The sequence below is a fragment of the Serratia sp. BW106 genome, assembly GCF_002607755.1.
Lineage (GTDB): Bacteria > Pseudomonadota > Gammaproteobacteria > Enterobacterales > Enterobacteriaceae > Serratia > Serratia proteamaculans.
In genome coordinates, this window is the sequence record NZ_MCGS01000003.1 from 40965 (window position 1) to 97161 (window position 56197).

Sequence of the window (56197 nt, forward strand, 5' to 3'; positions counted from 1 at the left end):
GCCGACTGGCTGGAATGGCACAGCAAAACCCATGAGGTGGGGCGGTTGACTCTGCCAAACAATAACCTGCTGCTGGAGTTTGACCGGCTATTTGCCAATATCGAACAGACCCAGCGTTCCGGCCGCCGCTTTGCCGAAGAGTTGGGGATGAACCTGCTGGAACGATTGCTGCTGCGCGCGATGGAAGAAGATCCGCTCAGCCCGCAGAAAATCATGGATCCGCGGGTGATCGAAGCCTGCCAGTTTATTACCGGCAATCTGGCCGGCGAGTTGCGAATTGACGAGGTGGCACGCCATGTCTGCCTGTCGCCATCGCGGTTGGCGCATCTGTTCCGTGAGCAGGTGGGCATCAATATTCTGCGCTGGCGAGAAGACCAGCGGGTGATCCGCGCCAAGCTGCTGTTACAGACCACACAGGAGTCGATCGCCACTATCGGCCGGGTGGTGGGCTATGACGATCAGCTCTACTTTTCCCGGGTGTTCCGCAAACGGGTGGGTGTCAGCCCGAGTGATTTCCGGCGCCGCAGCCTGGAGATAAATTATCCCGCCAGAAATCAGCGCGATCAGCCTTATATGACGGTCACCAATTAACATTAAATTTACTTCTTGTTCCTGCCTGCGTCATGGTGTCAAATCTGATGGGTCTATTGCGAGCCAGTAAGAGGAAACACCATGGCAGAAAAAATTCGGGTTGGGCTGGTCGGTTACGGCTATGCCAGCAAAACCTTTCATGCGCCGCTGATTGTCGGCACCCCAGGCGTAGAGCTGGCTGCCGTTTCCAGCAGTGATGCCGGTAAAGTGCACGCCGACTGGCCGTCGATGACGGTGGTCAGCGATCCGCAGGCGCTGTTTAACGACCCCTCTATCGATCTGATCGTCATTCCTACCCCCAACGATACCCACTTCCCGCTGGCACAACAGGCAATGGCCGCCGGTAAGCACGTGGTGGTGGACAAACCGTTTACCGTGACGTTGTCACAGGCTCAGGAGCTGAAACACCAGGCGGAGCAGAGCGGCAAGCTGTTGTCGGTATTCCACAACCGTCGCTGGGACAGTGATTTCCTGACGCTCAAGGCGCTGCTGAAAGAAGGCGTGCTCGGCGAGGTGGTTTACTTCGAGTCTCATTTCGATCGCTTCCGGCCGGAGGTGCGTCAGCGCTGGCGTGAGCTGGGCGGCGCGGGCAGCGGGATTTGGTACGATTTGGGGCCGCACCTGATCGATCAGGCGTTGCAATTGTTCGGCAAGCCGGAAACGCTGTTTGTCGATCTGGGCGAACTGCGTCCGGGCGCACAGTCGGTGGACTATTTCCACGCGGTGCTTAACTACGGTCAACGTCGGGTGGTGCTGCATGGCACGGTGCTGGCGGCGGCAGAAACCGCGCGTTATATCGTGCATGGCACCCAGGGCAGCTTTATCAAATTTGGCCTGGATCCGCAGGAAGACCGGTTGAAGGCAGGTGAGCGCCTGCCGCAGGCTGACTGGGGTTACGACATGCGCGACGGTGTGGTGACGTTGTCACGTGATGGCGTGCTGGCGGAAAAACCGCTGCTGAGTATTCCGGGCAATTATCCCGCTTATTACGCGGCAATCCGCGATGCGATTAACGGTGAGGGTGAAAACCCGGTGCCGGCCGCCGATGCCATCCAGGTGATGGAATTGATCGAGCTGGGCATTGAGTCTGCCAAACAGCAAAAGGCGCTGCCGGTAGCCTGACCGCCAGGCTGCTTATCCGGGTTCGGCTGACCGAACCCGCCTAACTTATCGAGGTATCCGGATCCATGTCCTGGTTGCAACGTCTGCGCATTGATAAATTTTTGCTGGTCTTGATTCTGGTGGTGATCGTCGCCTCGGTTTTCCCCTGTGAAGGGGTATGGAAAACCTTCTTTGATCGCCTGACCACTGCCGCCATCGCACTGTTGTTCTTTATGCATGGCGCCAAGCTGTCGCGTGAGGCGATTATCGCCGGGATGGGCCACTGGAAGCTGCATCTGGTGGTGTTTCTCAGCACCTTTGCGCTGTTCCCGCTGCTGGGGCTGGCGATGAATCTGATGGTGCCGGGGCTGATGACACCGACGGTGTATATGGGTTTCCTCTACCTGTGTGCGCTGCCGGCGACGGTTCAGTCAGCCATTGCCTTTACCTCGGCGGCGGGCGGTAACGTGGCGGCAGCGGTCTGCAGTGCTTCGGCATCCAGTATCCTCGGCGTTTTCCTCTCGCCGTTGCTGGTGGGCGCGCTGATGCATACTCAGGGTGGCGATACTGATGTATTGCACGCCATTGGTTCGATCATTTTGAAACTGATGGTACCGTTTGTGGTGGGGCATTTGGCACGGCCGTTGATCGGTAAATGGGTCGATCGCCACCGCAAGCTGATTAATCTCACTGACCGGTCATCGATTCTGCTGGTGGTGTACACCGCCTTTAGCGCCGCGGTGGTCGAAGGCATCTGGCACAAGATTGACGGTTGGTCGCTGCTGACCATTCTGGTGATGTCCCTGGTGTTGCTGACGGTGGTGCTGATTATCAATACCTATGCTGCACGTTGGCTGGGATTCAATACCGCGGATGAGATCACCATTGTGTTCTGCGGTTCGAAAAAGAGCCTGGCGAACGGCATTCCGATGGCTAACGTGCTGTTCCCGGCGGCGGCGGTGGGTGCGATGGTGCTGCCGTTGATGATATTCCATCAGGTACAGTTGATGGTGTGCGCCGTGCTGGCACAGCGCTATGCGCGCAAAACCGCCAAACAGCGCGCAGAAGTGCTGACGGCAAAGTAAAAAATGGGCGCGGTATTATTGTTTCCAGTGAACTGAGTAACTCGTTATTAGGGAGAGCGTGCCGAAGGGGTCGTAGCAGCTTTAGCTGCCGACCAATTTGCCGGGAGCAAATTGGAACGACTTTCAGTCGGCCCGGAGGGTGGGACACACGGATGTGTCCCATAATAGCCCCTCGGTGCGCTAGGCCCGGGTATCTCGGCCTTCAAGACAACGTTAATGGGCGCTAAATCGCGCCCATTTTCAATGCAATCAGCCGCGAACTTTATCGCGCAAAGCCTGTTTTTCCTGCTCGCTGAGGAAAGCCATTTTCAGGCCGTTTTCCTGAGCGGTGCGGATCTCCGCCGGTGTCAGCCCGGCCTGTGGTGCTGCCACCCGGTATTCGTGTTCAATTTCGATACCCTGAACCGCCGGATCGTCGGTGTTGATCGACGCCATGACGCCGTGGCGCAGGAACTTCGCCAGCGGATGCTGTGCCAGTGAAGGTACGGTGCTGGTCTGAATGTTGGACGTCAGGCAGGACTCGATGCCAATGCCGTGCTCCGCCAGGAAGTCCATCAACGCCGGATCTTCAATCGCTTTCACCCCGTGGCCGATACGCTCGGCGCCCAGCTCGCGGATCGCCTGCCAGATGCTTTCCGGACCGGCCGCTTCGCCTGCGTGTACGGTGATGCGTAATCCGGCGTCACGGGCGCGGTTGAAGTGGTTGAGGAACAGGCCACCTGGGAAGCCCAGTTCGTCACCGGCCAGATCCAGCGCGGTGATGCCATCGCGGTGCGCCAGCAGGCCTTCCAGCTCTTGCAAACAGGCCGCTTCGCCGAAGGTGCGGCTCATGATGCCGATCAGGCGCACATCAATGCCAAAATCACGGGAGCCGGAACGAATGCCATCAATCACCGCTTCTACCACCCCAGCCACCGGCAACTGGTGCTTCATCGCCATGTAATACGGCGAGAAACGCAGTTCGGCATAGTGCAGACCGGCGTTGGCCGCATCCTCGACGTTTTCGTAAGCTACGCGGCGGCAGGCTTCCAGGTCGCCCAGCACGGCGACGCCCCAGTCCAGCTTTTGTAAAAAGCTGACCAGATCCGGTTCGGCATGGGTAATTTGCACGTGTGGACGCAGCGCTTCCAGTTCGTCGGCAGGCAGGGAAAGGTTAAACTGACGGCCCAGATCGAGAATGGTTTGCGCACGGATGTTGCCGTCGAGGTGACGGTGGATGTCGGTCAGCGGTAGGCGGGAGTCAATCATGATGTGCACTCGTTAGTTTGTTGTAGGTAAAGTGCAGATCAGTATAAAAACAAAATGATGAAAATTGCCATTTCGTTGCATAAAAAAGTGATGAAAATCACATTAATTGCGGGTGGTGCCGCATTTTCAGGCGAGTGCGGGAGAGAAATACCCCCGCGACCTGGCAGGCAAACGGCGGCCAAACCTCATCAACCCACCCTCAGTTTAGTGATATTTTCATCGCCGTTATCGGCTACGCCGTGCAGTGCCAGCCAATCTGCAATCTTGCCGATCTCCAGCGGCAGTGCTTGATCAACGCGGATCACCGGACCAATGGCCATCGGCATAGCGCGTTCGGCCAGCACCCGCAGCTCAGGCAAGTATTCTGCGCCGGGATGGCCAGCAGAGCGCTGGCCAATACGGGCAGCATAGCGATCGGTCGCCAGTTCAGCGGAGATCTGGTTCCACACCTCCAAAACCTGGACCACGCCCGCTTCGCGCAGATATTGACGCAACAGTTCTCTGGGCTGAAAGCCGAACCAGGCATCGATAACGTAGATACAGCGCGACGGAGCCTGTGCCACCGTCGACCAGAGCGCCTGATAGGCGGCGTAGCCAAGCCGACGGTTAAGCTCACGATCCACGTTGTCCAATCGGGCCATAAAAGGCTCTTTGATGCCGTCGAGGCTCAGATAAGGCAAACCAAAGTGCTGCGCCAGCGCACGGGCGAGGGTGCTCTTGCCAGAAGCCGGAATGCCATTAACCAAAATAACGGTTTTACCACCGCTGTCAGTGAGCACAGTCATAGGATTTCTACCACCTCTTGCCACAGTTTGGCGGCGCGCAGCTTATCGAGCCGTTGTTTATTATCGAGCAACTCGACAATCGCCCGGATACCTTCTTCAATATGTCGGTTGCTGTCCGTCGCGCCGAACAGGATGACGATGTCAGCCTTTTCACTGTCCTGAAAGGTAATCGGCTGCTCCAGCAATACCATACTGAAGCAATTTTTGATCACACCACACTCCGGCCGCGCATGGGGGATGGCAATACCCTCGTCAAACACATAATAAGCACCATGGGCCAGCGTATTGCTGATCACCGCCTGATAATAGGAGGGGTGAATATAACCGTTCTCGACCAAAGGCTGCGCCGCCAGCTCAATCACTTTTTTCCAGTCCGTTTCCTGCACGCCGACCTGTATTGCGCCGGCCTCGATCAACAGTTGTTTAATGGTCATCATGTTCCCTCAAAGAGACTTCCTGATAATATTGCGCAGCTCGTCAATCTTGATAAAAACCGTATCGATATGTTGGCGATGGTTTTTATTTTTGGCATAAATCTTTAATGCCCGATTATAGGTCAACATTAAGATTTTATGTATTTCACTATTGGTCGGTGTGGCCGCCAACTGCTGCTCCAATAAGCTTATTTCGGCTGATATATCATTGGCTTCATCATCATTTTGCACATCGGGCGCGGCCTTTTTATTTCGCTTCAATTTCATAAAATCAAGCATAGTATTCTCCAGCCCCGACGGGCGCCGGGGCACCAGGGTTGTAGGGTTATATTAAAAAGAAAACGGGGCAGTAATTATTTAAACAGGCCGATCTTTTCCGTTAATACCTGGGTGACGGCATTATTGGCGGGGATCAGGAATTTGCGCACGCTGTCATTCACCTTGCCCTTTTCAAATGTCTGCATGCAACGACCGACCCATTGCACGTTCATCTCGGTACCGACGTTGACCTTCTCAATGCCGCCGGCCACCGCGCGTCGCATATCCTCATCGCTGACCCCGGTACCGCCGTGCAGCACTAGCGGGGTTTGGGTGGCTTCGGTGATTTCCGCCAGGCGCTGGTGCTGAATATGTGCCTTGCCGGTGTACATGCCATGAACGGTACCGACCGAAACGGCCAGCATGTCGACTCCGGTTTCATCGACAAAGCGTTTGGCGTCTTCCACCGTGGTAAAGGTGATGTCTTCTTCCGTCACGGCCTTGCCGTCCTCCGAGCCACCGATGGCGCCCAATTCGGCCTCAACCGACACATTGCGCTGGCGTGCAATGTCGATCACCTTGCGGGTATTGGCGATGTTCTCGTCCATTTCCAGGTGTGAACCGTCATACATCACCGAACTGAAACCGGCGTCGATCGCGGTAACGATAGAGGCGATGTCTGCACAGTGATCCAGGTGCAGGCAGGTTGGCACCTGTTCGCTTTCTGCCAGTGAGCGCACCGAATCAACCAGCAGCTTGTAGCCCAGATACTCGGCGGTGCCGGTCGAAATCTGGATCATCAGCGGGCTGTGGGTGTCCTTGGCCGCTTTGAAGAAGGCCGGCAGCATTTCCAGGCAGTGGAGATTGAATGATCCTATTGCCTTGAAGTCACGCGCTTTGGCCACGGACAACAGCTCGTTGAAATTATAGAGTTTCATGGACTTTTTCCTCATGGTGTTTGGTTGATTTACCGTTAACAAACCACGCAATCAGCGTGACGAAGACGATGAACAGGGCGATGAACAGCCAGTTGCCCTGGAAGGCATGGCCCATCACCAGACCGCTACTGATGACGTCGGAGTCGCTGAAGGTCACGCCGACAAAGCCGTAGCTCTCCAGCATCGGCACCAGAATGGCCGGCAGGAAGGTGATAAACAGGCCGTGGACTACGCCGCCGATCATGGCGCCGCGTCGGCCACCAAGCGCATTGCCGAAGATGCCTGCGGTACCGCCGGCGAAGAAGTTGGTCAACAGACCGGGCAGGATCATCGCCAGACCGAACATAGGGAAAACGATCATGCCGATGATGGAGCCGAGGGTGGTGGCCAGGAAACCGACGATCACTGCGTTAGGGGCGTACGGGAACAGCACCGGGCAGTCCAGCGCCGGTTTGGCGTCCGGCACGATGCGCATGGCGATACCGCGAAAGGCGGGGACCAGTTCATTAAGCAGCAGGCGCACGCCGCTGTAGAGAATAAAGACCCCGGCGACAAACTGAATGGCCTGCATAAAGGAGTACATCAGGTAGTTCATACCGCCGGCATATTGGGCAATATATTGCGGACCGGCCGCCAGCGCGGGGATCAGATACATCGGGATCATCACCACCGCCATCGACAGGTAGGTATCCTGCAGGAACTTGAAGTTGTCGGGCAGCTCCAGATCTTCGGTTGAGCGGGAACCTTTACCAACCACCTTGGCGACTGCCGCCTGAACCAGATAGCCAATGGTGCAAAAGTGCCCCAGCGCCACCTCATCCGACCCGGTGATTTTGCGCACCACCGGTTGGGCCAATGCCGGCATTAACACCGCCATTACGCCGCCAAAGATGCCGCCGGTCAGGATCAGCGGCAGGCCGGTTAGGCCAGCCTTGTAGCCGATCACCGCCCCGATGGTGGCCATCCACAGCAACGCCTGGCCGGTCAGGAAGATGTACTTGAACGGGGTGATACGGGCAATGATGATATTCACCGCGAAAATCACCATCAGGGTCATCGCCACTTCCGAGCCCAGCTCACGGTTGGCCAGGCCGGCAATGGCGGCGACGTCGGTGATGTAGCCGGTCATGCCGAAGCCGTGAGTGAAAATGCTGTTCAGGTAGGTCAGGGCACCGACAATAATGTTGATGCCTGCCATCATGATCAGAAAGCCCAACAGGGTTTTAAAGGTGCCCTCGGCCACTTTCCCGGTGGATTTTTTCTGCAGTATTAGCCCCAGCATGGCGATAAAGGCGATCAGGATCGAAGCCTGACCGAGCAGGTCTTTGACAATAAAGTCAATCAGGCTATTCATGGTGGTTTTCCTTCATGTCGCGCTCTTTTAAAAAGGCCACGATCTTTTGCTCAATTTCCACTTTATCGGTGAGCCGGTGGAGAATAATTACCCGTTTCTTTTCCTCTTCGCTGGCATCGGCATTTAAAATATCGGCGAAGGTTTTTTGGGTGAGAATAATATCTGATTTAAAGGCGCTGGCCTCAGAGATAGTGGTGTGATCAATGTCTGCCTCAATCTCTAATTTTTTCAGCACCGCTCTTGCGCTCATTTCGATGGCAAAGCTGGAGCCGAGGCCACAGCCACATACGCACAGTATTTTAAGCATGGGTATCTCCTCAGATTATATTTAATTGCCTGGCGAGTTTGTAATGGTGTCCTTCGGTATCAATCAATCGTTTTTGCATGCTGATTAAATCAATCGGAATGGGTTGGTTGCTGGCATTAATAATAATGGCTTTGTTTTTCATGCCGGAATGAATACAACGAACCACTTCGCTGGCCATAATGGTTCCCTGATAAATCTCTTCACAGGTAGGATCGCCATTGCGCAAACCATAACCCATAATGGTTTTGCGGATGCGTACACCAATTTTTGGTTCAAGCTGTTTAATCATGGTGTCAATGGCACCCTGAAAGCCGGGCGAATATTCTTTTGTATATCCCTCGGAACATAAAATAATGACGCTATTTTGTTGTTCCAGCCGCTGGGATATTTTCTCTGCCAACTGGCTTAAGGCATGTTGGCATTCCGGGATCAGGGCAAAGTCGGCATTGGATTTGATCGCCGCCTGCAGCGTCAGCTCCCCGCAGTAGCCGCCCAACAGTTCAATCATAAACACGCGTCCGGGCAGGGCGCGCCCGGTGTTGCGCAGCTTGGAGACCTCTTTGATCACCTGCTCGCAGGCGGTGGAAAAGCCAATGCTGTAATGGCTGCCAAACACATCATTGTCGATGGTCATGCCCACGCCAAAACAGTTAACGCCAAATTCGCTGAGGGTATTTAAAAACTGCAGCGAACCGTCGCCACCGGCCATAATAAGCACTTCAATGTGTAAGGTTTTAAGCTGCTTGCTGATGGTTTCATATTCACCGGACACCAATTTCTTGGCCGTGCGGCCGGAAGACATTATCGGCATCGATGAAATAGAGTAATCAACCAGGTCGCGCTGACTGACAGATTGATGTTGATTAGCCAATAATCCGGGTATTCCGCCGTTAAACAGAACGATATCGGCCTGCGCCAGTCTGGCGACCTGGAAAATAAAGTTATTGATGCCGGTGACGTCGCCGCCGCTTATTACCACACCGATTTTCATATACTGGCCTCCAATCTGTTCCGTGGAGCTCATTGTCATTTTTGGCATCGCTAAAATTTGCAGGCGACATCACAAAACACTCACAAATATTTCCGTGATTGACCTTGACAGACTGGTGGTAGGTAATGTTTTTGAGAAGTAGATCTCATTTTAATTTAAGTACCTCAGCAGCGTTAAAACGACTATTTATTAATAATCATCATGTTACATCTATATTGCCGTGGGATTATTAGTAAGGGGAAAAATGATTGGCTGGGAGGAAATAAGTTTAACGAAGTGTGATTTCTCTCGCATTTTTATCCGATTCGCGGAGATTAATCGTAATAAATACGCGGAGAAGATTAATAACCGCGTATTTATTACGTTATTTAATTCAGGATACCACTCAGGCTTTGATAACGGTCAACCCGGCCTGTTCCAGTGGGGCCGTTAGCGCGGCGTCGGTCGAACGTTCGACAATAATACTCTGCGCCAGCGTGATATCGCCAATCGCATACTGCGAGGCGGCATTCAACTTGGCGGCAGAGGCCAACACCACGGTTTCGGCTGCCCGCGCCGCCAGAGCGCGCTTGATGTAGGCCTCTTCCAGATCGCCGGTGCTCAGGCCGGCGGTCGGGTGCACGCCGGTCACGCCCATAAAGTAGAGGTCGGCGCGGATGTGCGACATGGCTTCCACCGCTGCCGCGCCCACGCTGACGATCGAGTGTTTGTACAGCCGCCCACCGATCAGAATGACTTCCACTTTTGGGTGCTCCACCAGGCCAACCGCCACGCTGGGGCTGTGGGTGACGATAGTGGCTTCCAGCGTGGCGGGAAGCTGTTTCACCAATTCGGCGGAGGTGGTACCGCCGTCGATGATCACCACCTGACCGGGTGCGATCATTGCCGCTGCGGCTTTGGCAATGGCGCGCTTGGCGGCAGATTCCTGCCCGTTTCTTTCGGCGAAGGTGGCAATCGCCGGAGAGACCGGCAACGCGCCACCGTGCACCCGTTGCAATAGGCCTTCACTGTCCAGCTCACGCAAGTCACGCCGCAGGGTATCCTCGGACAACCCGAACATCTCGCTGAGCTGTTTGGCCAGCACCTGTCCGTCCTGGGCCAGTTTTTCCAGAATGATTTTTTTACGTTGGCTGGTGAGCATGACGTTCTCCCGTTAAATTTACTCTGCACGAAATATCTTGATCATACACGAAATTGCACGATAGTATCGCTTTCCTTTCCTGGTTGTGGAGTTGACCAACATGATCGCCACTAAAGATCGGGTTCGTATTATCGAAACCTGGGTGCTGTCCGATGACTGGTATCTGCTGAAAAAAACCACCTTTGATTTTTTACGTCGCGATGGCGTCTGGCAGCGGCAAAGCCGTGAAACCTACGATCGCGGCGACGGTGCTACCATTTTGCTGTTTAACCGCCAGGCGCAAACGGTGGTGCTGACGCGCCAGTTTCGCTTCCCGGTGTTCGTCAACGGTCACGACGGCATGCTGCTCGAGGCCGCCGCCGGTCTGTTGGACAACGCTTCGCCGGAAGAGCGTATCCGTGTGGAAGCGGAGGAAGAAACCGGCTATAGGGTGCAAAACGTGCAAAAGGTATTTGAAGCTTATATGAGCCCCGGTTCCGTTACCGAGAAGCTGCACTTCTTTGTCGGCGAGTATCATGCCGCCGGGCGGGTCAGCGACGGCGGTGGGGTGGAAGCGGAGGGCGAAGATCTCGAGGTGATTGAACTGCCGCTGGCGGAGGCGCTGAGCGCCATTGCTCAGGGGAGTATTGTCGATGCCAAAACCATCATGCTGTTGCAGTTTGTCGCCCTGAATCACACCCTGGAGAATGCGCTATGAAAGCTCAACTGATATTAATTGCCGGCCCTTACCGCAGCGGTACCGATGGCGATGCACAGCGCATTGCCGATAACCTGCAACGTCTGGAGCAGGCGGCGCTTGAGGTATACCAACGCGGGCATGTACCGGTGATTGGCGAATGGCTGGCGTTACCGCTGGCGGCAGCGGCAGGCTCAACCCGCCATGGCGATGCCATTAGCGAGGAATACCTCTATCCGGTGGCCCATCGGCTGATTGCCCAGTGTCAGGCGGTGTATCGCATTGAGGGGGCTTCCGCCGGTGCGGATAAGGATCTGTTGCTGGCAAGGGAGTGGGGGCTGCAGGTGTATCACCACCTGGAGGAGATCCCGCAGGTCACGCTAACCGCTCGTTAACGGGAGCACTGCGTGAAGCCGTGCAACTGAAGTCCCTGAAAGTTGACTTGTGTTCACGCAGTGCGTTTTAGACCGGGAAAACCGCAGCGGAATTAATTGATCAATGTGCTCAGTTCAGCGAGGTGGGGTTCGTTCAAGGTGTATCACCAAAATGATGCCATCGCCGGAAGATTTTTTAACCATCGGTACCTTTCTCATTGTCGCGGTGGTTGGCGGCTTTTTTTGACTTAATTTTCTGCGTTCCGCTCTCATCTCCACCCACTTGAAGCCATCCTGTTTACCTCTTTCGCACTGCAACCATGATGCAGATCAAAGTTGTTGGTATAACTTGGTATACCATGGAATTCCATGAGGCAAGCACAACGCACCACGCCGCATCGCCAGCCTCTATTACTCCTGAATAAGCAGGCTGACACTATGAGGTTCCAATGAAGATTATGAAAACCATGCAGCGTTTCCCCGGTGGCATGATGGTGATCCCATTATTGCTGGCGGCGCTGCTGAACACCTTTTACCCCCATGCATTGCGCATTGGCGGCTTTACCGAGCAACTGTTCGTGTTTGGCTCCTCACCGCTGATTGCCCTGTATTTGCTGTGTGCCGCCGCCGGCATCAACGTACGCAAAGTCGGGCGTCCACTGGAGAAAGGGGCGGTACTCTTTGTGGCTAAAGTGGTGTCCGGTATCGTTATTGGGCTAATTGTGGCGCACTTCTACGGCGTTAAAGGCCTGCTGGGTATTTCACCGTTGGCGTTAATTCCTGCCATGACGGCGATCAACGGTGGGCTGTTCGGGGGCCTGGCCGGCGAATTCGGCGATAACACTGATGTGGGCGCATTGGCGCCGGTGCTGCTCGGCTGCAGCCCATTCTTTACGCTGATTGCGCTGGGGGCTTCCGGCTTGATCAGCGTGCCCTATAGCGCATTGTTTGCCGTGATCTTCCCGATGATTGTCGGTTTCGTTCTCGGCAACCTGGATGACGACTGGAAGGAGATGCTGACCAAAGGGCAGAACTTCCTGGTGCCGTTCTTCGCCTGGTCGCTGGGGATGAATCTTAACTTTCACCAGTTGGTGGCGGCGGGCGTGCAAGGCATCGTTTTGGGGTTGATTACGCTGGTAGTCACCGGCGGGTTGGGGTTCCTCGGCTATCGCTTGTTCTTTCGCGACACCAAGCCGGCCATTGGCGCTGCCATTGGGACTACTGCGGGGTTGTCGGTCGCCTTTCCCGCCGTAGTAGCTCAGGTGGCCCCCGGTTTTACGCATCTGGCGGCGGTAGCGGCGGCCCAAATTTCATCTGCGGTGATAGTGACCGCCATTTTATGTCCTTTGGTGGTCTCGCTGCTGGCTAAACGCTCTGCTCGCCAGACGGCCAAACAATATCAGTAATTACTTCAAACGAGGTTGAAAATGTCACAGTCAAAGGTTTTGGCATTAAAAATTATGCCTTGCGATAGCGTTGCCACCGTATTGGAAGATGTACATAACGGCGATGTTATTACAGTAAAAGACAAATCAGGGAATACTCAGCAGATCACCGCGGGTGCGGACATTCCTTTCGGTCACAAGATCGCCGTTGCGAAATTAAGTGTGGGTGATGAAGTGCTGAAATACGGGGAAAGCCTGGGGATAGCCACTAAAGGCATAGTTATCGGTGACTATGTGCACACCCATAATCTGGAAAGCCAGTACGGTCGTGGTGATATTAATCATGGCGGTCAGGTTATTCACACCCGCGCTTCCCGTTATTAGGAGATATTATAATGAATAATTCATTTAAATGGTTTGGTTATCGCCGGGAAAATGGCCAGGTAGGTTCACGTAATATCGTAGCAATTATTCCTGCGACCGTCTGCGTCACCGAAATTGCTCAAGCCATTGTGTATAACACCCAGATGTCGAAAGCCTTGTTGCACCACTGCGGCTGCTGTCAATTGATGCCCGATCTGAGCCTGGTGACCGAAACTCTGGGCCGTCTGGGCTCCCATCCCAACGTCGGTGCAGCACTGGTGATCAGCCTCGGTTGTGAAGGCTCTAACGCCGATGAGATCGTGGCGCAGATAGCCTCTACCGGTCGCCCGGTAGAAAAAATCGTGATGCAGGAATTGGGGGGCACCAGTCGCGCCATCCAGCAGGGTATTGATCTGGTGCAGAAGATGGCGATTGCCATTTCGGCCCAGCAGCGTAGTGAGGCTGGCCTGGAAGATTTGGTGATGGGCATCAAATGCGGTTCCTCAGACACCACCTCCGGACTGTCGTCCAACATGGTCATCGGCCAGATGTCAGACAGCATCGTGGATGCCTGCGGCACGGTGTTGTTTGGTGAAACGACCGAATTTATGGGAGCCGAGCATATTCTTGCCCGCCGTGGCCGTACGCCAGAAGTGGGGCAACGTATCTATAAAATCGTTGATGCCATGGAGAAAAGGGCGATGGCGGTTGGGGTAGACATGCGTAACGGTCAGCCAACGCCGGGCAACATTGCCGGGGGGTTATCCACCATTGAGGAAAAATCCTTGGGTGCGATCAATAAGTCGGGCTCGCGCACTATTGAAGGGGTGTTGGATTACGCCGATGTGGTCCCGGGCAAGGGGCTGTGGATTAAAGACTCGCCGGGGTTTGAGCCGGAAATCCTGACCGGTATTGCTGCCGGCGGTGCGCAGGGCATCGTGTTTTCTACTGGCCGCGGTGCGCCACAGGGCTTCCCAATTGTCCCGGTGCTGAAAATTTGCGGCAACCCGCGCACTTATCAGCAGCTTTCTCACGATATGGATATTGACGCCGGGCAGATCATTCTGGGCAACAAGTCGATTGAGCAGGTGACAGAAGAAACCCTGACGGCATTCATGCGGGTATTGTCTGGTGAGCTAACCAAATCGGAAGCCATCAACTACAACCGCACCATGGATATACATACTTACGGGCCTAAAATTTAATCCCTGCCTGCCATTCAGGTTCTCCCCACGCTATATCCGTTCGGCGTGGGGGTTTTTTAATCATCAGGCCCAAACTTTGACGCTGGATGGCTCATGTTAAAATTACATTTGTATATGACGCCAATTTTTACATTACTGTTAATCAATTATTATTTTATTCTGGTTGCCAGTCGTTAACCCCACCTTCCGCTTAATGGCCCCGTGCTTGTGGCTCCTGCCGTGATGTATGATAATTAAATAGATAAAACAGGAGCGACATGATGTCAGCACAGTTATTTACCCCGATCCAACGTAGCGACCGGCAACGAGGCGCCACGTTAGCCATGCTGGTTTATGAAGCGCTCAAGGAGGCTATCGTCAGCGGCCGGATCAAGCCGGGTGAATGGCTGCCGGTTCAGCGCGAGCTGGAAGATCAACTGGGGGTTTCCCGTCCACCTATCCGTGAAGCGCTGACCAAGCTGCAGGCCGAAGGGTTGTTGACCGGCGGGCAGGGCAATGGTCTGCAGGTGGCCGACATGTTTGAAGATGCCTTCGCTTCCCCCCTGAGCAACCTGCTGATTTCCAATCCTCAGGTACGGCTGGATATCCTGGAGTTTCGTCGTTTGCTGGAGGGGGCCGCCGCGTTCTATGCCGCCAAGCGCAGTACGCCACAGGAGCATCAACATTTGCGCCAGCTTTATCAGGAACTGGCCTGGGCTTATACGCAAGGAACGCTGCAGGAGGCCGCGAGGGCGGATGCAAAATTCCATCTGGGCATTATTGAGGCAGCCCATAACCAGGCGATGTTGAGCGTGATGAGTGGTTTTTACTCGGTGTTGCAGGATTCGGTGCTGGATGCGGCCGATACGATCCGCCGCGATAAGCAGAACTGGGATGAGACCGATCGACATCACCAACAGCTTCTGCAGGCGATCATCGACGGTGATGCGGAACGGGCTCAGGCGCTGGCCTGTGAACACCTGACCTTCCTGTATTCGACGCTGTCCGCTTCACAACCGACAATCCCTTAATAATACCGGCTCCTCCACCTGTCAGCGAGGAGCCACGATCTTATCTTTCCTCTGAGACGGCTTTCAGTCCGTTAATCAACTTGTCCATACCGGCCTCAACCTTGCTGCGCGGGCAGCCGACGTTCAGCCGCAGGAAGCCACGGCCTTCTTCGCCGTAGGTGAAGCCCGGCATGATGGCAACCTTCTCCCGCTCGATCAGCACCTGTTGTAACTGACGGTCGTCAATGCCCAGCGGGCGCAGATCGATCCAGGCCAGGTAAGTGGCCTGTGGCGGTTGCCAATTCAGTATCGGGAACGCCTGATTCAACCGCTCGGCAACGTAGGTCAGGTTGTCCTGCAGGTAGTCGCGCAGTGCGTCCAGCCAGGGCTCGCCGTGGCGATAAGCGGCAATATGCGCGACAACCGCCAGTACTGCCGGAGAAGACAACCCGTCGCGGGCCTTAAGTTGCTGAGTGTAGGCCTCACGCGCGGCATCATCGCTGATAAACCCGTAGGCCCCGGTCAACGCCGGGATATTGAAGGTTTTGGAACCTGAGGTCAGCAGTGCCCAGGGCGTGGTGGCAACTTGGCTCCAGGGCGTATGACGTTGCTCACCCCAGACCATATCCATATGGATCTCATCGCTGATCACCCGCACGTCGTGGCGTTCGCACAGCTCGGCCATTTGCTGCAATTCTTCCGCACGCCATACCTTGCCGGTCGGGTTGTGCGGGCTGCACAGCAGCAGAATTTTGGTTTGCGGCCGCGCCAGTAACGCCTCCAGGTGGGCCATATCGCACTGCCAGTCGTTGCCGTCCTTGTGCAGTGGGCAGGCCAGCAGTTGGCGTTGATTACCGAGGATCACCTTATAAAAAGCGTCATAGGCCGGGGTGTGGGTGACGACGTATTCACCTGGTGCCGACCACAGGCGAATCAATTGCGCCACTATGTAAATCACCGACGGGCCATAGACCGCCATATGGGTGTCTATGGGGGTATTGAAACGCTGCTGATACCAGTGGCGCACCGCGCCGAGAAAGTCCTCGTGCTGCCAGCGGCTGTAACCCAGCACACCATGCTGCAGGCGCTGTTGCAGCGCCTCGAGAATGCAGGGTGCGGTGGCGAAATCCATATCGGAAATGGTGAACGGCAGCAGGTCATCGTGACCAAAACGGTCAGCGATGTAATCCCATTGCGTGCACCAGGTACCGTGCCGATCGACCGGGGTGGAAAAATCAAACATTTGACGCTCCCTGCAGGGCCGCAGCAGGAAGCGCTGCCGCTATCAGTGAGTCTAATTCATCTTTCACCGATTGCACCTGCGGGCCGATCACCACCTGCAGATTGTGCTCATTGAGGTGTACCACGCCAATGGCGCGATTGGCCTTCAGCGCTGCGTCATCCACCTTGCTCATGTCGTCGACCGACAGGCGCAGGCGGGTGATGCAGTTATCCAACGAAACAATATTCTCACTGCCGCCCAGCGCCGCCAGAATGGCCGGAACGTTATAGCCGGATTTGCCGACCGGGCCAACGGGTGCACTCTGGCTGGCGGTGGTTTCGCTTTCGCGGCCCGGCGTTTTGATATTAAAGCGCTGAATGGAGAAGCGGAAAATGGCGTAGTAGGCGGCGAACCAGATGCCGGCGACGATCGGCACCAGATACCACTTGGTGGCGGTACCGTGCAGAATACCGAATACCACGAAGTCGATGATATTGCCGTCGGTGTTGCCGATGGTCACGCCCAGCAGGGCCATCACGGTGAAGCCCAACCCGGTGAGGACCGCGTGAATGAGATACAGGAACGGTGCGACAAACAGGAACAGGAACTCGATCGGTTCGGTGGTACCGCCGACCACGCAGGCCACTACGCCGGAGATCAGCAGGCCTTTAATCTTGTGGCGATTTTCCGGCTTGGCACAGTGATACATGGCTAACGCCGCGCCCGGCAGACCACCCAGGAAGGCCGGCATCTTGCCCTGTGACAGGAAGCGGGTGGCGCTTTCGGCAAAGCCGGTGGTGGTTGGGCAGGAAAGCTGCGCCTGGAAGATGGTCAACGCACCGCTCACGGTATGGCCGCAGACGTCCAGCGTGCCGCCCGCCTCGGTAAAGCGGATCAGCGCCACCAGAATATGCTGTAAGCCGAAGGGTAACAGCAGGCGTTCGCCAGTACCGAACAGCATCGGCCCAAAGGCACCGGCGCTGTTGATCACCCAGCCCAGCCCGGTAATACCGGCGGCAAACCAGGGCCAAATCAATGGGATCACCAGGCCACACAAACCCAGTATCACGGTGGTGACGATCGGCACAAAGCGGGTGCCGCCGAAGAACGCCAGTGCATCCGGCAGACGGATGGTGTGGAAACGCTCGTGCAATTTATAAACGATGATACCGACGATCACCGCACCCAGAATACCGGTATCAATCGATTGAATACCGAGGATATTTTGGATGTTGTTGGCTTTCAGCACCAGCGGATCGGTGGTAGGTAAAATGCCGGTGGTGGTCAGGTAGAAGTTGGTGGCCAGGTTCAGTACCGCAAAGCCGACAAAGCCGGAGAACGCGGCGACGCCCTTGTTTTCACGCGCCATGCCCAGCGGAATGGCAATGGCGAACATCACCGGCAGGAAGCTAAAGGCAAAGGAGCCGATCTTGCTCATCCAGGTGAACAGCAACTGGAAGGCAGGGTGGCCGATAAACGGCAGCAGGGTGATGACATCCCGGCTGCTCAGTGAACTGCCGATACCCAGCATGATGCCGCAGAACGACAGCAAGGCGACGGGCAGCATAAATGTTTTGCCCAGGCTCTGGAAAAACTCCCAGAGCGTGATTTTTTGTTTTTTAGGTGCTGGCATAACCGGCGGCTCCTGGCGGAAAAACGTGCGAAAGTGGTGTGTACCCCTGTTAGGTAAAAATAAGATAAAACGTTTTACCTACTAAAAATGCGCCACTAATCACAATTCCGACGCGCACTTTGCGGTGACAATGACGAGACCAGTAAAACGTTTTACTGACCAAACAGATTCGGTATACCATTTGCTGCAAGATGCAGAATGCCCAGGATCGGGCTCGCAGAGGTCATGACCATCAAAAAGATCACCATTACCGATGTCGCGCAGCAGGCCGGTGTCTCGGTCACCACCGTTTCGCTGGTGCTGAGCGGCAAAGGGCGTATTTCACCCACTACCGTGGCGCGGGTGAACCACGCCATTGAACGCCTGGGCTACGTACGCAACCGTCAGGCGGCGACGCTGCGCGGTGGGGCGTCGGGCGTGATTGGCCTGATCCTGCGTGATATTTGCGAGCCGTTTTATGCGGAAATGACCGCCGGGCTGAGCGAGGTATTGGAGGCGCACGGCAAAGTGTTGTTCCTGACCCAAAGCGGTCGCGACGGCAAGGGGCTGATGCGCTGTTTTGATACGCTGCTGGAGCATGGGGTTGACGGCATGGTGCTGGCGGGTGGCATACGCTCGGCCGAGGGCCTGAAGGAGAAGGCCGCAGAGCAGGGTGTGCCACTGGTGTGCGCTGCACGCTCGAATGGCCTGGAAGGGGTCGATGTGGTGCGGCCGGACAATATGCAGGCCGCCAAGATGGCCACCGAATTCCTGATCAAGCGCGGCCACAGCCAAATCGCCTATCTGGGCGGGCAAAGCAGTTCTTTAACCCGAGCCGAACGGCTGGGAGGCTTTTGTGCCACGCTGGTGCAGTATGGCCTGCCTTTCCGCTCCGACTGGATTGTCGAGTGTGACTGTCATCAGCGGGCGGCGGCAGAAGCAGCGGAAAACCTGCTGCGGCAGCACCCGAACATCAGCGCACTGGTCTGCCATAAGGCGTCGGTGGCGTTGGGTGCCTACTTTGGCATCGTGCGCAGCGGGCGCAGTATCGGTTCGGAAGGCGTCGACACTTACTACGGTCAGCAGGTGGCGCTGATTGGTTTTGGCGATGTGCCTGAGGCCGAACTGACCGAACCGCCGCTGACGCTGGTTTCCAGCTCGGCACGAGAAGTGGGGCGCAGTGCCGCCTCACGCTTGCTACAGCGGATCGCCGACGCCGAGTTACCGCCGCAAAACGTGATTCTGCCGCCGGTATTGATCAAGCGTGGCTCGGCCTGATCTCAATCTCATTGTTGTTCATCCTCGACCTGTTGCTGGATCCAGCTAACAAACACTTTCATCGCCGGCGTCATATCGCGTGATTTCAGGTGAGTCAGCCAGTAGCCGCCAAGGTCGGCTTCTGCGCTGAAGGGGCGCTGTAACAGGCCTACCCGCAGCTCGCGGGCAAACATGCGTGCCGGAGCCAGCGCCACACCACCGCTGTGGATTGCCCCTTCTACCATCAGCCGGGAAGAGTCGAACACTGGGCCGTTAATCCGCCACGGCGTCACCTGCGCTGCGGCAAACCAGCGTTCCCACTCGTCCTTGCGGTAGCTGCGCATCAGCAGTTGGTGTTGCAGATCCTGTGGCGTGTGAAGTTGCTCTGCCACTTGCGGTGGGCACAGCACCGTCAGCGGGGCGTCAAACAGTTTGAGGTTGTGGGTCGCGGGCCATCGGCCTTCACCGAAGCGGATAGCGAAGTCCATTCCGTCGGCCGACAGGTTAACCAGGTTATTATTGGTTAACACCCGCAGATCGATAAACGGATGTGACTCTCTGAACGCCGCCAGCCGGGGCATCAGCCAGCCGACGGCAAAGGTGCCGACCACCGCCACCGTCAACACCTCATGGAAATGCCCGCCTTCGAACTGTTGCAGTACCGACTCAATGCGGTCGAAAGCGTCGGTCAATATCGGCAGCAGCGCCTGTCCTTCCTCGGTCAGATCCAGCCCGCGCGGCAAGCGACGGAACAGCTGAATACCCAACTGTTGTTCGAGTGTACGCACCTGCTGGCTGACGGCGGCCTGGGTGACGCTCAGTTCCAGCCCGGCGCGGGTAAAGTTCAGGTGACGGGCGGAGGATTCAAACGCCCGCAGGGCATTAAGCGGCAGTCGGTTGCGCATAGAGTTAGCCATAAGTTTTTCTTTATGCTGGCTGAAATTCTTATCGCTTGTCAACCTCAGGCGAAACCCCGATATTTAGCCCAGCTGTTGCGGAATTAACGCAGTCAGAAAAGGAATAACACCGTTACCCAAGGATATCTTCGTGTCGAATGGCAATAAAATCTTTTACCATCGGCCGATACCCTGCAACCCAAGAGCTTTCACATGACCAAAATAAATCGCTTGGCGGCCGCGTTGCTGGCCGCAATGATCCTGCCGGCTGGCCATGCCGCCGATAAGGCCGACATCGACGCCATTATTCAACCCCTGATGCAGAAATATGGCGTACCGGGCATGGCCATCGCCGTGTCGGTGGACGGCAAGCAGCAGTTTTATCACTATGGTGTGGCGTCCAAACAGACCGGCAAGCCGATCACCAACCAGACCTTGTTTGAAATTGGTTCATTGAGCAAAACCTTCACTGCCACATTGGCTGCGTATGCACAGAATGAGGGCAAATTGTCGTTCGCCGAGCCGGCCAGCCATTACCTGCCGGAACTGCGCGGCAGCGCCTTTGACCACGTCAGCCTGCTGAACCTGGCCACGCATACCTCTGGTCTGCCGTTGTTTGTTCCGGACCAGGTGACCAACGACGCGCAACTGATGGCCTATTACCGGCAGTGGCAGCCAACGCATGCGGTAGGCAGCTACCGGGTTTACTCCAACCTAGGTGTCGGCATGCTGGGGATGATCACCGCCAAAAGCCTGAACCAACCCTTTGCTCAGGCGATGGAAACACAGTTGCTGCCAGGGCTGGGCATGAACCACAGCTACGTGAATGTTCCGGCCGGGCAGATGGAAAATTACGCCCAGGGTTACAACAAGCAAGACCAGCCGGTGCGAGTGACTCCGGGCCCGCTGGACGCAGAAGCCTACGGTATTAAGTCCAATGCCCAGGATCTGATCCGTTACCTGGAAGCCAACATGCAGGTGGCCAAGGTGGGGGATAAGTGGCGCAAGGCACTGGCCGCGACCCATACCGGTTATTTCCAGGCGGGGGTCTTTACTCAGGATCTGATGTGGGAAAGCTATGCTTATCCGGTGGCATTGGCCAAGCTGACGGAAGGCAACAACGCCGGAATGATCATGAATGGCACGCCGGCCACCACCATCACGCCGCCGCTACAGCAGCAGACGGCCGCCTGGTTCAATAAAACCGGCTCAACCGGCGGGTTCTCCACCTACGCGGTATTTATTCCGTCGCAAAAAATTGCCGTGGTGATGCTGGCCAATAAATGGTTCCCGAATGACGACCGGGTCGCGGCCAGTTACCGGATCGTGCAGGCGTTGGATAAACCTTAACGCTGAAGCTCAGGGCGCCATACTGGCGTCCTGAGTGCGGTTCTGTTGCGACCGTTTTTCCCGCATAAAATCAATGAATACCCGCAGTTTGAGCGGCATATGCCGACTGGCCGGAAAGTAGATGAAAAAACCGGGGAAATCACCGCTGTACTCCGCCAGTAATTCGACCAGTTGCCCGCTGCTTAGCTCAGGTTGCACCGTGTTGGCAAAACGTTGGGTCATGCCCAATCCCATCAAAGCGGCGTCTTTAATCAGCCGGTCTTCGTTAAATATCAGGCTGCCGCTCACCTCCAGCGTGAGCTGCCCGCCATCCTGCCTGAAATACCAGGGCTCAAACTTGCCGCTGCCGGGGAAACGGTAACGCAGGCAGTTGTGGTCGCTCAGCGCCTGCGGCGTCAGTGGCGTGCCGTGCTGCGCCAAATAGCCGGGAGTGGCGATAATCACCCGCCGCTGGTCGTGGTCGATCGGCACCGCAATCATGTCTTTCTGTAGCATGGCTCGCATGCGAATACCGGCATCGAAACTGTCCAACACCAGATCGGAAAAGTGGTCGTCGGTAAACAGCTCAAGCTGCACCTCGGGGTAGAGCGCCTGAAACTCCGCCAGATAGGGCATCACCAGCAGCGAGGCGGCCAACTGCGGCAGGGTAATGCGCAGCAGGCCGGAAGGGCGACCGTGCAGGGTGCGAACATCGTCTGCGGCCACCTCGATCTGTCCCATGGCGGGCGCCACCCGTTGGTAAAAAAGACGCCCCTCATCGCTTAGCCGCACCGACCGGCTGGTACGGTTGAACAGCCGTACCCCAAGCCGGGTTTCCAATGCCTGAATGTTTTGCGACACCGCCGGAGGGGTAACACCCAACTGATTAGCTGCCTGGGTAAAGCTGCCCAGGCGGGCGACGGCTTCGAAAAACGGCAGTAATTGCAATAGTGAGCTCATCTATCAGTAATCTCTGCTTAATGATTCGTTAAGTAACCGGGTATTTAATTTTATAATAATCGCTTTAGACTGATTTTATACCCCCTAAGAGAGCATCAAATCATGTCGACACCGAATCAGTCATTAGCAGAAAGAGTACAGACGGTCAGCCGACAGGCGATTGCCGAACAACGCATCGTCGGCAGCGTGGTGCTGGTGGCGCGGCAGGGTAAGGTGATTTACGCCGAAGCCAGCGGCTACGCCGACCGAGAACAACAGCGGCCGATGCGACGTGAAACCCAGTTCCGGTTGTCTTCGGTGTCCAAGCCCTACATCACGTTGGCGGCGATGCGCATGGTCGAACAACAAAAGCTGGGGCTGGATGATACCGTCAGCCGTTGGCTGCCCTGGTTCACGCCTGTGCTGGCCGATGGCCGCCAGCCAGAGATTAAAATCCGTCATTTGCTCAGCCACACCGCCGGGCTGGATTATCGTTTTAATCAACCCGCGGACGGGCCGTATCAGCGGTTGGGCATTCAAGACGGTATGACGTTGTCGCCACTGACGCTGGAGCAAAATTTGCGACTGTTGGCTCAGGCTGATCTGTTGGTGGTACCCGGCAGCGAATTCAATTATTCGCTGGCGATTGATGTGTTGGGGGCGGTATTGGAGCAGGCGGCTGGCGAGCCGTTGCCACTGTTGTTCGAACGCTGGGTCGCGCAACCCTTGGGGCTGAGTAATACCGGGTTTTACACCGCGGATGCCGACAACCTGGCGACGGCTTATCACGACAGCGCCGCCCGGCCGGAGCCGATTCACGACGGCATGCACCTGACGCTGCCGGAAGGTTTTGGTTTTGACATTGAATTGTCGCCATCACGTGCGCTTGATCCGCTGGCTTATGCTTCTGGCGGAGCCAGCATGGTCGGCGATGCTGATGACGTGCTGCGTCTGGTCGAGACTTTGCGCGGGGGGGGAGAGGGGATTTTACAACCGGCCAGCGTGGCGCTGATGCGTCAGCCGCATGTCGGTGCTGAAGCTGAAACCCAGGGGCCGGGCTGGGGCTTTGGTTTTGGCGGCGCGGTGCTGGTGGATGCACAACTGGCGATGACGCCACAGCATAATGGCACCCTGCAGTGGGGCGGCGTGTATGGACACAGTTGGTTTTACGATCCGCAGGCGGCATTAAGCGTGGTGGCGCTGACCAATACGGCATTTGAAGGTATGAGCGGACTTTATCCGCAGCAGATCCGCGATGCGGTGTACGGGAACCATGAATAAAACAGGGGCCCGAGCAAGCGGGCCCCCAAAGCTTGAGATGCTGAGAATTACTGGGCTGGTACCGGTGCAGGAACGGCGTCCTGTGCCGGTGCGCCTTCTGCTGCTGGTGCACCCAGCAGGCCGAAGGTACCGATGAACTCTTGCAGCGACATCTTGTTGCCGTTCAGATCAACCTGATTGTCAGCGTAATGGAAGCTGCTGCCGATCACCCCGTCCTTCAAGGTGGTCAGTTTGAACATCTGCCCCATGGCGGCCAGACCCTGCACCTGCTGCTGGGCCAGTTTCTGTGCTTCTTCCGCGCTGTAACCCTGCAGTAATGCCGTTTGCGAGGTGGTTTCAGTTGCCATCGCCACCGGAATGCTCAGGTTGGCGTCCAGTTTTTTCACTGAACGGGCAATCAGTTGATCCGGTGATTCGGCTGGGGAACCGGCCTGCGCAGGATCGGTCAGGTCCAGATTCAGGGTAAAGGTACTTTCACCTTTGCTGTTTTTCCAGCTCAGCGGCGCAACGCTGATGCTAGGGTTACCCTTCAACAGCAGCGGCAGGTTCTGCAGCAGGATGTCGGTGGTTTGCTGCTGGTAGGCCACAGGATCCATAGTTTGCGCCTGTTGCAGCATCTGCATTGCCTGCTGGTTATAACGGTCAGCAAACTCTTTCAGCGATTTGGCGTCCAGTTTGTCGATTTTCAGCGACAGCTTGCCGGAACCGAAGTCGCTGTTCTGGATCTTCAGCGCGTCCATGGTGTAATCGATTTGGCCGTTCAGGTTAGCGTCTTTCTCACCGAATTGGCTCGCCAGCTTGAAGCCGTCCAGCGTCAGGGTCTCTTTACCGTCAACGGCAACCTTGACCTGCTTCAGTTCCATATTCTGGTTACCCAGGCTGAGATCGAACTGACCGGCATGGGTCTGGCTCTTCAGCGTAGCGCCCAGCAACTGAACCTGCTCGGTTTGACCAAACTGGTTCGGGCCGCTGATCACTGCGCTGTCGCTGCTGGCGTCCAGGGTGATGGCTTTCATATCGCGTGACACATCGGCATTGATGGTCGCACCGCTGAACTTCAGCGCTGACTTGTCTTTCTGGTATTCCAGCGGGATCACGTCAATGGCAGATGAGGTATCACCACTGTAGGAAATACGGGATTCGGCGGTGAACAGTGACTTGCCCTTGGTGATATCAAACAGGCCTTTGGTCGCCGGGGTGTTTTCCAGTTCGGTATGCAACGACGCCATGCTTGGCAGCAGGTTGAATTTTTTCAACTGGGCAAACGGGAAGGGACCGTGGTCGATGGTTTCCATAAACGCCACTTCATCACCGGCTTTCAGTGGAGCCTCGTCGGTGGTAACGCTGCCGTCGGCGCGCAGCACATAGCGAATTTTACTGCTGAAAATACCGCGCTGGTAATTTTCATAACTCAGTTTAACTCCGGCTTTTGGCAGATAGACCTTCAGCTGGCTGTTGGCGTTATCAACCACTTCACCCATCCGTTGTTCGATCAGTTTGCCGGTGTACCAGGAAGCCCCGGTCCATGCTGCGCCAAGAACCACAATGACGCTAACAGCGACTAACGATTTTTTCATAGTTCTGTTCATCCTTATTAAGCCATCTGTCTCGAACAGATGGATGGGCAAATTGGGGCCAATAAAAAAACGCCCGTAGGCGTTTAATTGTGAAGGTAAGCCACTCTTTCAGCAACCAATTTGCGGAAATTTACCGAGTGTTTACGACAACAGGTTATAAACACGAGCGATTCGACCGCTGCCACTGACGTTAACCGGCGATTCGAACGCGCCGATAAAGCAGGATTCACCCGGCTTGAGCACCAGTTGCTGATCCTGTTTGGTTAGCACCGCTTCACCGTCAACGCAGAACACGATGGCCGCGCTGTTTTGCGCCAGCGCCTGGGGAGCAGCGGAAAGGTCATGCAGTGAGAAGGCGAAATCTTCGACCGGGATTGGGAAGAACAGCTCGTCACCGCGTTTTTGCGGCTGGGTCAGCAGGCCGGATGCCGGTTGCGGACGGAACTGCAGGTTGGCCAGCAATTCTGGAATATCGATGAATTTTGGCGTCAGGCCGGCGCGCAGCACGTTGTCCGAGTTGGCCATCACTTCCAGCGCCACGCCTTTCAGGTAGGCATGTGGGGTTTCGGCATACAGGAACATCGCTTCGCCCGGCTTGAGCTGTACCACGTTCAGCAGCAGCGGTGAGAACAGGCCGCTGTCTTCTGGGTAGAAACCGGCGATAAAGCGGATAGTGTCCCAGGTTTCGCCCTGTTGATTATTCAGCGCGGCTTTCAGTACCCCAAGCGCCAGCGATTTCTGTTCACCGCTCATCGCCAGCAGGCTGGCAAACAGGGACGACAGGTGGCTGATATCCGGCTGTTGCAGGAATGCGGCGATATCATGATGGGCACCGGCAATCGGCTGCAGCAGGGAAACAATGTCGGACAGTTCGCGGAAGCCGTTCATCGCCAGGAAAGGCGTCAGGGCGAACACCAACTCCGGTTTGTGATTCGGATCTTTATAATTGCGCTCGGCGGCGTCCAGCGGAATACCGGCGGCATTTTCTTTGGCGAAGCCTGTTTCGGCGGCGGATTTACTTGGATGCACCTGAATGGACAGCGGCTGGTCGGCACACAGCACTTTGAACAGGAACGGCAACTCACCAAAGCGACTGGCAACTTCGGCACCCAATTGTTTAGGCTGATCTTCATCAATGACATCGCGCAACGAGCGCAAAGTGCCGTCGGCACCGGCCACGCGGGAGCTGCTTTTCGGATGAGCGCCCATCCACAGTTCGGCCATCGGCTGCCCTTGCGGGTTAGCAATGCCATACAGCTGGGTTAACGCGTCGTGACTGCCCCATGCATAATTTTGCACTGCGTTGGTCATTTTTTGCATCTTGATAAACATCCTTTGCATTCCCGTCGAGGCGACGGTCAGTATCTGACAGTGAATAAAACCTTGTGCGGCTTATCCTACACGCGAACCTTGGCGTAAAAACGGGGCGCGATCAAACAAGTAGCGTTCCGCAAGGCCGGCAAAGTATAGCGTGATAGCTACCCCGGTCACAATTCGGACGTCGGTTGGCAAAGCGGTGGGGTTGGATAAAAAAACACCGTTCCTTTTTGCGGGTAAATATATTTTTAGCCGTAAATGCAGACGTTGGCATTTTAGTCTGCTTCCTCAATTTCTATTTCAAACTGTGTTTTTTGAAGTGAATTATTACCGGAAGAATATATCTCTCATCATAATTATTGGGTTTGTATTGGCAATCACACAACTAGCTAAATTTAATGGGCAGCGTCGCTATACAGTGCAGGCAAATAAACTCACTGATTAAATTTTGCTAAATTAGAGGCGCTGATGAAAAAACTGCTACTGGTTCTGATGCTGTGCACTTCCGCAGCCCATTCGGCCGTCGTGGTCACCCATGCTTATGGTTATGGCGTTGCCCGGCCGGTGGTGGTCGCTCCAAGACCGGTGATCGTCGCGCCACGCCCGGTCGTGGTGGTGGCTCAGCCCGTGGTGGTTACACCGGCACCGGTGGTGGTTACCGCCGCCCCGGTAGCTCATCCTGTTGCCGCCGTTGCTGGTGCCGTCGGTGCGGGGGTGTATCGCCACAACGAGCGTCAGGACGCCTACGATGAAATCAATCATCTGCAGGACCAAAGAATTAACGCTTATAATCAACACCACCCTTAATCTGCGGGTTGAGAATAAATAATCGGAGCGCCAGACGGCGCTTTTTTATTGCTGATATTTACCTGCCGGGCTGAGAGAACCGACCCCAAAACAATATCCGTACAATAATCCAGACAATGTTGAAAAAATGCTGTGAAGTAACTCTCTTAATGCGAATAGTTATTATGTCACTATACTGGTTGGGTGTGCCGGCGGGCTTGAGCGCGTTGGCGTAATCGTACATTTTTAGGAATTGTACTAAGGAGATCGTGATGGCAGCCGTTCGTATTGAAAAAGACTCTATGGGACCGATTGAAGTGCCGGCCGATCGGCTATGGGGGGCGCAAACTCAGCGTTCACTGGAGCACTTCCGCATCTCTTCCGAAAAGATGCCGACCGCCCTGATCCATGCGCTGGCGTTGACCAAACGCGCTGCGGCCAGCGTGAATATGGATCTGGGCCTGCTGCCCGCCGAACGTGCCAACGCCATCATCAGCGCTGCCGATGAAGTGCTGGCGGATCAACATACCAATGAATTCCCGTTGTCGATTTGGCAAACCGGCTCCGGCACCCAGACCAACATGAACATGAATGAAGTGCTGGCCAACCGCGCCAGTGAGCTGTTGGGTGGCGTGCGGGGGGAAGAGCGACGGGTGCACCCGAACGACGACGTCAACAAGAGCCAAAGCTCCAACGATGTGTTCCCGACCGCGATGCACGTAGCCGCGGTAATTGCAGTGCGTGAGCAGTTGATCCCCGAACTGAAAGTGCTGCATAAAACCCTGAGCGACAAAGCAGAAGCCTACCGCGATATCGTCAAAATTGGCCGCACCCATTTGCAGGATGCAACGCCGCTGACCCTCGGCCAGGAGATTTCCGGCTGGGCGGCGATGCTGGCGCATAACCTGCAGCACATTGAGGCCAGTATCCCGCACATTTGTGAACTGGCCTTGGGCGGGACTGCCGTGGGCACCGGGCTGAATACTCATCCGGAATACGCGGTTCGCGTTGCCAGGGCGCTGGCTGACCTGACGAAACAGCCGTTCGTCACCGCCCCCAACAAATTTGAAGCGCTGGCGACCTGTGATGCGCTGGTGCATGGCCACGGCGCGCTGAAAGGGCTGGCGGCGTCGTTGATGAAAATTGCCAACGACGTGCGCTGGTTGTCCTCCGGCCCGCGTTGCGGCATCGGTGAAATCTCGATCCCGGAAAACGAACCGGGCAGCTCGATCATGCCGGGCAAGGTCAACCCAACCCAGTGCGAAGCGATGACCATGCTGTGCGCGCAGGTGCTGGGCAATGACGTGGCGGTGAATATCGGCGGGGCTTCCGGCAACTTTGAGTTGAACGTATTCCGCCCGATGGTGATCCACAACTATTTGCAATCTATCCGCCTGCTGGCCGACGGCATGCAGGGCTTTAATGAGCACTGTGCGGTGGGTATCGAACCTAATCGGGACCGCATCAGCCAGTTGCTGAATGAATCCTTGATGCTGGTTACTGCACTGAATACCCACATCGGTTATGACAAAGCGGCAGAAATCGCCAAGAAAGCGCACAAGGAAGGGCTGACGCTGAAAGGCTCTGCGCTGAAGTTGGGCTACCTGACCGAAGAAGAGTTCGACCTGTGGGTGCGCCCGGAAGACATGGTCGGCAGCATGAAGAAGTAAGCCTTATGCTTCTGACGAACCTGCGCAAGAGCTAAACCTGTAGGGGTCGAACCCATGTTCGACCCGATTTAGCCCATTGATTATGTACGAAGGCGCAGTATGTAGCGCCCCTACCATGAAAGTCTCAGCGAGTAGGGACGTCGGTATACAGATGTAACCGCTTGACCAGCAGCCGCAGCGGCCTGGCGTCTGGTTTGTATTTATGTTTCACCGCCGAGGCGTCGTAATTGAGCAATTCGCCAATCTTCGGCACCAGGGCACCGTTTTCCACCTGACACAGGGCAATCAGCGGTAGCGGGCAGGGGTGTTGTACCTGCTTTTGCTGCGGTTGATACCAAACCCGGGCGATGGGTTGCACTTTTACCGGTCGTTTGATTTTTAGCACCGCCTGCTGGGGCAGACGGCTGACGTCGTCGATCTCACGGCTGACCAGTTCGGCCCATTGTTCGCGATTATGGGGCGGTACCGCGCGTCCGGCCTTCAGGCTCTTTTCCAATTGCGCCAGAATATCGTCGCGTTTCACGTTCTTGATGATGTGCTTATTGGCCCAGCCGAAGCGCACCGAATCCGGATTGGTCAGAACGGTGAGGGTACGATAGGCGCTGAGGGTGATCAGGCCATGCAGGTGGGTGTGGACGAAGTCAAAACGCTGCTCCGGTGCCAGGCCAGAGTCGACGGTGATAATCTGCTCCAGCTCGGCCTTCAGCCGGTTAATCAGGGCAATTTGCTGCTGCAACTCAGAGTATTCCGTTGCTTCCACCGCCAGGCAAATCACGCCGGGCAGGCGTACCGCCGCCTTACTGCTGATGTTGTGCTTGTTGTGATGGATAAACAGCCGCTGATAGTGCTCCAGCGCCAGATCGCGCGCGGCCAGGCCCAGATGTTGCTCGACGGCAATCTGCGCTACGGCATCGTGCTCTTTACCTTTCTCGATTTCGGGCAGGCTGAATACCCGCCCAGCCAGCAAGCGCAGCGGCAGGATCTGCTGATGCAGGCTTGCCAGCGCCTGTTCAAGCTCGCTAAAGCAAGCATTCATCCTGCTGATTAAACCGTATTTATCCATCACTCGCTCCTATTTTAGTTACAACATACAATAAGAGACCCACAAACGAAAGGGCAACATTAGCAACGGTGTGGGTGGGGATACCGAGTGGTCCAGGCCTGACAGAGGGATTAAGGCCACCGCAGGCACCCATTGGGGCGGCGGTGGGCCAGAGATTAAACGCGTGCCGCTTCCGGCAGTTTCTTCAGGTAATGCACCACCAACAGGGCCAGCAACAACATCACGCTGATAAAGGCCACCACGCCATTCCAGCCAAAACTGTGCCAGAACACGCCGCCGAGGGTACCGGCGACGCTGGAGCCCACGTAGTAGCAGAACAGATAAAGCGAAGATGCCTGACCCTTGGCCCGGCGCGCACGCCGGCCAATCCAGCTGCTGGCAACCGAATGGGCGGCAAAGAAACCGGCGGTAAACAGCATCATACCGATGAAAATAACCGCTACCGGTGCCAGTGCGGTAATCAGGATCCCGATCAGCATAATCAGGGTTGACGCCAACAGCACCGGCCCGCGGCCAAAACGTGAGGTCATGGCACCGGCTTTCGGTGAGCTGTAAGAACCGGTCAGATACACCACCGACAGCAGGCCAACTATCGCCTGGCTGAGGTGATAAGGATCTGCCAGCAGGCGGTAGCCAATATAGTTGAACATGGTGACAAAGCTGCCCATCAGCAGGAAACCTTCGGCAAACAGCAGCGGTAAGCCTTTGTCGTGCCAATGCAGCCGGAAGTTAATCAGCAGGGTACGCGGGCGCAACGAACTGGCGCGAAAATGCTTTGATTCGGGCAAGATGCGCCAAAACATGCAGGCCGCGGCCAACGCGAACAGGCCGATCACCGCCAGCGAAACCCGCCAGGAGAAGAAGTCGGTAAGTACCCCAGTCACCAGACGACCGCTCATGCCGCCGATGGAATTACCGCTGATATACAGCCCCATCGAAAAGGCGACAAAGCTGGGATGGATCTCTTCGCTCAGGTAAGTCATGCCGACGGCGGCGACGCCGCTCAGCGAGAGCCCTATCAGCGCGCGCATCAGCAAAATACCTTGCCAACTGGTCATAAAGGCGCAAATCAGGGTGCAGATTGCCGCCAGCAGCAACGCTACCACCATCACCGATTTGCGGCCGATGGCATCGGACAGTGGGCCGGTAAACATCAGGCCAATCGCCAATAGCCCGGTGGATACCGACAGCGACAGGCTACTTTCCGCCGGAGAGATGCCGAAGTCCTGTGACAAAACCGGCAGGATCGGCTGCACGCAATACAACAAGGCGAAAGTGGCCAACCCGGCAGAGAACAACGCCAGGGTGACGCGCATAAACTGCGGCGTTCCGCGTTCGATGTAGGGAAGTTTATTCAGGGTGGAACGTTGAGTTTTTGGCGCAGCAGCCGCATCGTTATTGGCGGCCAGCGTCGACGGCATATTGGCCGCAGAACGCACAGGGGTTGTCACAGTTTTTCCTTACCGAACTTGGCGTGATTTAAACAAGCACATCTTTGGTTAATAAAATCATAGGGAGAGGGCAGTTTTTTGTCTAATATATTAATAATTCAAATTAAGACGTTTAAAGTATGAATATCGAATTGAGGCATCTGCGTTATTTCATTGCCGTGGCAGAAGAGCTGCATTTTGGCCGCGCCGCGGAACGCCTGCGGATCTCCCAGCCGCCGCTCAGTCAGCAGATCCAGGCGCTGGAGGAAATGGTCGGCGCACGCCTGCTGGCGCGTAACAACCGCAATGTCAGCCTGACACAGGCGGGGGAAATGTTCCTGAAAGAGGCCTATCAGGTGCTCGATCAGGTCGGCCGCGCGGCGGAGAAAGCGGCGCGGCTGGAACGCGGTGAGGTGGGTGAGTTGACCATAGGCTTCACCTCTTCGGCTCCCTTTATCAGCGTGGTGTCGCGCAGTTTGCGTGCTTTTCGCCAACAGCACCCTCAGGTGCATATCAAAATGCGTGAAGTGAACACCAAACAGCAGATCGAACCCTTACTCAATGGCAGTCTGGATCTGGGGGTGATGCGTAATACCCGCTTGCCGGACGCCTTAAAGCATCAACTGTTACTGTGCGAGCCGTTGGTGGCGGTGGTACCGGAAGGACACCCGCTAACCAATGTGGCGCCGGGCACGCTGCGTTTCCAACATCTGGCGGAAGAACCCTTTGTGTTTTTCTCACGCGAGGTGGGCACCGCGCTGCATGACGAGATCTTGTCGCTGCTGGCCAAAGCAGGGATCACTCCCTATATCACCCAGGAGGTGGGCGAGGCGATGACCATCATTGGCCTGGTGTCTTCCGGGCTGGGTATCTCGATTCTGCCGGCGTCTTTTGCCCGGGTTAAAATCGACGGTGTGCAATATTTACCGCTGGCGGAACCAGAGGCGATGACTGAAGTTTGGCTGGTACATCATCGTCAACGGCCCCTGACCGCCGCGGCCAAATCCTTGATGGCATTACTGTTGCCCTGAACGCTGAACTGGGTAAATAAAACACAATCCGCAGTGAAAGTGGGGTGAATTTGTGCAGCAAATCACATAACGAATCAAATAGTTGACGCTGTATTACAAAAGCCCCACCATAGCCGATAGTCTTTATTTAGAAGCGCGAAAAATAGTAGGAGCAGGTTTGTGATTGCTGTTGGGCAGCCTGGGCATATCGATCAAATCAAGCAAACAAATGCAGGGGCAGTTTATCGGTTAATCGATCAACTGGGCCCAATTTCGCGCATCGAACTGTCAAAACGCGCTCAGCTCGCCCCCGCCAGTATCACCAAAATCGTACGCGAACTGCTGGAAGCCCATCTGGTTAAAGAAACCGAATTTCAGGAAGTCGGCAGTCGCGGTCGTCCGGCGGTTGGGCTGGTACTGGACACCGAAGCCTGGCACTACCTTTCCGCCCGCATCAGCCGTGGCACCATTACGCTGGCGCTGCGCGATATCAGCAGCAAACTGGTGGTAGAAGAGTTGTTGCCACTGGCCGCCGAACATCCCGATCCGCTGTTAAAACGCATTCTCGCTGAAGTCGACCAGTTCTTTATCCGTCATCAAAGCAAGCTGGAACGGTTAACGGCGATCGCCATTACGCTGCCGGGCATGGTCGACGCGATTTCCGGCGTAGTACACCGCATGCCGTTTTACGATGTAGAAGACATGCCTTTAGGACCAGCGCTGGAAACACGCACCGGGCTGCCGGTTTATTTGCAGCACGACATCAGCGCCTGGACCATGGCCGAAGCGTTATACGGTGCTTCACGCGGCAGCCAGAACGTGATCCAGGTGGTGATCGACCACAACGTCGGCGCCGGGGTGATCACCGGTGGCAGGGTGTTGCACGCTGGTAGCCACAGCGTGGTTGAGATTGGTCATACGCAGGTTGATCCTTACGGTAAACGCTGTTACTGCGGCAATCACGGCTGTCTGGAAACCGTCGCCAGTATCGAAAATATTCTGGAAATCGCCCAGCAACGTCTCGGCACCTCAATGAGTTCCAGTCTGCACGGTGCGCCACTGACGGTTGAGTCACTGTGTGATGCGGCGCTGGCGGGCGACCAACTGGCTAAAGACATTATTCTGGGAGTGGGCCACAGCGTAGGCCGTATCCTGGCGATAATGGTCAATCTGTTCAATCCGGAAAAAATCCTGGTCGGTTCCCCGCTGAACCGGGCGGCAGAAATTCTGCATCCGGCCATTGCCTCCTGTATTAGCCAGCAGTCACTACCGGCCTACAGCGAGAAGGTCCAGGTGGAGTCCACGCAGTTCTTCAATAAAGGCACCATGCCCGGCGCGGCACTGGTGAAAGAAGCGTTATACAACGGCTCTCTGCTGGTGCAGTTGCTGCAGGGCTAGCACCAATCAGCAATTCTTATCGTTTAACGACAAAAGGTTGAGCTACCTCAAGCCCCGTCCTCCTTGCATCCTCTAGACTTTTCCCGTTCGTCTCTTTCGCCGTATTTTCGGCGATATTTTGGTTAACGGTGCATCTCGGGGCAATTCATTCATGTTATCGCGTTTATTTGTTACAGGTACGGATACCGATGTCGGTAAAACCGTGGTTTCCCGCGCTTTATTACAGGCGCTGGCCGCGCAGGGCCGTTCTGTGGCCGGCTACAAGCCTGTTGCAGCACGCTGTCAGGAAACCAGCGAAGGCCTTCGCAATAAAGACGCTTTGGTTTTACAGGCATCCTCAACCCTGCCGCTGTCGTATCAGGAAATTAATCCCATCACCTGTCTGGAAGAAGTGTTTCACGCGCAACCTACCGACGATATCGACTACGGTGTGATGAGCAGTGGGCTGCAGCATTTGTCCGCCAAGGTCGATACCGTGGTGGTTGAGGGCAGCGGCGGCTGGCGCGTGCTGATGAACGATATGCGGCCTTACGCCGAATGGGTGATTCAGGAGCAACTGCCGGTGGTTTTGGTGGTGGGGATCAAACTGGGTTGTGTCAGCCACGCCCTGTTAACTGCGCAGGCGATCATTAATGATGGCTTACCTTTGCTAGGCTGGGTCGCTAACCGCATCAACCCGGGGCTGGCGCACTACGCTGAAACTATCGATGCGTTGCAGCAGCGTATTCCCGCGCCACTGCTGGGTGAAATTCCTTATTTGCCACGCGCTGAACAGCGTGAACTGGCGCGTTATCTGGATATTTCTCCGCTGCTAAACCGTTAGGCATTGTGATAGACCGACACCGAACGCAAGCCGCGCGATACGGTGGTGGCGATCACACAGGCCAGCAGAATGCCTGGCAGCAGGGTATATTCACCGGTCATTTCGAACACCATCAGCGCAGCCATAATGGGCGCGTGGGTGGTGGCCGCCAACAGCGTAGCCATGCCGGTTAACGCCATCAGAATCGGTACCGCACTGCCCAGCTCCGGCCAGATGGCACAGAGTTGCCCAACCACCGAACCCAGTGCCGCCCCGACAAACAGCGTTGGCGTGAATACACCGCCGGGCGCCCCGGAACCGCTACTGGCGAGTACTGCCAGCAACTTGCAGATCAGAATCGCGCCAACCAGCAATACGCCGGGGGGCGCACTGAGCAGCGACTGCACCACGCTGTAGCCATTGCCCCACACCTCAGGAAACAGCAGCGAAAGCAGCCCGACAATCAGCCCACCCAACGCCAATTGCAGCGGCGGTTTTAGCCGTAGCGAGCGGAATGCGCGACCGGAAGAGGACATGGCCCACAGGAATAACGGCCCACAGACGCCAGCTAAAACGCCGAGTAGCGCCATCAGCAGATATTGCACCGGCCAGGGCGCGGGCAGGGGTTCCACCAGATACAGCGGCGCCTGACCACCGTTAAGTAAATTGGTCACCAGCAGGGCGCTGACGGCAGCAATCACCACTGGGCCGAGTGAGGCCAGCATCAGGGTGCCAAATAGAATTTCGGCGATAAACAGGCTACCCGCCAGCGGTGCATGGTAGGCGCTGGCCATACCGGCGGCGGCACCGCAGGCCACCCATAGCTTCCACTCTTTCTCATGGGTGAAGCGCTGGGCAAAGACCGATCCTACCAACGCTGCCAGCAGGATCATTGCCCCTTCGCGCCCGATAGCGCTGCCGCTGGAGACCACCAGCAGCGAGGCCAGACATTTCACCAGGCTGGCGCTGACGTCCAGTCGCCCATCACCGGTTTCTATCGCTTCCATGTAGTCGGTTGGGGCAACCTGCCGCTGGTGCTGATAACGCTGATAAACCCACAGCAGCAAACCCGCCGCCAATCCGCCTAACGCCGGGGTTAACGCTCTGCGCCAGCCCGGCATTGCCGCGGCTGCGGCCACCAGGCTGCCATCTTCGTGGTCGAGCAGTAACCATTCCAGCCCGAGCATCGCACGATGAAACAGCCAAACCACCAACGCAGCGGCAATACCAAGAAAGATGGCGATAAACAGGCGGCGCAGCAGGGCGCGATAATGGTGCAGGTGGACCAATCGTTTCATGCGTCAGTAAAATCTTGAGAAAAATGAAAGGGTCGCTGAACATTGTGCTTGTCACCCCAACCGAAGGCCAGAGAATCTTTCCAGATTCGCCGACCGGCCCGTGGTTTGTCCGTCGTGGCGAGCCATGGAGTGGTTTATTTGTTACGCTGTCACCTTCTGTTCAATTGGTGCGTTTATCGCCAGTCAAAACAGGGAACCAGACACCGGTAACGGCAACCTTCAATTCGGCTGGTATAATTTAAAGCAAATAAGAATCCATGGTTTGTAATAACGCTATGACAAATAACGACACACCTGCTCCGATCGCCCATCGTCCCTTAATCCTGATTGCCTGCATGCTGGCGATGTTTATGTCCGCCATCGAGGCGACCATTGTCGCCACGGCGATGCCAACCATCATTGGCGATCTCGGCGGCTTTTCCCTGCTCGGTTGGGTGTTCGCGGTTTATCTGTTGGCGCAGGCCATCACCATTCCAATCTATGGCCGGTTGGCGGATCTGCTGGGCCGCAAACGGGTATTTTTCTTTGGCGCGTCGCTGTTTTTGCTGGGATCGATACTGTGCGGTTTCTCCCCCAATATGTACTGGCTGATTGGTTTTCGGCTGCTGCAGGGGCTGGGTGCCGGAGCGATTATGCCGACAGCCACCACCATTATTGGTGATATCTATAGTCCTACCGAGCGCCCAAAGGTAATGGGCTATATTTCCAGCGTCTGGGGCGTGTCGGCGATTATCGGGCCATTGCTGGGGGCGTTTATCGTTCAGCATTTGCCCTGGGCACTGGTGTTCTGGGTCAATTTGCCGATCGGGCTGCTGGCGATGTTTTTCCTCGCGCGTTATCTTCCCTCCAGCCGACAAGTGCGTAAACACGCGCTGGATCTGGCGGGTACCGCCTGGCTGACGCTGTTTGTTACCGCGCTGCTGTTGTCGCTGCTGCAGGCAGAAAATCTCGGTTGGTGGGTAGTGCCGCTATTGGCGTTGGCGGCCGTCTCGCTGATGTTGCTGGTCCGCCAGGAACGGCGTGCACCGGAGCCGCTGTTCCCACTGGCGCTGTGGCAAAGTCGGGTGATTGTGGCCGGCAATATTGGTGGGCTGGTGATTGGTGCGGCGATGATGGGCATCAGTGCCTTCCTGCCGACCTTTATTCAGGGCGTGATGGGCGGAACGCCGCTGGAGGCCGGTACCACACTGGCGCTGATGTCGATTGGTTGGCCGTTGGCCAGCACCTTCAGCGGTCGGTTGATGCTGATGACCTCTTACCGCACCACGGCGCTGCTGGGGGCATTGCTACTGTTGGCCGGTGGCCTGATTCTGTTACTGCTGCAGCCGACCGGCGGTTTATTGTGGGGGCGGGTAGCCGCCTTTATGGTCGGTGCGGGCATGGGGCTGTGCAACACCACGTTTCTGGTTTCGGTACAGAATGCCGCTCACCACAGCATCCGCGGCATTGCCACCGCCTGTACGGTATTTACTCGTATGATGGGTTCGGCCATCGGTACCGCCATTTTGGGCGCGACATTGAACATCAATCTGCAAATTCGCTTGCCGCAAACGGCCGATCCGGTACAGCAACTGATGGAACCGGCAGCGCGTAGCGCAATGGCACCAGAAATCCTGACCGAGATGACGCAGCAGGTTGCCGCTTCTTTGCATTGGGTATTTTTGGTTTCTGCACTGTTGTCATTGCTGGCGTTGGCGGCAGCAATGCTGATCCCCGCGCGGCATCGGCCACAGGGTGAGGGTGAAGAGGCGGAGCAGGCATAAAAAAGGAAAGGGCGCACAGAGCGCCCTGAACAACAATTATTGCGAGGTTTTCGTATCCTGGCTGGTGCCGGTCTGAGCCGCGTCACCGTTGTCATCGCCGTTGGCAAGGCGAGTATAAACAATCTTCTGCGTGTCGTTTTCGCAGTGGCCAACCACCAACCCACCGGCCTGTTGGGCCTGATCGTTAGGCACGATATCCAGCTTGAAGCCAGATTCCGGCACGCCGTTTTTGACAATTTTCTGCGAAATGTCTGCCTGCACGCTTTCGCACGAGGCCAGGGCGGCCAGTGGCGCAGTGGCCATCAGCAGTGCACCCAAGATAAGCGCTTTTTTCATCAATTCGTCCTTATTTGAAAATGAGCATCCTTTGTCAGGATAGCAGCAACGGCGGCGCAGGGTAACGGCCACCGCGGGCTGCGACAAGATTAAGGATTAATCTGACGACCGGTCTGGCGATCCAGACATTTGCGGGTGTTTGGCTCCCAGTAAGCGTTAACGTTCAGGCTGTCGTCGCAACGATCTTCGCTGTCAATGGCCTTGTCTACCTTGTCGAACTCTTTCTCTACGCGGGTATTAACCTTATTGCGCAGGGATTTGGTATCGTTGAACTGCTGTTTGCTCTGGCGGGCCGCTTCGGTACTCATGGCGCCGCTGTTGCTGCCATCGACGGTTACGCAGGTGCTGCCCTGTGTGCAGCTGGCGGCCAGTGCCGGAGCCTGCCAGGCACCCATCAGCATCAGCATGGCGACCGGCAGCATCCCGCGCAGCAGTCGTTGAGTCGAAAGTGTTTTCATCGTTTCATCCTTATGAGTTAGTGTTGCCTGATAACGACAACACTGGCTTTGACTTGCCCGCAGGCGTGTTGATAAATATACCATCACGGCCTTGGACTGCACCAGTCAAGCACTGCCTCGTTTAGTTTACAGAGAGAAAGTTTCCCCCATGTTAAAGACCACTTTGCTATTTTTCGCCACCGCACTGGCCGAAATCATCGGCTGTTTCTTACCCTACCTGTGGCTGAAGAAAAGTGCCAGCGCCTGGCTATTACTGCCTGCGGCGTTCAGCCTGATGCTGTTTGTATGGCTGTTAACACTGCATCCGGCAGCCAGCGGGCGAGTTTATGCGGCCTATGGCGGGGTCTATGTGGCGACGGCGTTATTGTGGCTGCGAGTCGTGGACGGGGTTAAGTTATCGGCACTGGACTGGCTGGGGGCGGGTGTGGCGTTAACCGGCATGCTGATTATCGTTTCCGGCTGGCGCGCGGCCTGAAAAACGACGGCAGGGGCAACCCCTGCCGCACAGGATCAAGACTCGCGGTGGATGTTCAGCCCGGCAAAGGACTGGCTGACCGGCATGATTTCCAGCGAGTTAATGTTGACGTGGCCCGGTAGGGTCGCGACCCAGAACACCGATTCGGCGATATCTTCTGGCGTCAGTGCGTTAGCGCCGTCGTAGACCTTATCCACCTTGCCGTCGTCGCCCTTGAAGCGCACGTTAGAAAATTCAGTACCGCCCACCAGACCCGGCTCAATGTCGGTAACCCGGATGCGAGTGCCGTGCAGATCGGCACGCAGGCCCAGACTGAACTGCTTGACGAAGGCCTTGGTCGCACCATAGACGTTGCCGCCAGCATACGGCCAGTTGGCCGCGACCGAACCGATGTTGATCACATGGCCAATGTTGCGTTCGACCATGTCCGGCAGCAGGGCGCGGGTCATGTTCACCAGGCCTTTGGCGTTGGTGTCGATCATGGTTTCCCAGTCTTCGGCGTTGGCTTTGTGGGCGGGTTCCATGCCCAGTGCCAGCCCGGCGTTGTTCACCAGTACGTCAATGTGGCGCAGTGCCGTCGGCAGTTCATCAATCACCTGTTGAATGGCCGCGCGATTACGCACGTCGAGACGGACAATATGCAGTGCCTCGCCCAATTCGTCTTTCAATTCTTCCAGGCGTTCCATACGACGGCCGGAGGCAATCACCTGATGACCTTCGCGGATAAAGCGTCGTGTAATGGCCTCACCAAAACCGGATGTGGCGCCCGTAACAAAAATGATCATGTTGCTGTTCCTCAACTGTTTTTAACCTGGATGCTATTAGCATTAGCATAAACCTACTTCAAGTGGCAGTGGTTATCGGCATCCACGTTGAAAAACCGCCATCGCTGCTGCCAGACGGGCGGTTTTCGGTCAATTATTTAGGGGGAAAGCCAAGGCGGGCCAGACAGGTAGGCCCGCGGGAATGTTTATAGCTGCGGAGGGATGTGATACACCACACAGTCGTATTTGGTGTTTTCGCGGCGGCCGGCTACTTTGCCGCCCAGAGATTCGGCGATACGTCGGCTTGGGGTGTTCTGTTCGGCTACCGGGTAGATAAAGTGCCGCGGATGGTAGCGTTCACTGGCCCACACCGCCATGGCGTGAACAATTTCACGGCCATAGCCTTTGCCGTGCAGGTTTTCTTTCACCCAGATGCCCAGTTCTGGCGTGGTGTTATACAAATCGTGCACGCCACCCATGCCGACAAACTGTTTGGTATCGCGCATCCGGGCGATGTAAATCATTTCCTCGCCTTCGCGGATCAGCGGCAGCCAGGTTTGCCAAACGTTAGCAAATGCCTCCGGCGACTCCTCGGGCTCAAAGGTCATATAGCGCGTCAAGGTAGGGGTGATCGCCTGGTAGACATCGTCGGCGTCTGCTGCGGTAAATGGGGCAATCAACAACCGGTCGGTGTTAACGCGGCACTGAGAAAGGTCACTGTGAATCATTATTATTACCTCGCTTTTCAGGCCAAAACGGCAAAAAATCCGCACCGGTGAAACGGGGCGGATCATCGATATTACGTTGATTGGCGGCAGATGCGACTTATTTCTGCAATCGTTGAGGTGAGTGCGCTGCCGGAACGGTGGCGGGTTTCCTTTGGCGTACCTCGCTGCCGGCGTTGGTGTCCAGGGTAAAGCAGTCGATCACCGCCAGCAGGGCAATCACGCCGATGACCACAAACGCCCACTGGAAATCGACCAAGGGGATGCGTTCGCCCGATTGAGGCATCAGCATCTCCGCCAACCGCAGCGCCAGCGCACCAATGGCGATCCCCAGCCCGCTGCCCATTTGCTGCGACACATTGAACAGGGTGTTGGCACCGTTCATCTGCGGCTGCGGCACCTCGGAAAAGGCCAGCGTATTGAGCGCGGTAAACTGCATGGAGCGCGTCAGCCCGCTGACGAACAGCAGCGCCAGAGTCAGCCAGATCGGGGTCTGTGGCGTCAACAGTGCACAGGCGAAAATGGTAATGGCGTTCAACAAGCCGTTCACTACCAGCGTGGTTCGAAAGCGAAAACGGTAAAGCACCGCCGAGGTAAACGGCTTCATCACCAGATTCCCGGCGAATACCGCCAGCACCAGCAGCCCGGCGTCGAAAGCATTCAGACCAAACCCGATCTGAAACAGCAATGGCAGCAGGAAGGGCACGGCACCAATGGCGATACGAAACAGCGTGCCACCCCAAATGGTGACGGCGTAACTTTTTATCCGCATCGCCCACAGGTTGATCAGCGGGTGTGCGGTACGTTTGGCATGCCGAACCGCCAGCGTGCCTAACGCCAGGCTGCCGGCAATGCACAGCGCCGGCACCAGCCAGGACAGCTGCGGATGATTGATCAAGTCCAGGCCGAACATCAGACCGAAGCAGGCGATACCGGTCAGCACGAAGCCGAGGGCGTCAAAGGGTACGCCTTTCTGCGGTGCTTCCTGTGGGATCAGCCGCCAGGCCAGCCACAGTGCGGCGATACCCAAAGGCACATTGAGAATAAAAATCCAGTGCCACGAGGCATAGGTGGTAATAAAACCGCCGACCGGCGGGCCGAGGATCGGTGCCACCAGCCCCGGCCAGGTAATGGTGGCGATGGCTTTGATCAGATCCGGCTTGGCGGTGTTGCGCAGCACCACCAGGCGGCCGACCGGCACCATCAGTGCGCCACCGAAGCCTTGCAAAATACGGGCGGCGGTGAAGGTGGGCAGATTAACGCTGGCGGCGCACAGCACCGATGCCAGAGTAAAAATCAGTACCGCCGCGGCGAAGATATTGCGGGCGCCGAAGCGGTTGGCGATCCAGCCGCTGGCGGGAATAAACACCGTCAGCGTCAGAATGTAGGCCGAGATACCAATGTTCATGTCCACCGGCCGCACGCCGAAGGCCGCCGCCATCTGCGGCATGGCGGTAACAATCACCGTACCGTCGAGGTTTTCCATAAAGAAGGCGCCCGCCACCAGCAGCGGTAGCGCGCTGGCGCGTGAAAGCAAGCTCATGACAGAGCGCACCGGGCGGAGCACAAACAGAATGCAGGCATGACAGAAACCCCGTTTCAAAAATGTTAACGCTGGCAGAGTTTTGGAGCATAGCGCATCACACAGAGGTTAAAAAGAGGTTAAGGGAGTGATTATTAGCGGGCGCACTGATGGCGCCCGCTGGGGTGTTTACCGGCTTCAATTCTCACTCAGTCGTTGCCCCGTTGCGGCATCGAACAGGTGGATGGCCTCCGTGTTGGGCGCCAGCCACAGCGGCTGACCGCTCTCGGCATTAACCCGTCCGCTGAGTTGCACATGCAGGGGGTAACCGCCCCAGGTCAGGTGCAGCAGGCTGACATCGCCGGTGATCTCCATCAGGCGCAAAGTGGCGGCCGGTTGTTCACTGACGTCGACCAAATGGAAATCGTGCGGCCGTAGCCCGAGGATCACCGGGCTGCCGGGCGTCGCCAATCGCCATTTGACGGGCAGCGGCAACCACAGTTCACCGCAGGTCACGCCGGGCCGATCGTCGCGAGGCGTGACGATACCCTCCAACAGATTCATTGGCGGTGAACCGATAAAACGCGCCACAAAGGTGTTGGCGGGCGCATCGTAGATCTCCAGCGGCTTGCCCTGCTGCACGATATTGCCGTCTTTCATCACCACGATTTGGTCGGCCAGCGTCATCGCTTCAATCTGGTCGTGGGTGACGTACACCGTGGTGGTCTTGAACTGCTGATGCAGCGATTTGATCTCGGCGCGCAGCTCCATCCGCAATTGGGCGTCGAGGTTGGACAGCGGCTCATCGAATAAAAACACTTTCGGGTTGCGCACCATGGCACGACCCATCGCCACCCGCTGGCGCTGGCCGCCGGACAGCTCTTTCGGATAGCGTTGTAAAAGATGGTCGATCGCCAGAATACGCGCGGCCTGCAGTACTTTGCTTTGCTGCTCGCTTTTGGCAACCTTCATCACCTGCATATGAAACGCCATATTTTCCGCCACCGTCAGGTGCGGGTAGAGCGCGTAGCTCTGGAACACCATGGCAATATCGCGATCGGCCGGATCCAGATCGTTGATCTTTTGTTTATCCAGCAGTATCGCGCCTTCGGTCAGCGTATCCAGCCCGGCCAGCAGGCGCAGCAGCGTGGACTTGCCGCAGCCGGACGGGCCGACCAGCACGGTAAAACTGCCGTCGGGGATAGTTAAATCCAACGGGTTCAGCACCCGCTGTTTGCCGTAGTATTTGGCCACTTTTACCAGTTCGACACTAGCCATCAGACCATTTCTCCGGCGCAGGTTTTCAGGGTATTCCAGTCAAGATATTGACGTGGCGAACTGCTGATGGCATGGCTGGCGGCACGAATGCCCCAGCGCAGCGCCACTGCGGCCGAATGGCCGTGCAGGCAGGCCGTCAGAAAACCGGCGTTAAAACTGTCGCCCGCACCTATGGTATCCACCACCTTGATCGGATGTGCTGCCGCCTGCAACTGCCGTTCGCCACACCACATGCGTGCGCCGTCCGGGCCGCATTTCACCACGCAGGCCGCGTCGGCCGGCTGTTGCCGGTTCAGGGTGCGGGCAGCGGTATACAGATCCTGATGGCCCGCCATGCCGCAGGTTTCCACTTCATTCAACAGCAGCAGGTCGCAGAATGGCAGCCAGTCGGCGATCTGCCCGCGCAGCGCATCGCTCCAGTCCTGTGGCGGCCAGCCGGTATCAACCGCAATGCGATAGCCGCGCTGACGCAGGGTTTGCAGCAACGCCGGATATTCCGTCAGCAAGGCGGTGCACAGGAAGGTGCCGCACAGCAAAATGGTGTCGCCATTACCGGCGAACAGTGGGATCTGATGCAGTACGTCGTCCTGGCTCAGGCGAGTAATATGACCCTGGTTGCTGAAAAAGGTGCGTTCGTTGTCGGGATGGGTCACGCCGAAGGTCAGCGAGGTTTCGCAACTGTAGGTCGGCCAGTATAACGAGCTCTCCGGGAACAGCTGCGCCAGCCAGGGGCTGAAGTAGTCATTGCCCTGATTGGCCACCAGCCGATAAGGGGTTTCCAGCGCCGCCAGCGCCAGCGCGCAGTTGCCGGCCGAGCCGCCGGGGCGCAGTTCGCTGTGATCCAGCATTGCCTCGGTGCCTTTTTGCGGCCACTGTTGCAGGGTGCTCATGATCACGTCGACGTTGATATTGCCCACCACGTACAGCGTGGGCCGGGTGTTGGTACTCATCATGTTAATTTCCCTGAATAAATTAGCCCTTGCTGCCGCCGCTGGTTAAACCGCTAACCAGCGTTTTTTGCAGCCAGATGGCAATGAAAAGCGGCGGAATGGCAGCCAGAATGCCGACGGCGGCGATCAGCCCGTCATCGGTGGCGCGCCCGGCGGTGAAACCGGCGATGGTCACCGGCAGCGTCTGCGCCTGAATATTGCTGGTGAACAGCAGCGCGTAGAAAAATTCGTCCCAGGCCAGCAGCCAGCCAAACAGCGCCGAGGCCCCCAGTGCGGGTTTGGCCAACGGCAGCGTAATACGTAACAGCACCTGCCACTGACGTAACCCATCCAGCCGCGCCGCCTGTTCAATATCGATCGGCAGGGCGTCGAACTGGTTTTTCAGCATCCAGGTGAGGAACGGCAGGATCAGCGAGCAGTAGACCAGCACCAGGCCGATATGGGTGTTCAGCAACGCCAACTGCTGCAGGATAAAGTACAGCGGCAGCACGAAGGCCACCGGTGGCACCATGTAAATCGCCAGGCTGGCAAACAGCCAACCGTCGCGGCCGGGATAGCGCGAGAAGCTGAACGCCGCCGGGATCGCCAGCAACAACGAAATCAGCGTAGCGCCGCAGGCCACCAGCAGGCTGTTGAACAGCGCGTGCAGGAACAAGGCACCCGGCTGGCCGGGCTGCAAAGACAGCAGGCTGCCGTAGCGCGAAAAGTCCCAGTGGCGCGGCAACCATTCCAGCGGTACCCGGGTGAGATCGGCCGAGGAACTGACGCTCATCAGAAACAACCACAACATCGGCGCGAGGATCGACACGGCCAGCAGCAGCGCAGCACCGTAGCGCAATATCAGGCGGATTTTACGCTTCATTGGCGAGGCTCCTTCTGCGCTGGCGGAACAGCATCAGCATGTACAGTGCGATCAACAGGCCGCACAGCAGGGTCATCAACACCGCATAGGCCGCGCCGCTGCCGGCCCGCAAATAGCTGAACGACTCCTGATAAACGAAGAAGCTGAGGGTCTTGGTGCTGTCCATCGGCCCGCCGCGTGTCATGACGTAAATGATGTCGAACACCTTGAAGGCGTCAATGGTGCGCAGCACCAACGCCACCGCCAGCGGAGCCAGAATGGCGGGCAGGGTGATGGCACGGAAACGCCGCCAGGCGGAAGCACCGTCCAGTCGGGCGGCTTCATACAGGTCGTCCGGGATCGATTGCAACGCCGCCAGCGTCAGCAGGGTGATCAGCGGGTAGTTCTTCCAGATGTCCGCCAGCATGACTGCATTAAGCGCCGAGGCCGGGTCACCCAGCCAACTGCGGTAGTGGTCAATCACCCCGAGCTGGGTCAACAGCGCGTTGATGCTGCCGTAATCCGGGTTGAAGTTCAGCCGCCACATCGTGGCGTTGACGATGGTGGGGAGCGCCCAGGGCAAAATCACCAGCACCCGCAGCACATTACGGCCGTGGAATTTCTGGTTAAGCAGCAGCGCCACCAGTACGCCGATCACCCCTTCGAACGCCACCGAAACCAGGGTGAAATACAGCGTACGCCACAGCGCGGCCTGAAAATCCGGGTCGGTCAGGGCATAGATAAAGTTATCCGCGCCAACCCAGGCCGGCGTTATGTCGTTACCCACCAGTGCTGCGTCGGTAAAACTCAGCCACAGGGTTCGGCCCAGCGGCCAGGCGGTTAACAGCAGCATCATCAGCAGCATGGGTGCCAGCAGCACCCATGCCTGACGCCGCTCACGTTGAGGTAAAGTGAGCATGCTCATCGCTTAACGCAACCGTGCAGCGCTTTGGGTCGCGGCATCCAGCCCGGCCTGTGGCGTGACCTTGCCCTGCAGGATCTGCTGCAAGTCCTGCTGCAAGCCGTTGGACAACCGGGAGTAATCGGCGGTTTCAGGGCGCGACAGCATCACGTTCAGCGACTGCTTGGCGGCGGCGATCAGCGGTTCCTGACCTTTCTGCACCGCCGGGTCGTCGTAGGACGACTTCCAGATCGGCAGGCTCAGCTTGGCGTATTTGTCCTGCACCGGCTGCGAGGTCATGTAGCTGATGTACTGCCAGGCCTGATCGGGGTGGGCGCTGGCCTTGGCGATACCCAGCCCCATGGAGCCGTTCACCGCAGAGACCTGGCCCGCTACCGATCCCGGAGCCGGGACGATACCGACGTCACCGGCCACTTTACTCTGCTTCGGATCGTTGGCCATGTTGTACATGTAGGTCCAGTTGAGCGCGAAGGCCGCATCGCCGTTGGAGAACGCCTTACGCACATCCTCTTCCAAATACTCGCGGGAGTTCGGGTTGGTCAGCCCCTTATCCAGCGAGGCTTTCATATAGTCGACGGCCTGCAGAGAACCCGGGCTGGAGAAGGTGATTTTGCCCTGTTGGACGAACTGGCCTTTGAAGGCAGACACCAGCGTGGTGTAGTCGCAAACCAGCGCCTCGGCCTGTGACCAGCTCCACACCAGCGGATATTTGACCACGTTTTTCTGCTTGAGAATTTCAGCCTGCTGCGCCAGTTCCTGCCAGGTTTGCGGCGGGGCGGTTATCCCGGCCTTGGCCAGCATGGCTTTGTTGTAATACAGGTATTTGGTGTCGAGGATCCACGGCATGCCCCAGCGCTTGTCCTTGTAGGTGACGGTGGTCATGGCACCGGCAAAGATCTTGCTGCTGTCGTCGGCGCTGATGCGCGAGGTGACGTCCTGCAGCAGGCCGAATTTGGTGAATTCTGCCGGCCAGATGGCGTCGAACAGCACCACATCGTAGCCGTTGCTGCCAGCGCCGCGCGCCGCGACGATTTTATCGTGCAGCGCTTCGTAAGGGACAAACTCCAGGTTAACGGTGATATCCGGGTGCTGTTTGCTAAAATCCGCGGTCATGGCACGGATATCGTTTTCGCTGTAGGCCGCCTGGGTCATAAACAACGCGTTGATTTGCGTTGGGGCGGCATAGGCGGATGACAGGCCGAACGCCAGGGCAGACAGGGTACAGGCTGCCGTAGCGGCGAGGGTATGACTTTTCATTGTGCGTTCTCCGGTGTTAAAAAGATTCTTAAATCAATTTGATTGCTTTATTAGAGGGCACCATACTGCAAAGACGATTTCCCTTTCTGCATAGGCAGTTATGACGACTTCCGGCACTAACCTTGAACATGCTCGTGCACACAACCGGCGCGTAGTGATAGAGGCTATCCGTCTGCACGGTGAACTGACCCGTGCCGAAATTGCCCGGCTGACCTCACTGACGCCGCAAACCGTTTCAAACATCGCAACAGAACTGGAACAGGCCGGCATTCTCTCCTCGCACCTGCCGCGTCGTGCCGGCGGGCGAGGTCAACCGGCCACGCCGTTGACCCTGAATCCTGACAGTGCGTATTCCATCGGCATCCATCTGGATCATCAGTCACTACTGCTTATCGTGGTTGATTTGTCAGGCAGCGTTCGTTTCCACCGGCTGATTATGGTGCAAAAGCCGCAACCTGCTGCCACCTTGAAACTGATTTGTGATGTACTGCAAGAAATGCGCCAGCAGCCGGATCTGAGCTGGAGAAAAATGCTGGGCATTGGCGTGGTGATGCCGGGGCCGTTCGGCGTGGAGGGGATTTCCTCCGTGGGGCCGACCACCCTCAACGGCTGGGAAAATATCGATGTGGTGGCCGAACTTAACGCGCAGAGCGGCCTGCCGGTGACGCTGGAGAACGATGCCACCGTCGCGGCTATCGGCGAACGTCTGCACGGTGTCGCCAGGCAGCTTAATTCATTTATTTATTTGTACCTTGGCACCGGTCTGGGGGCGGGGATTTTCACCGACGGCCGAATTTATACCGGCCATGCGCACAATGCTGGTGAAATCGGCCACATGATTGTGCAACCAGGCGGGCGGGCCTGCTACTGCGGCAACCAGGGCTGCCTGGAACGTTATGTCTCACTGCAGGCGGCCTACGAAAGCTGCGGGCTGGATCCGATGCGCGCCATGCCGCAGGACTTGCTGGCGTTACCGCAGCCGAAGATTGACGCCTGGCTGGATTCGGCGGTACCGGCGTTACGCCAGGCCATCAACATTATCGAATGCATGTTTGACGCTGAAGCGGTGATTATTGGCGGCTTGATGCCAGAAAGCCTGGTAGAGCAGCTGATCAAACGATTAGCGCCGTTGCACCGCTCGGTGCGCAGCAAATACCTCGACGGCCTGCGGGTGCGACTAGGCACCACCGGTGCGGATACCGCCGCATTAGGTGCGGCAGCGTTACCACTGTTTGATGAGTTCAACCCGCGTTATGAAGTGTTATTGAAGTAATCACTTTCATCCCCCGATTTCTATTGTTGCCCGTTATTGGTGCAGGCTCATAATTAACCCAACACAAGCAAACGGTTGCTATTTAAAGGCAACCGTTTGCTTATTTTCCGCTTATTTTTATTGATTCAGATTATTGTGCGAGTGATTTTTATCTGGTTGTTTTTTAACGAAAACAAGCATTAAAAAACCAACTGGCACGCCGCTTGCTATCCTTAAATCAACACCTGCGATCGATAAAAAGACCGCCATAGTTCCCCCGGCTGAATTCACTCCGCCGGGTGCTGTGCGCTGGTCGGTAGAGAAGGAAAGCAAAATGAGCATGTCATTCACCACGGCGATCCGTGGCAATTTTTTTGATATTGCTGCCTGCGTGGATCAGCCGCAGCAGTTAGAGCAACATTTGCGACATATTCCGGACGGATTACTGCTGCTCGATGAAGGCCGCATTGTCTGGTTTGGCCCCTGGCAGCAGGGTGAGGCGTTGTTACCGCCGGGGTTTGAGGTCACGCATTATCAGGACAAACTGATCGTGCCGGGCTTTATCGACAGCCATATTCATTATCCGCAAACCGAAATGATCGGCGCCTATGGCGATCGGCTGCTGGCGTGGCTGAAGCATTACACCTTTCCGACAGAAAGCCAGTTCTGCTGCGAGCAGCACTCCGACAAGATGTCGGCTTTCTTTCTGCAACAGCTGTTAAGCAACGGCACCACCACGGCGCTGGTGTTTGGCACCGTACACCCGCAGTCGGTTGAAGCGCTGTTCAGCCAAGCGGCGGCGCTGAATATGCGCCTGATCGCCGGTAAGGTGATGATGGACCGCCATGCGCCGGACGAACTGCTGGAAACCCCGGAGCAGAGCTACCGCCAGACACGCGAACTGATTGAACGCTGGCACGGAAAGCAACGGCTGAGCTATGCCATTACGCCGCGTTTTGCGCCGACCAGCACCCCGGCGTTGTTGGCTCAGGTACAGCGGCTGCGTGAAGAGTTTCCGGATGCCTATCTGCACACTCACCTGAGTGAGAACCAGGAAGAAATCGCCTGGGTGAAGGAACTGTTCCCGGACAGTCGCAGCTACCTGGATGTCTATCATCAGTATGGGCTTACCGGTGAGAGAAGCGTGTTTGCCCACTGCCTGCATCTGGAAGAGCAAGAGTGGGACTGCCTGTGCCAGACCCGTTCGGCGATCGCTTTTTGCCCAACCTCCAACCTGTTCCTCGGTAGCGGGTTGTTCAACCTGCAAAAAGCCTGGCAGAAGCAGGTCAAACTGGGCATCGGTACCGACGTGGGCGCCGGTACCACCTTCAATATGCTGCAAACGCTGGGTGAGGCTTACAAGGTCGGTCAGTTGCAACGCTACCAGCTCTCGGCCTGTGAGGCCTTCTACCACGCGACGCTGGGTGGGGCACGTGCGCTGTCGCTGGATGACAAAATCGGCAACTTTGAGGTCGGCAAAGAGGCGGACTTCGTGGTGCTGGATCCGGCGGTGTCGCCGTTGCAAAAGCTGCGCCATGAAAACAGCCATGCACTGACAGAACAGCTGTTTGTATTGATGACGCTGGGCGACGACCGCAACGTTTACCGAACCTACGTCGACGGCAAAGTGGTGTATCGACCGGCTACCCAGCAGGAGGCCGCATGATCCAGTTTCTGCTTAATCAAACGCTGAAAAATGAGCGCGCGATCGACCCTAATACCACGGTGCTGAACTACCTGCGCCGCGATCTCGGCTGCTGCGGCACCAAAGAAGGCTGCGCTTCCGGTGACTGTGGTGCCTGCGCCGTGGTGCTGGCGGAGCCGGACGGTGAACAATTGCGCTACCGCAGCGTTAACGCCTGCCTGACGTTTGTCAGCGCGCTGCATGGCAAGCAGTTGATCACCGTAGAGGACCTGAAGCAGCAGGGGGAATTGCACAGCGTGCAGCAGGCGATGGTCGACTGCCACGGCTCACAGTGCGGTTTTTGCACTCCGGGATTCGTGATGTCGATGTTCTGCCTGCAAAAGAACGGCGCGGCCTATCAGCGTGAACAGGCGCAGCAAGCACTGGCCGGTAATCTGTGCCGCTGTACGGGCTACCGGCCTATTTTGGCGGCGGCGCAGCAGGCGTGCGATAACAAAACGCCAGACAGCTTCGATCACCACCAACAGCAAACGCTGCAACGCCTGCAGGCTATCCCTGCGGCCACGCCGTTAGCGGTGGCAGGTAAGCGCTGTTTGCAGCCGCAAACCCTGGAGGAGCTGGCGACGCTGTATCAACAGCATCCGCAGGCCAAGCTGTTGGCCGGGGGTACCGATCTGGCGCTGGAAGTCACCCAGCGTCATCAGGATTTACCCTTGATGATCGCCATTGGCCAGATAGCGGCGTTAAAGCAGGTGAGTCGACAGGACGACCGTCTGATCCTGGGTGCCGGCGCCGCGTTGAGCGACCTTTACCCGCTATTGGCCGATTACCACCCGGCCTTTGGCGAACTGCTGGCGCGTTTTGCTTCGCAGCAAATCCGCAATCAGGGCACGCTGGGGGGCAATATCGCCAACGCCTCACCGATTGGTGACGGTGCGCCGCTGCTGCTGGCGTTGGATGCACGGCTGATCTTGCGCCGTGGCGCTACGCAGCGTGAGCTGCCGCTGAATGACTTTTTCATCGACTATCGGCAGACCGCGTTGCAGCCGGGGGAATTTATTGAAAGCATCGTGCTGCCAGCCACCGCGCCTGCAGATTTCCGCGCCTGGAAAGTGTCCAAGCGGCTGGAGGATGATATTTCTGCGGTATGCGGGGCCTTTAACCTGACCCTTGAACAGGGGATTATTCGTGATGCCCGGCTGGCGTTTGGCGGCATGGCCGCGACGCCGAAACGCGCCAGACTGTGCGAACAGCAATTGGTGGGGCAGCCGTGGCGGCGGGCGACGATTGAACTTGCGGTTCAGGCGCTGGCGCAAGACTTTACGCCGCTGAGCGATTTTCGTGCCAGTAGCGCTTATCGCCTGCTGGTGGCGCAAAACCTGCTGCGCCGCTATTTCATTGCGCTGACCGCGCCACAACTGGCGATCGAGGTGACGGCTCATGAGTAACAACAAACGCACCGAATATACCCAGCAGCAGTTGGCCGAACGTTTCCGACAAGCGCTCACCAGCGGTGTTGGCCGTAGCCGTAAACACGAAAGCGCCGACAAGCACGTCAGCGGTGAAGCGCAATACATTGACGACCGGCTGGAGTTTCCCAATCAGTTGCATCTGGCGGCCAGGCTGAGCGATCGGGCGCATGCGCGCATCGAAAAGCTGGATCTGTCGGCCTGTTACGATTTTCCCGGCGTGGTGCGAGTGATCACCTGGCAGGACGTCCCGGGCGAACTGGATATTGCCCCGTTAACTCATGGCGATCCGCTGCTGGCGAAGGATGAGGTGGAATACGCCGGGCAGGTGATTGCGGTGGTGGCGGCGGAGGATCCGGAAATCGCCTGGCGTGCCGCGCAGGCCATTAAAGTGAGTTATCAAGATCTGCCGGCACAGTTGGACGTCACTCAATCGCTGCGGGAAGGTTTCGTGGTGCAGGAAGCGCATCATCATCAGCGTGGTGACGCCGAGGGGGCGCTGGCGCAGGCTTTGCATCGCATTCAGGGGGAGCTGCACGTCGGTGGCCAGGAGCATTTTTATCTGGAAACCCAGATTGCCTCGGTAATGCCGGCCGAAGACGGCGGCATGCTGGTGTACTCATCGACCCAAAACCCCACTGAAATTCAGAAGCTGGTGGCCTCGGTGCTCAATCTGCCGATGCACAAGGTCACCATTGACACGCGGCGCATGGGCGGAGGCTTTGGCGGCAAAGAAACTCAGGCTGCCGGCCCGGCGTGCCTGTGTGCCGTGGTGGCACATCTCACCGGACGCCCGGTCAAAATGCGCCTTAACCGCCGTGACGACATGCTGATTACCGGTAAGCGCCACCCGTTTTATATTCAGTACGATATCGGCTTTGACGACGACGGGCTGCTGAACGGGGTCAAAATCAGTCTGGCCGGTAACTGCGGTTACTCGCTCGATCTTTCCGGTTCGATTGTCGATCGCGCCATGTTCCACGCCGATAATGCCTATTTCCTGCAAGATGTCTTGATAACCGGCCACCGCTGTAAAACCCATATTGCCTCTAACACCGCGTATCGTGGCTTTGGCGGACCGCAGGGCATGATGGCGATTGAGCAGATCATGGACCATATCGCGCGCTATCTGGCGCTCGATCCGCTGGCGGTGCGCAAAACCAATTATTACGGTAAAGATCAGCGTAACGTCACCCATTACCATCAGCCGGTGGAACAGAACCTGCTGCAGGAAATCACCGCCGAACTGGAGCACAGTGCGGATTATCAGGCGCGGCGTCAGGCTATCCGGCAGTTCAATGCGCAAAACCCGATCCTGAAGAAAGGGCTGGCGCTGACGCCGGTCAAGTTCGGCATTTCCTTTACCGCCGGTTTCCTCAACCAGGCGGGAGCGCTGGTACTGATTTACACCGACGGCAGTATTCAGCTCAACCACGGCGGCACCGAGATGGGCCAGGGGTTGAACACCAAGGTAGCGCAGATTGTCGCCGAAGTGTTCCAGGTGGAAATCGAGCGCATCCAGATCACCGCCACCGATACCGGCAAGGTGCCGAATACCTCGCCGACGGCGGCGTCGTCCGGCACCGACCTGAACGGCAAGGCGGCGGAAAATGCCGCTCTGATCATTAAGCAACGGCTGATCGACATGCTGGTTAAGCAGCATCAGGTGAGCGCCGGGCAGATCGTTTTCAGTAATGGGCAGGTCAGGGTCGGTGAGCGTTACTTCAGCTTTGAACAGGTGGTTGAGCAGGCCTATTTCAATCAAATTTCCCTCGCCAGCACCGGTTACTACCGCACGCCGAAGATCTTTTATGACCGTGACAAGGCCAGCGGCCACCCGTTCTATTACTTCGCTTACGGCGCGGCCTGTGCCGAGGTGTTGATCGACACCCTGACCGGCGAATACAAACTGCTACGCGCCGACATTCTGCATGACGTGGGCGACTCGCTGAACCCGGCCATCGACATCGGTCAGGTGGAGGGTGGTTTTGTGCAGGGTATGGGCTGGCTGACCAGCGAAGAGCTGGTGTGGGATCAACAGGGCAAGTTGCTGACTCATGGCCCGGCCAGCTACAAAATTCCGGCGATTGGCGACGTCCCGGCGGATCTGCGCGTCACGCTGCTGGAGAACCGCAAAAACCCCGAGGACACGGTATTTCATTCCAAAGCGGTGGGTGAGCCACCGTTTATGTTGGGCATCTCGGTCTGGTGTGCGATCAAGGATGCGGTTGCCAGCCTGGCAAACTACCGTCTGCAGCCCAATATTGATGCCCCGGCGACACCGGAACGGGTGCTGTGGGGCGTGCAGCAGATGTTAGCCAGTGACATTGTCACTGAATTGACTGGGGAGAACGGCGATGGACGAGTGGATTGAGGTTCTGGCCGACTTGCGACGGCGCGGAGAGCCCTGCGTACTGGTGACGCTGGTCGATGAGCTGGGTTCCACGCCGCGCAATCGTGGCACCAAAATGCTGGTGACCGCCGAACGGGCGGTGAATACCATTGGCGGTGGGCATCTGGAGTTTCAGGCGCTGGCGATTGCCCGTGAGATGCTGGAACAACAGGCGGTCACGCTGCGGCTGGAACGTTTCCCGTTGGCGGCACGGCTGGGGCAGTGCTGTGGCGGTACCACCAGCGTGTTGTTCGAACCCTTGATCCCGCCGCGCCCGCAAATCGCCCTGTTTGGCGCCGGGCATGTGGGGCGGGCGCTGGTGCATATCCTCGCCACGTTGCCATGCCGGATACGCTGGGTTGATGGCCGTACGGCGGAGTTCCCGGCGGTTATCCCGGCCGGGGTGCAACAAGACGTCTGCGAAGAACCGCTGGAGATCGTCGACGCCATGCCGCCGGGCAGCTATTACATCGTCATGACCCACGACCACGCGCTGGATCTGGCGCTGGCGGAACGTATTCTACGCCGTGGCGATGCCGGCTATTTTGGTCTGATCGGCTCGCTGACCAAGCGTAAACGCTTCGACTATAAGCTCGGCCAGCGCGGCATCAGCGAAGCGGCGATTGCCGGCATGCGCTGCCCGCTGGGGTTACCGGACGTCAAAGGCAAGCTGCCGGCCGAGATCGCGGTAGCCGTTGCCGGGGAGATCATTGCCTGCTACGGCCAGCGCTAGCCAGGTCACCGCGATTTATTGTTGAAGGATCACCACTTTTTGGTCGATGGCACCAAACACGGAATGTCCGTCGGCATTGAATACTTCAATCCGCACCTGGTCACCCTGTACCAGATAGGGCTGCCGCTGGCTTTCATCTACACCCCTCAGCGCCTGACGCACCCGGGCTTCGGTAATGCAGGCGCTGCCGGATGCCGGATCGGCATTGCTGATGGTGCCTGCCCCCACGATGCTGCCGGTCGCCAAAGCGCGGGTGCAGGCAAGGTGTGCAATAAGCTGCCCGAAATTAAACGCCGTATCATCACCGGCGTCCGGAGCGCCAAACCATTTTCCATTCAGACTGACGTGCACCGGCAAATGCAACATGGCGTCCCGCCAGTTCGCGCCGAGCGTCGCGGGCGTCACGGCAACCGGGGCAAAACTGGTTGCAGGCTTGCTCTGGTAGAAACCGAAACCCCGGGCCAGTTCGTCGGGGATCAGACCGCGGAGAGAGACGTCATTGAGCAACACCACTAGCGCGATACACTCCAGCGCCTGCTCGGGCGTCACCCCGAGAGGGACGTCAGTGGTTATCACGGCGATCTCTGCTTCAAAATCAATATCCAGCTCATCATCAGTGGCTTCGATCGGCGCGGTTGCTTTTAACATCACGTCCGAACCGCCCTGATAAACCAGCGGCTTCTCTTCATATTGCGGAGGGATAGGTTCATTACGCCATTGATACATCAGTTTGGCGTGGTGGCGATAAACGGACCCATCGACCCACTGATAGGCTCTGGGCAGCGGTGCCAGGCAGCTTGAAGCATTGAAGAGATCGCCAGTGTCCCAGCCGCTTGCAGCCACCTGCATCAGCTGTGGTGCGATAGCCGACCAGTTATCTAACGCTTCCTGCAGGGTGCGGGCAATCGCGGGCACGGCAATGCAACGCGAAAGATCGGGAGAGACCAGCACCAATTCACCGTCCCGACGGCCGTTTTCTCGTGTGGCCAAACGTAATTGTGCAGCCAGAGTGGCGCTCATGATTTCCCCTCAGCCAGGGCCTGGCGTCGTGATTGTTCTCGGGTCCAAATCGCCAACTCCTGATGTGCCGTGCGGGCAAAGCCTTCCACTGTTTCGGCCGCCGCCACTTCGGTGGTCAATTCCAGACGAAACCCGTTCGGATCGAAGAAGTAAATGGATTCAAGATAACCGTCGTGATCGGTAACCCCAATCACCGCAATCCCTTGTGCGAGTAGCCGTTGATGCATGCAGTCCAGATCGGCGCGGTTATCCACTTTCAAGGCAATATGGTTAACCCACTCGG

General features: G+C 56.9%; 55 protein-coding genes (1 of these 55 running past the window's edge). 24 read left to right on the forward strand and 31 right to left on the reverse strand.

Going from position 1 to position 56197, the window contains the following annotated elements; genetic code table 11:
• The 3 genes from araC to BEI65_RS01815 form a co-directional block, all read left to right on the forward strand.
• On the forward strand, positions 1 to 591 hold a 591-nt coding region (araC, locus tag BEI65_RS27075; protein ID WP_232518954.1), incomplete at its 5' end, for an arabinose operon transcriptional regulator AraC.
• Positions 592 to 672: 81 nt separating this feature from the next.
• Positions 673 to 1713 (forward strand): oxidoreductase, encoded by a 1041-nt coding sequence (locus tag BEI65_RS01810; protein WP_099061857.1) that lies wholly within the window; start codon positions 673 to 675, stop codon positions 1711 to 1713.
• Between the two features lie 65 nt (positions 1714 to 1778).
• On the forward strand, positions 1779 to 2777 hold the full coding sequence (locus BEI65_RS01815; RefSeq protein ID WP_099061858.1) for a bile acid:sodium symporter family protein: 999 nt from the start codon (positions 1779 to 1781) through the stop codon (positions 2775 to 2777).
• Positions 2778 to 3026: 249 nt separating this feature from the next.
• Here BEI65_RS01815 and add read toward each other — a convergent pair whose 3' ends face one another.
• From add to BEI65_RS01860, 9 genes are all read right to left on the reverse strand, one after another.
• Entirely contained in the window at positions 3027 to 4025 is a 999-nt protein-coding gene (add, locus tag BEI65_RS01820) for an adenosine deaminase (protein WP_099061859.1), read from the reverse strand.
• Between the two features lie 188 nt (positions 4026 to 4213).
• Positions 4214 to 4810 (reverse strand): AAA family ATPase, encoded by a 597-nt coding sequence (locus tag BEI65_RS01825; RefSeq protein ID WP_099061860.1) that lies wholly within the window; start codon positions 4808 to 4810, stop codon positions 4214 to 4216.
• Complete coding sequence (locus tag BEI65_RS01830; protein ID WP_099062076.1) at positions 4807 to 5244, reverse strand: PTS sugar transporter subunit IIA; 438 nt, start codon at positions 5242 to 5244, stop codon at positions 4807 to 4809. Before BEI65_RS01830 ends, BEI65_RS01825 begins: the two co-directional genes overlap by 4 nt.
• 9 nt (positions 5245 to 5253) lie before the next feature.
• A complete protein-coding gene (locus tag BEI65_RS01835; protein ID WP_099061861.1) occupies positions 5254 to 5523 on the reverse strand; it encodes a hypothetical protein in 270 nt (89 codons plus the stop codon).
• Between the two features lie 74 nt (positions 5524 to 5597).
• The gene (locus BEI65_RS01840) at positions 5598 to 6440 is read right to left on the reverse strand and encodes a class II fructose-bisphosphate aldolase (protein WP_099061862.1); all 843 of its coding nucleotides are present in this window, start codon (positions 6438 to 6440) and stop codon (positions 5598 to 5600) included.
• Positions 6427 to 7794, reverse strand: coding sequence for a PTS sugar transporter subunit IIC (locus BEI65_RS01845; protein ID WP_085116638.1), 1368 nt, complete (start codon positions 7792 to 7794; stop codon positions 6427 to 6429). The genes BEI65_RS01840 and BEI65_RS01845 overlap by 14 nt, the downstream gene beginning before the upstream one ends.
• Positions 7787 to 8101, reverse strand: coding sequence for a PTS sugar transporter subunit IIB (locus BEI65_RS01850; RefSeq protein ID WP_085116639.1), 315 nt, complete (start codon positions 8099 to 8101; stop codon positions 7787 to 7789). The genes BEI65_RS01845 and BEI65_RS01850 overlap by 8 nt, the downstream gene beginning before the upstream one ends.
• 10 nt (positions 8102 to 8111) lie before the next feature.
• Positions 8112 to 9092, reverse strand: a complete 981-nt coding sequence (locus BEI65_RS01855) for a 6-phosphofructokinase (protein WP_099061863.1) — start codon at positions 9090 to 9092, stop codon at positions 8112 to 8114.
• Positions 9093 to 9477: 385 nt separating this feature from the next.
• Entirely contained in the window at positions 9478 to 10233 is a 756-nt protein-coding gene (locus tag BEI65_RS01860) for a DeoR/GlpR family DNA-binding transcription regulator (RefSeq protein WP_099061864.1), read from the reverse strand.
• 100 nt (positions 10234 to 10333) lie between these two features.
• On the opposite strand from BEI65_RS01860, the gene BEI65_RS01865 reads away from it, so the two are divergent.
• The 6 genes from BEI65_RS01865 (at position 10334) to BEI65_RS01890 (ending at position 15246) form a co-directional block, all read left to right on the forward strand.
• Positions 10334 to 10930 (forward strand): NUDIX domain-containing protein, encoded by a 597-nt coding sequence (locus BEI65_RS01865; RefSeq protein ID WP_099061865.1) that lies wholly within the window; start codon positions 10334 to 10336, stop codon positions 10928 to 10930.
• Positions 10927 to 11304 carry an NUDIX hydrolase gene (locus BEI65_RS01870; RefSeq protein ID WP_099061866.1) on the forward strand — a complete coding sequence of 126 codons (378 nt, stop codon included), beginning with the start codon at positions 10927 to 10929 and terminating at the stop codon, positions 11302 to 11304. The genes BEI65_RS01865 and BEI65_RS01870 overlap by 4 nt, the downstream gene beginning before the upstream one ends.
• 428 nt (positions 11305 to 11732) lie before the next feature.
• A complete protein-coding gene (locus BEI65_RS01875; RefSeq protein ID WP_099061867.1) occupies positions 11733 to 12689 on the forward strand; it encodes a 2-keto-3-deoxygluconate permease in 957 nt (318 codons plus the stop codon).
• 21 nt (positions 12690 to 12710) lie between these two features.
• Positions 12711 to 13052 carry a UxaA family hydrolase gene (locus BEI65_RS01880; protein WP_198404386.1) on the forward strand — a complete coding sequence of 114 codons (342 nt, stop codon included), beginning with the start codon at positions 12711 to 12713 and terminating at the stop codon, positions 13050 to 13052.
• Between the two features lie 11 nt (positions 13053 to 13063).
• On the forward strand, positions 13064 to 14236 hold the full coding sequence (locus BEI65_RS01885; RefSeq protein ID WP_099061868.1) for a UxaA family hydrolase: 1173 nt from the start codon (positions 13064 to 13066) through the stop codon (positions 14234 to 14236).
• A 257-nt stretch (positions 14237 to 14493) separates the two neighbouring features.
• Positions 14494 to 15246, forward strand: a complete 753-nt coding sequence (locus BEI65_RS01890) for a FadR/GntR family transcriptional regulator (protein WP_099061869.1) — start codon at positions 14494 to 14496, stop codon at positions 15244 to 15246.
• Positions 15247 to 15286: 40 nt separating this feature from the next.
• On the opposite strand, the gene BEI65_RS01895 is transcribed toward BEI65_RS01890, so the two are convergent.
• Both BEI65_RS01895 and malX read right to left on the reverse strand, forming a co-directional pair.
• A complete protein-coding gene (locus tag BEI65_RS01895) occupies positions 15287 to 16468 on the reverse strand; it encodes a MalY/PatB family protein (RefSeq protein ID WP_099061870.1) in 1182 nt (393 codons plus the stop codon).
• Positions 16461 to 18080: a maltose/glucose-specific PTS transporter subunit IIBC gene (gene malX, locus BEI65_RS01900; RefSeq protein ID WP_085116642.1), complete on the reverse strand. Its 1620-nt coding sequence runs from the start codon at positions 18078 to 18080 to the stop codon at positions 16461 to 16463. The genes BEI65_RS01895 and malX overlap by 8 nt, the downstream gene beginning before the upstream one ends.
• Positions 18081 to 18305: 225 nt before the next feature.
• Here malX and BEI65_RS01905 point away from each other — a divergent pair, with 225 nt between their 5' ends.
• Positions 18306 to 19337, forward strand: coding sequence for a Mal regulon transcriptional regulator MalI (locus BEI65_RS01905; protein ID WP_099061871.1), 1032 nt, complete (start codon positions 18306 to 18308; stop codon positions 19335 to 19337).
• Positions 19338 to 19345: 8 nt separating this feature from the next.
• On the opposite strand, the gene BEI65_RS01910 is transcribed toward BEI65_RS01905, so the two are convergent.
• Positions 19346 to 20233, reverse strand: coding sequence for a LysR family transcriptional regulator (locus BEI65_RS01910; protein ID WP_198404387.1), 888 nt, complete (start codon positions 20231 to 20233; stop codon positions 19346 to 19348).
• A gap of 192 nt (positions 20234 to 20425) precedes the next feature.
• Here BEI65_RS01910 and ampC point away from each other — a divergent pair, with 192 nt between their 5' ends.
• The gene (gene ampC / locus BEI65_RS01915) at positions 20426 to 21562 is read left to right on the forward strand and encodes a class C beta-lactamase (protein ID WP_099061872.1); all 1137 of its coding nucleotides are present in this window, start codon (positions 20426 to 20428) and stop codon (positions 21560 to 21562) included.
• A 9-nt stretch (positions 21563 to 21571) separates the two neighbouring features.
• On the opposite strand, the gene BEI65_RS01920 is transcribed toward ampC, so the two are convergent.
• On the reverse strand, positions 21572 to 22501 hold the full coding sequence (locus BEI65_RS01920; RefSeq protein ID WP_099061873.1) for a LysR family transcriptional regulator: 930 nt from the start codon (positions 22499 to 22501) through the stop codon (positions 21572 to 21574).
• Positions 22502 to 22603: 102 nt separating this feature from the next.
• Between BEI65_RS01920 and BEI65_RS01925 the strand changes: the two genes are divergently transcribed.
• Positions 22604 to 23761 carry a serine hydrolase gene (locus BEI65_RS01925; protein WP_099061874.1) on the forward strand — a complete coding sequence of 386 codons (1158 nt, stop codon included), beginning with the start codon at positions 22604 to 22606 and terminating at the stop codon, positions 23759 to 23761.
• 47 nt (positions 23762 to 23808) lie between these two features.
• Here the strand turns inward: BEI65_RS01925 and BEI65_RS01930 are convergent, their stop codons facing one another.
• Entirely contained in the window at positions 23809 to 25338 is a 1530-nt protein-coding gene (locus tag BEI65_RS01930; RefSeq protein WP_099061875.1) for a YdgA family protein, read from the reverse strand.
• A 141-nt stretch (positions 25339 to 25479) separates the two neighbouring features.
• The gene (manA, locus tag BEI65_RS01935) at positions 25480 to 26658 is read right to left on the reverse strand and encodes a mannose-6-phosphate isomerase (protein ID WP_099062079.1); all 1179 of its coding nucleotides are present in this window, start codon (positions 26656 to 26658) and stop codon (positions 25480 to 25482) included.
• A gap of 465 nt (positions 26659 to 27123) precedes the next feature.
• On the opposite strand from manA, the gene BEI65_RS01940 reads away from it, so the two are divergent.
• Together BEI65_RS01940 and fumC are read left to right on the forward strand one after the other, a co-directional pair.
• Positions 27124 to 27462, forward strand: coding sequence for a hypothetical protein (locus BEI65_RS01940; RefSeq protein WP_099061876.1), 339 nt, complete (start codon positions 27124 to 27126; stop codon positions 27460 to 27462).
• 251 nt (positions 27463 to 27713) lie between these two features.
• Entirely contained in the window at positions 27714 to 29111 is a 1398-nt protein-coding gene (gene fumC, locus BEI65_RS01945) for a class II fumarate hydratase (protein ID WP_099061877.1), read from the forward strand.
• 124 nt (positions 29112 to 29235) lie between these two features.
• On the opposite strand, the gene tus is transcribed toward fumC, so the two are convergent.
• Entirely contained in the window at positions 29236 to 30174 is a 939-nt protein-coding gene (gene tus, locus BEI65_RS01950) for a DNA replication terminus site-binding protein (protein WP_099061878.1), read from the reverse strand.
• Positions 30175 to 30329: 155 nt separating this feature from the next.
• Complete coding sequence (locus tag BEI65_RS01955) at positions 30330 to 31595, reverse strand: MFS transporter (protein ID WP_198404392.1); 1266 nt, start codon at positions 31593 to 31595, stop codon at positions 30330 to 30332.
• Between the two features lie 149 nt (positions 31596 to 31744).
• Between BEI65_RS01955 and BEI65_RS01960 the strand changes: the two genes are divergently transcribed.
• The 3 genes from BEI65_RS01960 (at position 31745) to bioD (ending at position 34835) form a co-directional block, all read left to right on the forward strand.
• Positions 31745 to 32635, forward strand: a complete 891-nt coding sequence (locus BEI65_RS01960; protein ID WP_099061880.1) for a LysR family transcriptional regulator — start codon at positions 31745 to 31747, stop codon at positions 32633 to 32635.
• Between the two features lie 159 nt (positions 32636 to 32794).
• Positions 32795 to 34012, forward strand: a complete 1218-nt coding sequence (locus BEI65_RS01965; protein ID WP_099061881.1) for an ROK family transcriptional regulator — start codon at positions 32795 to 32797, stop codon at positions 34010 to 34012.
• Between the two features lie 151 nt (positions 34013 to 34163).
• Entirely contained in the window at positions 34164 to 34835 is a 672-nt protein-coding gene (gene bioD, locus BEI65_RS01970) for a dethiobiotin synthase (RefSeq protein ID WP_099061882.1), read from the forward strand.
• Here the strand turns inward: bioD and clcB are convergent.
• Positions 34832 to 36112: a voltage-gated ClC-type chloride channel ClcB gene (gene clcB, locus BEI65_RS01975; protein WP_099061883.1), complete on the reverse strand. Its 1281-nt coding sequence runs from the start codon at positions 36110 to 36112 to the stop codon at positions 34832 to 34834. The genes bioD and clcB overlap by 4 nt on opposite strands.
• Before the next feature lie 275 nt (positions 36113 to 36387).
• Between clcB and BEI65_RS01980 the strand changes: the two genes are divergently transcribed.
• On the forward strand, positions 36388 to 37875 hold the full coding sequence (locus BEI65_RS01980; protein ID WP_099061884.1) for an MDR family MFS transporter: 1488 nt from the start codon (positions 36388 to 36390) through the stop codon (positions 37873 to 37875).
• Positions 37876 to 37911: 36 nt separating this feature from the next.
• Here BEI65_RS01980 and BEI65_RS01985 read toward each other — a convergent pair whose 3' ends face one another.
• Together BEI65_RS01985 and BEI65_RS01990 are read right to left on the reverse strand one after the other, a co-directional pair.
• Positions 37912 to 38211 (reverse strand): DUF1161 domain-containing protein, encoded by a 300-nt coding sequence (locus BEI65_RS01985; protein WP_099061885.1) that lies wholly within the window; start codon positions 38209 to 38211, stop codon positions 37912 to 37914.
• Positions 38212 to 38300: 89 nt separating this feature from the next.
• Entirely contained in the window at positions 38301 to 38669 is a 369-nt protein-coding gene (locus BEI65_RS01990) for a DUF1283 family protein (protein WP_099061886.1), read from the reverse strand.
• Positions 38670 to 38817: 148 nt separating this feature from the next.
• Between BEI65_RS01990 and BEI65_RS01995 the strand changes: the two genes are divergently transcribed.
• Positions 38818 to 39144, forward strand: coding sequence for a YnfA family protein (locus BEI65_RS01995; RefSeq protein ID WP_099061887.1), 327 nt, complete (start codon positions 38818 to 38820; stop codon positions 39142 to 39144).
• A gap of 35 nt (positions 39145 to 39179) precedes the next feature.
• On the opposite strand, the gene ydfG is transcribed toward BEI65_RS01995, so the two are convergent.
• The 8 genes from ydfG to BEI65_RS02035 all read right to left on the reverse strand — a co-directional run bounded on the left by ydfG (position 39180) and on the right by BEI65_RS02035 (position 47403).
• Positions 39180 to 39929 carry a bifunctional NADP-dependent 3-hydroxy acid dehydrogenase/3-hydroxypropionate dehydrogenase YdfG gene (ydfG, locus tag BEI65_RS02000; protein WP_099061888.1) on the reverse strand — a complete coding sequence of 250 codons (750 nt, stop codon included), beginning with the start codon at positions 39927 to 39929 and terminating at the stop codon, positions 39180 to 39182.
• Between the two features lie 185 nt (positions 39930 to 40114).
• The gene (locus BEI65_RS02005) at positions 40115 to 40636 is read right to left on the reverse strand and encodes a GNAT family N-acetyltransferase (protein WP_099061889.1); all 522 of its coding nucleotides are present in this window, start codon (positions 40634 to 40636) and stop codon (positions 40115 to 40117) included.
• Positions 40637 to 40733: 97 nt separating this feature from the next.
• On the reverse strand, positions 40734 to 42176 hold the full coding sequence (locus tag BEI65_RS02010; protein ID WP_099061890.1) for an MFS transporter: 1443 nt from the start codon (positions 42174 to 42176) through the stop codon (positions 40734 to 40736).
• Between the two features lie 177 nt (positions 42177 to 42353).
• Positions 42354 to 43433, reverse strand: a complete 1080-nt coding sequence (locus BEI65_RS02015; protein WP_099061891.1) for an ABC transporter ATP-binding protein — start codon at positions 43431 to 43433, stop codon at positions 42354 to 42356.
• On the reverse strand, positions 43433 to 44386 hold the full coding sequence (locus BEI65_RS02020) for a carbohydrate kinase family protein (RefSeq protein ID WP_099061892.1): 954 nt from the start codon (positions 44384 to 44386) through the stop codon (positions 43433 to 43435). Before BEI65_RS02020 ends, BEI65_RS02015 begins: the two co-directional genes overlap by 1 nt.
• A 19-nt stretch (positions 44387 to 44405) precedes the next feature.
• The gene (locus BEI65_RS02025; RefSeq protein ID WP_085116666.1) at positions 44406 to 45245 is read right to left on the reverse strand and encodes a carbohydrate ABC transporter permease; all 840 of its coding nucleotides are present in this window, start codon (positions 45243 to 45245) and stop codon (positions 44406 to 44408) included.
• Positions 45235 to 46143: a carbohydrate ABC transporter permease gene (locus BEI65_RS02030; RefSeq protein ID WP_099061893.1), complete on the reverse strand. Its 909-nt coding sequence runs from the start codon at positions 46141 to 46143 to the stop codon at positions 45235 to 45237. The genes BEI65_RS02025 and BEI65_RS02030 overlap by 11 nt, the downstream gene beginning before the upstream one ends.
• A gap of 9 nt (positions 46144 to 46152) precedes the next feature.
• On the reverse strand, positions 46153 to 47403 hold the full coding sequence (locus BEI65_RS02035) for an extracellular solute-binding protein (protein WP_099061894.1): 1251 nt from the start codon (positions 47401 to 47403) through the stop codon (positions 46153 to 46155).
• A gap of 100 nt (positions 47404 to 47503) precedes the next feature.
• Here BEI65_RS02035 and BEI65_RS02040 point away from each other — a divergent pair, with 100 nt between their 5' ends.
• The gene (locus tag BEI65_RS02040; protein WP_099061895.1) at positions 47504 to 48676 is read left to right on the forward strand and encodes an ROK family transcriptional regulator; all 1173 of its coding nucleotides are present in this window, start codon (positions 47504 to 47506) and stop codon (positions 48674 to 48676) included.
• A gap of 117 nt (positions 48677 to 48793) precedes the next feature.
• Here BEI65_RS02040 and BEI65_RS26675 read toward each other — a convergent pair whose 3' ends face one another.
• Entirely contained in the window at positions 48794 to 49006 is a 213-nt protein-coding gene (locus BEI65_RS26675) for a hypothetical protein (RefSeq protein WP_157765413.1), read from the reverse strand.
• Between BEI65_RS26675 and guaD the strand changes: the two genes are divergently transcribed.
• From guaD to xdhC, 4 genes are read left to right on the forward strand one after another with little or no spacing between them, the layout of a single operon-like run.
• Positions 48990 to 50321: a guanine deaminase gene (guaD, locus tag BEI65_RS02045; protein WP_099061896.1), complete on the forward strand. Its 1332-nt coding sequence runs from the start codon at positions 48990 to 48992 to the stop codon at positions 50319 to 50321. The two genes, BEI65_RS26675 and guaD, sit on opposite strands and share 17 nt — an antisense overlap.
• The gene (xdhA, locus tag BEI65_RS02050) at positions 50318 to 51748 is read left to right on the forward strand and encodes a xanthine dehydrogenase small subunit (protein WP_099061897.1); all 1431 of its coding nucleotides are present in this window, start codon (positions 50318 to 50320) and stop codon (positions 51746 to 51748) included. Before guaD ends, xdhA begins: the two co-directional genes overlap by 4 nt.
• Complete coding sequence (gene xdhB / locus BEI65_RS02055; RefSeq protein ID WP_099061898.1) at positions 51741 to 54143, forward strand: xanthine dehydrogenase molybdopterin binding subunit; 2403 nt, start codon at positions 51741 to 51743, stop codon at positions 54141 to 54143. Before xdhA ends, xdhB begins: the two co-directional genes overlap by 8 nt.
• Entirely contained in the window at positions 54127 to 54894 is a 768-nt protein-coding gene (gene xdhC / locus BEI65_RS02060; RefSeq protein ID WP_099061899.1) for a xanthine dehydrogenase accessory protein XdhC, read from the forward strand. The genes xdhB and xdhC overlap by 17 nt, the downstream gene beginning before the upstream one ends.
• Positions 54895 to 54909: 15 nt before the next feature.
• Here xdhC and BEI65_RS02065 read toward each other — a convergent pair whose 3' ends face one another.
• Together BEI65_RS02065 and BEI65_RS02070 are read right to left on the reverse strand one after the other, a co-directional pair.
• Positions 54910 to 55914, reverse strand: a complete 1005-nt coding sequence (locus BEI65_RS02065) for a fumarylacetoacetate hydrolase family protein (RefSeq protein WP_099061900.1) — start codon at positions 55912 to 55914, stop codon at positions 54910 to 54912.
• A protein-coding gene (locus BEI65_RS02070; protein WP_099061901.1) for a VOC family protein crosses the window boundary here: on the reverse strand, positions 55911 to 56197 show its 3' portion. It continues 295 nt past the right edge of the window; the window shows 287 of its 582 coding nt (coding positions 296-582); the start codon falls outside the window, past its right edge — the gene reads right to left on this strand; its stop codon occupies positions 55911 to 55913. Before BEI65_RS02070 ends, BEI65_RS02065 begins: the two co-directional genes overlap by 4 nt.

Excerpts from the sequence above, each read along its gene's own strand:
- xdhB (WP_099061898.1), top strand. The coding sequence starts at position 51,741 with ATGAGTAACAACAAACGCACCGAATATACCCAGCAGCAGTTGGCCGAA.
- BEI65_RS02015 (WP_099061891.1), bottom strand. The coding sequence starts at position 43,433 with ATGGCTAGTGTCGAACTGGTAAAAGTGGCCAAATACTACGGCAAACAG.
- xdhA (WP_099061897.1), top strand. The coding sequence starts at position 50,318 with ATGATCCAGTTTCTGCTTAATCAAACGCTGAAAAATGAGCGCGCGATC.
- BEI65_RS01865 (WP_099061865.1), top strand. The coding sequence starts at position 10,334 with ATGATCGCCACTAAAGATCGGGTTCGTATTATCGAAACCTGGGTGCTG.
- BEI65_RS01840 (WP_099061862.1), bottom strand. The coding sequence starts at position 6,440 with ATGAAACTCTATAATTTCAACGAGCTGTTGTCCGTGGCCAAAGCGCGT.
- BEI65_RS01810 (WP_099061857.1), top strand. The coding sequence starts at position 673 with ATGGCAGAAAAAATTCGGGTTGGGCTGGTCGGTTACGGCTATGCCAGC.
- bioD (WP_099061882.1), top strand. The coding sequence starts at position 34,164 with ATGTTATCGCGTTTATTTGTTACAGGTACGGATACCGATGTCGGTAAA.
- BEI65_RS01990 (WP_099061886.1), bottom strand. The coding sequence starts at position 38,669 with ATGAAAACACTTTCGACTCAACGACTGCTGCGCGGGATGCTGCCGGTC.
- BEI65_RS02065 (WP_099061900.1), bottom strand. The coding sequence starts at position 55,914 with ATGAGCGCCACTCTGGCTGCACAATTACGTTTGGCCACACGAGAAAAC.
- BEI65_RS01875 (WP_099061867.1), top strand. The coding sequence starts at position 11,733 with ATGAAGATTATGAAAACCATGCAGCGTTTCCCCGGTGGCATGATGGTG.
- BEI65_RS02025 (WP_085116666.1), bottom strand. The coding sequence starts at position 45,245 with ATGAAGCGTAAAATCCGCCTGATATTGCGCTACGGTGCTGCGCTGCTG.
- BEI65_RS01835 (WP_099061861.1), bottom strand. The coding sequence starts at position 5,523 with ATGCTTGATTTTATGAAATTGAAGCGAAATAAAAAGGCCGCGCCCGAT.
- BEI65_RS01925 (WP_099061874.1), top strand. The coding sequence starts at position 22,604 with ATGTCGACACCGAATCAGTCATTAGCAGAAAGAGTACAGACGGTCAGC.
- guaD (WP_099061896.1), top strand. The coding sequence starts at position 48,990 with ATGAGCATGTCATTCACCACGGCGATCCGTGGCAATTTTTTTGATATT.
- add (WP_099061859.1), bottom strand. The coding sequence starts at position 4,025 with ATGATTGACTCCCGCCTACCGCTGACCGACATCCACCGTCACCTCGAC.
- BEI65_RS01815 (WP_099061858.1), top strand. The coding sequence starts at position 1,779 with ATGTCCTGGTTGCAACGTCTGCGCATTGATAAATTTTTGCTGGTCTTG.
- BEI65_RS01880 (WP_198404386.1), top strand. The coding sequence starts at position 12,711 with ATGTCACAGTCAAAGGTTTTGGCATTAAAAATTATGCCTTGCGATAGC.
- BEI65_RS01940 (WP_099061876.1), top strand. The coding sequence starts at position 27,124 with ATGAAAAAACTGCTACTGGTTCTGATGCTGTGCACTTCCGCAGCCCAT.
- BEI65_RS01870 (WP_099061866.1), top strand. The coding sequence starts at position 10,927 with ATGAAAGCTCAACTGATATTAATTGCCGGCCCTTACCGCAGCGGTACC.
- BEI65_RS01885 (WP_099061868.1), top strand. The coding sequence starts at position 13,064 with ATGAATAATTCATTTAAATGGTTTGGTTATCGCCGGGAAAATGGCCAG.
- BEI65_RS01890 (WP_099061869.1), top strand. The coding sequence starts at position 14,494 with ATGATGTCAGCACAGTTATTTACCCCGATCCAACGTAGCGACCGGCAA.
- BEI65_RS01985 (WP_099061885.1), bottom strand. The coding sequence starts at position 38,211 with ATGAAAAAAGCGCTTATCTTGGGTGCACTGCTGATGGCCACTGCGCCA.
- BEI65_RS01905 (WP_099061871.1), top strand. The coding sequence starts at position 18,306 with ATGACCATCAAAAAGATCACCATTACCGATGTCGCGCAGCAGGCCGGT.
- BEI65_RS01850 (WP_085116639.1), bottom strand. The coding sequence starts at position 8,101 with ATGCTTAAAATACTGTGCGTATGTGGCTGTGGCCTCGGCTCCAGCTTT.
- BEI65_RS01825 (WP_099061860.1), bottom strand. The coding sequence starts at position 4,810 with ATGACTGTGCTCACTGACAGCGGTGGTAAAACCGTTATTTTGGTTAAT.
- BEI65_RS01960 (WP_099061880.1), top strand. The coding sequence starts at position 31,745 with ATGAATATCGAATTGAGGCATCTGCGTTATTTCATTGCCGTGGCAGAA.
- BEI65_RS01980 (WP_099061884.1), top strand. The coding sequence starts at position 36,388 with ATGACAAATAACGACACACCTGCTCCGATCGCCCATCGTCCCTTAATC.
- BEI65_RS01845 (WP_085116638.1), bottom strand. The coding sequence starts at position 7,794 with ATGAATAGCCTGATTGACTTTATTGTCAAAGACCTGCTCGGTCAGGCT.
- BEI65_RS02020 (WP_099061892.1), bottom strand. The coding sequence starts at position 44,386 with ATGATGAGTACCAACACCCGGCCCACGCTGTACGTGGTGGGCAATATC.
- BEI65_RS01930 (WP_099061875.1), bottom strand. The coding sequence starts at position 25,338 with ATGAAAAAATCGTTAGTCGCTGTTAGCGTCATTGTGGTTCTTGGCGCA.
- clcB (WP_099061883.1), bottom strand. The coding sequence starts at position 36,112 with ATGAAACGATTGGTCCACCTGCACCATTATCGCGCCCTGCTGCGCCGC.
- BEI65_RS01910 (WP_198404387.1), bottom strand. The coding sequence starts at position 20,233 with ATGGCTAACTCTATGCGCAACCGACTGCCGCTTAATGCCCTGCGGGCG.
- BEI65_RS02010 (WP_099061890.1), bottom strand. The coding sequence starts at position 42,176 with ATGAGCTTGCTTTCACGCGCCAGCGCGCTACCGCTGCTGGTGGCGGGC.
- ampC (WP_099061872.1), top strand. The coding sequence starts at position 20,426 with ATGACCAAAATAAATCGCTTGGCGGCCGCGTTGCTGGCCGCAATGATC.
- BEI65_RS01855 (WP_099061863.1), bottom strand. The coding sequence starts at position 9,092 with ATGAAAATCGGTGTGGTAATAAGCGGCGGCGACGTCACCGGCATCAAT.
- BEI65_RS01860 (WP_099061864.1), bottom strand. The coding sequence starts at position 10,233 with ATGCTCACCAGCCAACGTAAAAAAATCATTCTGGAAAAACTGGCCCAG.
- BEI65_RS01895 (WP_099061870.1), bottom strand. The coding sequence starts at position 16,468 with ATGTTTGATTTTTCCACCCCGGTCGATCGGCACGGTACCTGGTGCACG.
- manA (WP_099062079.1), bottom strand. The coding sequence starts at position 26,658 with ATGCAAAAAATGACCAACGCAGTGCAAAATTATGCATGGGGCAGTCAC.
- BEI65_RS02035 (WP_099061894.1), bottom strand. The coding sequence starts at position 47,403 with ATGAAAAGTCATACCCTCGCCGCTACGGCAGCCTGTACCCTGTCTGCC.
- BEI65_RS02005 (WP_099061889.1), bottom strand. The coding sequence starts at position 40,636 with ATGATTCACAGTGACCTTTCTCAGTGCCGCGTTAACACCGACCGGTTG.
- ydfG (WP_099061888.1), bottom strand. The coding sequence starts at position 39,929 with ATGATCATTTTTGTTACGGGCGCCACATCCGGTTTTGGTGAGGCCATT.
- BEI65_RS01955 (WP_198404392.1), bottom strand. The coding sequence starts at position 31,595 with ATGCCGTCGACGCTGGCCGCCAATAACGATGCGGCTGCTGCGCCAAAA.
- BEI65_RS01995 (WP_099061887.1), top strand. The coding sequence starts at position 38,818 with ATGTTAAAGACCACTTTGCTATTTTTCGCCACCGCACTGGCCGAAATC.
- malX (WP_085116642.1), bottom strand. The coding sequence starts at position 18,080 with ATGCCAGCACCTAAAAAACAAAAAATCACGCTCTGGGAGTTTTTCCAG.
- tus (WP_099061878.1), bottom strand. The coding sequence starts at position 30,174 with ATGGATAAATACGGTTTAATCAGCAGGATGAATGCTTGCTTTAGCGAG.
- BEI65_RS01920 (WP_099061873.1), bottom strand. The coding sequence starts at position 22,501 with ATGAGCTCACTATTGCAATTACTGCCGTTTTTCGAAGCCGTCGCCCGC.
- xdhC (WP_099061899.1), top strand. The coding sequence starts at position 54,127 with ATGGACGAGTGGATTGAGGTTCTGGCCGACTTGCGACGGCGCGGAGAG.
- BEI65_RS01830 (WP_099062076.1), bottom strand. The coding sequence starts at position 5,244 with ATGACCATTAAACAACTGTTGATCGAGGCCGGCGCAATACAGGTCGGC.
- fumC (WP_099061877.1), top strand. The coding sequence starts at position 27,714 with ATGGCAGCCGTTCGTATTGAAAAAGACTCTATGGGACCGATTGAAGTG.
- BEI65_RS02040 (WP_099061895.1), top strand. The coding sequence starts at position 47,504 with ATGACGACTTCCGGCACTAACCTTGAACATGCTCGTGCACACAACCGG.
- BEI65_RS02030 (WP_099061893.1), bottom strand. The coding sequence starts at position 46,143 with ATGCTCACTTTACCTCAACGTGAGCGGCGTCAGGCATGGGTGCTGCTG.